The 57184-nt window shown below is 69.5% G+C and carries 53 protein-coding genes (2 of these 53 running past the window's edge); 41 read left to right on the top strand and 12 right to left on the bottom strand.

Going from position 1 to position 57184, the window contains the following annotated elements:
* The 16 genes from glp to xth form a co-directional block, all read left to right on the top strand.
* Nucleotides 1-97 carry the final stretch of a gephyrin-like molybdotransferase Glp gene (glp, locus tag QQA12_RS15870; protein WP_226049832.1) on the top strand. The gene continues 1169 nt to the left of window position 1, outside the view, so 97 of the gene's 1266 nt are visible here — the last part of the coding sequence; the start codon falls outside the window, past its left edge; it ends in the stop codon at nt 95-97.
* A complete protein-coding gene (locus QQA12_RS15865) occupies nt 94-354 on the top strand; it encodes a MoaD/ThiS family protein (RefSeq protein ID WP_226049831.1) in 261 nt (86 codons plus the stop codon). Before glp ends, QQA12_RS15865 begins: the two co-directional genes overlap by 4 nt.
* Nucleotide 355: 1 nt before the next feature.
* The gene (locus QQA12_RS15860; protein WP_054668401.1) at nt 356-847 is read left to right on the top strand and encodes a molybdenum cofactor biosynthesis protein MoaE; all 492 of its coding nucleotides are present in this window, start codon (nt 356-358) and stop codon (nt 845-847) included.
* On the top strand, nt 825-1394 hold the full coding sequence (locus QQA12_RS15855) for a molybdenum cofactor guanylyltransferase (protein ID WP_056932379.1): 570 nt from the start codon (nt 825-827) through the stop codon (nt 1392-1394). Before QQA12_RS15860 ends, QQA12_RS15855 begins: the two co-directional genes overlap by 23 nt.
* Nucleotides 1391-1747, top strand: a complete 357-nt coding sequence (locus QQA12_RS15850) for a hypothetical protein (protein ID WP_226049830.1) — start codon at nt 1391-1393, stop codon at nt 1745-1747. Before QQA12_RS15855 ends, QQA12_RS15850 begins: the two co-directional genes overlap by 4 nt.
* A 147-nt stretch (nt 1748-1894) precedes the next feature.
* Nucleotides 1895-3313, top strand: coding sequence for a NarK family nitrate/nitrite MFS transporter (locus tag QQA12_RS15845; RefSeq protein ID WP_054668396.1), 1419 nt, complete (start codon nt 1895-1897; stop codon nt 3311-3313).
* 70 nt (nt 3314-3383) lie between these two features.
* Complete coding sequence (locus tag QQA12_RS15840; RefSeq protein ID WP_226049829.1) at nt 3384-7127, top strand: nitrate reductase subunit alpha; 3744 nt, start codon at nt 3384-3386, stop codon at nt 7125-7127.
* On the top strand, nt 7127-8671 hold the full coding sequence (gene narH, locus QQA12_RS15835; protein WP_226049828.1) for a nitrate reductase subunit beta: 1545 nt from the start codon (nt 7127-7129) through the stop codon (nt 8669-8671). Before QQA12_RS15840 ends, narH begins: the two co-directional genes overlap by 1 nt.
* Nucleotides 8668-9348, top strand: a complete 681-nt coding sequence (gene narJ / locus QQA12_RS15830) for a nitrate reductase molybdenum cofactor assembly chaperone (RefSeq protein ID WP_226049827.1) — start codon at nt 8668-8670, stop codon at nt 9346-9348. Before narH ends, narJ begins: the two co-directional genes overlap by 4 nt.
* Nucleotides 9345-10052, top strand: a complete 708-nt coding sequence (gene narI, locus QQA12_RS15825) for a respiratory nitrate reductase subunit gamma (protein ID WP_054668390.1) — start codon at nt 9345-9347, stop codon at nt 10050-10052. The genes narJ and narI overlap by 4 nt, the downstream gene beginning before the upstream one ends.
* 3 nt (nt 10053-10055) lie before the next feature.
* Nucleotides 10056-10946, top strand: coding sequence for a peptidylprolyl isomerase (locus QQA12_RS15820; protein ID WP_226049826.1), 891 nt, complete (start codon nt 10056-10058; stop codon nt 10944-10946).
* A 25-nt stretch (nt 10947-10971) separates the two neighbouring features.
* The gene (locus QQA12_RS15815; protein ID WP_226049825.1) at nt 10972-12303 is read left to right on the top strand and encodes a nitrate/nitrite transporter; all 1332 of its coding nucleotides are present in this window, start codon (nt 10972-10974) and stop codon (nt 12301-12303) included.
* A gap of 114 nt (nt 12304-12417) precedes the next feature.
* Nucleotides 12418-13158, top strand: coding sequence for a molybdate ABC transporter substrate-binding protein (gene modA, locus QQA12_RS15810; protein WP_226049824.1), 741 nt, complete (start codon nt 12418-12420; stop codon nt 13156-13158).
* Nucleotides 13158-13844 (top strand): molybdate ABC transporter permease subunit, encoded by a 687-nt coding sequence (gene modB, locus QQA12_RS15805; protein WP_226049823.1) that lies wholly within the window; start codon nt 13158-13160, stop codon nt 13842-13844. The genes modA and modB overlap by 1 nt, the downstream gene beginning before the upstream one ends.
* Entirely contained in the window at nt 13834-14499 is a 666-nt protein-coding gene (locus tag QQA12_RS15800; protein ID WP_056932372.1) for an ATP-binding cassette domain-containing protein, read from the top strand. Before modB ends, QQA12_RS15800 begins: the two co-directional genes overlap by 11 nt.
* Nucleotides 14500-14564: 65 nt before the next feature.
* A complete protein-coding gene (xth, locus tag QQA12_RS15795) occupies nt 14565-15338 on the top strand; it encodes an exodeoxyribonuclease III (RefSeq protein WP_226049822.1) in 774 nt (257 codons plus the stop codon).
* Between the two features lie 54 nt (nt 15339-15392).
* Here the strand turns inward: xth and QQA12_RS15790 are convergent, their stop codons facing one another.
* A complete protein-coding gene (locus QQA12_RS15790; RefSeq protein ID WP_054668379.1) occupies nt 15393-15647 on the bottom strand; it encodes a GlsB/YeaQ/YmgE family stress response membrane protein in 255 nt (84 codons plus the stop codon).
* Between the two features lie 96 nt (nt 15648-15743).
* On the opposite strand from QQA12_RS15790, the gene QQA12_RS15785 reads away from it, so the two are divergent.
* Nucleotides 15744-16331: a 4'-phosphopantetheinyl transferase superfamily protein gene (locus QQA12_RS15785; protein WP_226049821.1), complete on the top strand. Its 588-nt coding sequence runs from the start codon at nt 15744-15746 to the stop codon at nt 16329-16331.
* Between the two features lie 22 nt (nt 16332-16353).
* Complete coding sequence (gene rsmG / locus QQA12_RS15780) at nt 16354-17013, top strand: 16S rRNA (guanine(527)-N(7))-methyltransferase RsmG (protein WP_226049820.1); 660 nt, start codon at nt 16354-16356, stop codon at nt 17011-17013.
* A gap of 210 nt (nt 17014-17223) precedes the next feature.
* Here rsmG and QQA12_RS15775 read toward each other — a convergent pair whose 3' ends face one another.
* Nucleotides 17224-17805, bottom strand: coding sequence for a hypothetical protein (locus tag QQA12_RS15775; protein ID WP_226049819.1), 582 nt, complete (start codon nt 17803-17805; stop codon nt 17224-17226).
* A gap of 626 nt (nt 17806-18431) precedes the next feature.
* Between QQA12_RS15775 and QQA12_RS15770 the strand changes: the two genes are divergently transcribed.
* The 6 genes from QQA12_RS15770 to QQA12_RS15745 all read left to right on the top strand — a co-directional run bounded on the left by QQA12_RS15770 (nt 18432) and on the right by QQA12_RS15745 (nt 22736).
* Nucleotides 18432-19229, top strand: a complete 798-nt coding sequence (locus tag QQA12_RS15770) for a ParA family protein (RefSeq protein WP_054668374.1) — start codon at nt 18432-18434, stop codon at nt 19227-19229.
* A complete protein-coding gene (locus tag QQA12_RS15765; RefSeq protein WP_054668373.1) occupies nt 19229-20143 on the top strand; it encodes a ParB/RepB/Spo0J family partition protein in 915 nt (304 codons plus the stop codon). The genes QQA12_RS15770 and QQA12_RS15765 overlap by 1 nt, the downstream gene beginning before the upstream one ends.
* Before the next feature lie 34 nt (nt 20144-20177).
* Nucleotides 20178-20480 carry a helix-hairpin-helix domain-containing protein gene (locus QQA12_RS15760; protein WP_054668371.1) on the top strand — a complete coding sequence of 101 codons (303 nt, stop codon included), beginning with the start codon at nt 20178-20180 and terminating at the stop codon, nt 20478-20480.
* Between the two features lie 162 nt (nt 20481-20642).
* Entirely contained in the window at nt 20643-21608 is a 966-nt protein-coding gene (locus QQA12_RS15755) for an SDR family NAD(P)-dependent oxidoreductase (protein WP_226049818.1), read from the top strand.
* Between the two features lie 70 nt (nt 21609-21678).
* Nucleotides 21679-22401 (top strand): glycosyltransferase family 2 protein, encoded by a 723-nt coding sequence (locus tag QQA12_RS15750; protein ID WP_056932369.1) that lies wholly within the window; start codon nt 21679-21681, stop codon nt 22399-22401.
* Complete coding sequence (locus QQA12_RS15745) at nt 22398-22736, top strand: lipid-A-disaccharide synthase N-terminal domain-containing protein (protein ID WP_169790239.1); 339 nt, start codon at nt 22398-22400, stop codon at nt 22734-22736. The genes QQA12_RS15750 and QQA12_RS15745 overlap by 4 nt, the downstream gene beginning before the upstream one ends.
* A gap of 68 nt (nt 22737-22804) precedes the next feature.
* On the opposite strand, the gene QQA12_RS15740 is transcribed toward QQA12_RS15745, so the two are convergent.
* The 4 genes from QQA12_RS15740 to QQA12_RS15725 are packed head-to-tail and all read right to left on the bottom strand — an operon-like array spanning nt 22805 to nt 29476.
* Nucleotides 22805-23110, bottom strand: a complete 306-nt coding sequence (locus QQA12_RS15740; RefSeq protein ID WP_054668364.1) for a DUF2149 domain-containing protein — start codon at nt 23108-23110, stop codon at nt 22805-22807.
* Nucleotides 23110-23586 (bottom strand): MotA/TolQ/ExbB proton channel family protein, encoded by a 477-nt coding sequence (locus QQA12_RS15735; RefSeq protein ID WP_056932368.1) that lies wholly within the window; start codon nt 23584-23586, stop codon nt 23110-23112. Before QQA12_RS15735 ends, QQA12_RS15740 begins: the two co-directional genes overlap by 1 nt.
* A gap of 26 nt (nt 23587-23612) precedes the next feature.
* Nucleotides 23613-27494 carry a cobaltochelatase subunit CobN gene (gene cobN / locus QQA12_RS15730; RefSeq protein ID WP_226049817.1) on the bottom strand — a complete coding sequence of 1294 codons (3882 nt, stop codon included), beginning with the start codon at nt 27492-27494 and terminating at the stop codon, nt 23613-23615.
* Between the two features lie 17 nt (nt 27495-27511).
* Complete coding sequence (locus QQA12_RS15725; RefSeq protein ID WP_226049816.1) at nt 27512-29476, bottom strand: TonB-dependent receptor; 1965 nt, start codon at nt 29474-29476, stop codon at nt 27512-27514.
* Nucleotides 29477-29641: 165 nt separating this feature from the next.
* Here QQA12_RS15725 and QQA12_RS15720 point away from each other — a divergent pair, with 165 nt between their 5' ends.
* From QQA12_RS15720 to QQA12_RS15665, 12 genes are all read left to right on the top strand, one after another.
* Entirely contained in the window at nt 29642-31423 is a 1782-nt protein-coding gene (locus QQA12_RS15720) for a DUF885 family protein (protein ID WP_226049815.1), read from the top strand.
* A gap of 73 nt (nt 31424-31496) precedes the next feature.
* Nucleotides 31497-31880: a hypothetical protein gene (locus tag QQA12_RS15715; RefSeq protein WP_054668358.1), complete on the top strand. Its 384-nt coding sequence runs from the start codon at nt 31497-31499 to the stop codon at nt 31878-31880.
* A gap of 56 nt (nt 31881-31936) precedes the next feature.
* Nucleotides 31937-33208 carry a TolC family protein gene (locus tag QQA12_RS15710; RefSeq protein WP_056930984.1) on the top strand — a complete coding sequence of 424 codons (1272 nt, stop codon included), beginning with the start codon at nt 31937-31939 and terminating at the stop codon, nt 33206-33208.
* Entirely contained in the window at nt 33205-34200 is a 996-nt protein-coding gene (locus tag QQA12_RS15705) for an efflux RND transporter periplasmic adaptor subunit (RefSeq protein ID WP_054668354.1), read from the top strand. The genes QQA12_RS15710 and QQA12_RS15705 overlap by 4 nt, the downstream gene beginning before the upstream one ends.
* A gap of 19 nt (nt 34201-34219) precedes the next feature.
* On the top strand, nt 34220-37393 hold the full coding sequence (locus tag QQA12_RS15700; RefSeq protein ID WP_056930996.1) for a CusA/CzcA family heavy metal efflux RND transporter: 3174 nt from the start codon (nt 34220-34222) through the stop codon (nt 37391-37393).
* A gap of 102 nt (nt 37394-37495) precedes the next feature.
* A complete protein-coding gene (locus tag QQA12_RS15695; protein ID WP_226049814.1) occupies nt 37496-38128 on the top strand; it encodes a cation transporter in 633 nt (210 codons plus the stop codon).
* Nucleotides 38129-38186: 58 nt separating this feature from the next.
* Complete coding sequence (locus QQA12_RS15690) at nt 38187-38873, top strand: hypothetical protein (RefSeq protein WP_226049813.1); 687 nt, start codon at nt 38187-38189, stop codon at nt 38871-38873.
* A gap of 215 nt (nt 38874-39088) precedes the next feature.
* The gene (gene rpmB, locus QQA12_RS15685) at nt 39089-39325 is read left to right on the top strand and encodes a 50S ribosomal protein L28 (protein WP_054668347.1); all 237 of its coding nucleotides are present in this window, start codon (nt 39089-39091) and stop codon (nt 39323-39325) included.
* 10 nt (nt 39326-39335) lie between these two features.
* On the top strand, nt 39336-39503 hold the full coding sequence (gene rpmG / locus QQA12_RS15680) for a 50S ribosomal protein L33 (RefSeq protein WP_172675037.1): 168 nt from the start codon (nt 39336-39338) through the stop codon (nt 39501-39503).
* Nucleotides 39504-39664: 161 nt separating this feature from the next.
* A complete protein-coding gene (locus QQA12_RS15675) occupies nt 39665-41053 on the top strand; it encodes an FAD/NAD(P)-binding protein (RefSeq protein WP_226049812.1) in 1389 nt (462 codons plus the stop codon).
* Nucleotides 41054-41093: 40 nt separating this feature from the next.
* Nucleotides 41094-43283 carry a DNA helicase II gene (gene uvrD, locus QQA12_RS15670; RefSeq protein WP_226049811.1) on the top strand — a complete coding sequence of 730 codons (2190 nt, stop codon included), beginning with the start codon at nt 41094-41096 and terminating at the stop codon, nt 43281-43283.
* A 110-nt stretch (nt 43284-43393) separates the two neighbouring features.
* Entirely contained in the window at nt 43394-43843 is a 450-nt protein-coding gene (locus tag QQA12_RS15665; RefSeq protein WP_226049810.1) for a universal stress protein, read from the top strand.
* A 182-nt stretch (nt 43844-44025) separates the two neighbouring features.
* Here the strand turns inward: QQA12_RS15665 and QQA12_RS15660 are convergent, their stop codons facing one another.
* Nucleotides 44026-44313, bottom strand: coding sequence for a DUF2782 domain-containing protein (locus QQA12_RS15660; RefSeq protein ID WP_226049809.1), 288 nt, complete (start codon nt 44311-44313; stop codon nt 44026-44028).
* Between the two features lie 91 nt (nt 44314-44404).
* On the opposite strand from QQA12_RS15660, the gene polA reads away from it, so the two are divergent.
* Both polA and QQA12_RS15650 read left to right on the top strand, forming a co-directional pair.
* On the top strand, nt 44405-47173 hold the full coding sequence (gene polA, locus QQA12_RS15655; protein ID WP_226049808.1) for a DNA polymerase I: 2769 nt from the start codon (nt 44405-44407) through the stop codon (nt 47171-47173).
* Between the two features lie 580 nt (nt 47174-47753).
* Nucleotides 47754-48248, top strand: a complete 495-nt coding sequence (locus tag QQA12_RS15650; protein WP_056930977.1) for a YetF domain-containing protein — start codon at nt 47754-47756, stop codon at nt 48246-48248.
* A 33-nt stretch (nt 48249-48281) separates the two neighbouring features.
* On the opposite strand, the gene hemF is transcribed toward QQA12_RS15650, so the two are convergent.
* From hemF to QQA12_RS15630, 4 genes are all read right to left on the bottom strand, one after another.
* Nucleotides 48282-49226 (bottom strand): oxygen-dependent coproporphyrinogen oxidase, encoded by a 945-nt coding sequence (gene hemF / locus QQA12_RS15645; RefSeq protein WP_056930976.1) that lies wholly within the window; start codon nt 49224-49226, stop codon nt 48282-48284.
* 22 nt (nt 49227-49248) lie between these two features.
* On the bottom strand, nt 49249-49827 hold the full coding sequence (locus QQA12_RS15640; RefSeq protein ID WP_162486493.1) for a hypothetical protein: 579 nt from the start codon (nt 49825-49827) through the stop codon (nt 49249-49251).
* Between the two features lie 41 nt (nt 49828-49868).
* On the bottom strand, nt 49869-50285 hold the full coding sequence (locus tag QQA12_RS15635) for an NUDIX domain-containing protein (RefSeq protein WP_226049807.1): 417 nt from the start codon (nt 50283-50285) through the stop codon (nt 49869-49871).
* Between the two features lie 110 nt (nt 50286-50395).
* On the bottom strand, nt 50396-52759 hold the full coding sequence (locus QQA12_RS15630; RefSeq protein ID WP_226049806.1) for a S9 family peptidase: 2364 nt from the start codon (nt 52757-52759) through the stop codon (nt 50396-50398).
* 204 nt (nt 52760-52963) lie between these two features.
* On the opposite strand from QQA12_RS15630, the gene QQA12_RS15625 reads away from it, so the two are divergent.
* A complete protein-coding gene (locus QQA12_RS15625) occupies nt 52964-54319 on the top strand; it encodes an AMP-binding protein (protein WP_289211192.1) in 1356 nt (451 codons plus the stop codon).
* A gap of 690 nt (nt 54320-55009) precedes the next feature.
* Here the strand turns inward: QQA12_RS15625 and QQA12_RS15620 are convergent.
* On the bottom strand, nt 55010-56020 hold the full coding sequence (locus tag QQA12_RS15620) for a hypothetical protein (protein ID WP_056930973.1): 1011 nt from the start codon (nt 56018-56020) through the stop codon (nt 55010-55012).
* A 200-nt stretch (nt 56021-56220) separates the two neighbouring features.
* On the opposite strand from QQA12_RS15620, the gene QQA12_RS15615 reads away from it, so the two are divergent.
* On the top strand, nt 56221-56490 hold the full coding sequence (locus QQA12_RS15615; RefSeq protein WP_226049805.1) for a phosphopantetheine-binding protein: 270 nt from the start codon (nt 56221-56223) through the stop codon (nt 56488-56490).
* 5 nt (nt 56491-56495) lie between these two features.
* A protein-coding gene (locus QQA12_RS15610) for a ketosynthase (protein WP_226049804.1) crosses the window boundary here: on the top strand, nt 56496-57184 show its 5' portion. 34 nt of this gene lie beyond the right edge of the window; the window shows 689 of its 723 coding nt (coding positions 1-689); its start codon is at nt 56496-56498; the stop codon falls past the right edge of the window.

Here is a 57184-nt window from a genome sequence, read left to right as displayed (position 1 = left end):
AGGCGACGCCGGTCTCGCCGCCGCCGGCACCCACGTACGCGTGCAGGGTCCCGGGCACCACGATCCGGTGCAGTTGATGGGCGGAGTGCCGTCATGAAACAGGTGAACCTGCAGCTGTTCGGCGCCTTCTCCGAGCTGGACGCTTCGCGCGAGATCGTGGTGGACGTGGCCGGCGACCACGTGGCCGACCTGCGCCGGGCGTTGCGCACGCTGCTGCCGCAGCGCTGGCCGCAGTTCCGCGCCGGCCTGCTGGACTACTCGGTGTTCGCCGACCAGCAGAGCGTGCTGCGCGAGCACGAGCGGCTGCCCGAAGATGGCCGCGTGGCGATCCTGCCGCCGGTGAGTGGAGGTTGAGATGGGCAACGACGTGTTCATCGGCAAGGTGCTGGACCGCGCCAGCGCCGCCATCGACCCTGCCGAGGCGATCGCCGCGGTATCCGATCCGGGCTTCGGCGGCATCGACGTGTTCATCGGCAAGGTACGCGACCTCAACCAGGGGCGCGCGGTGCGCGGCATCACCTACGACCTGTTCGAGCCGCTGGTGCTGAACGAGTTCCAGCGCCTGGCCGCGGAGGTGGAGGCCGCCTTCGGCCCGCGCGTGAAGCTGTACGTGGCGCACGCCCGCGGACGGCTGGCGGTGGGCGAGGTGGCGGTGGTGGTTGCCGCCGGCAGCCCGCACCGCGACGAGGCGTTCCGCGCCTGCCGGCAGTTGATCGAGGCGGTGAAGCACCGCTGCCCGATCTGGAAGCAGGAACATTACGAGGACGGCGACAGCCAGTGGAGCGAAGGCTGCGCGTTGTGCCATGGCGAAGGCGACGCGGCGCATGGCCACGATCACGCCGATTAGCCGGCCAGCGCCGGCCGGCATCGTGCTGGCGGGCGGCCGCTCCAGCCGCATGGGCCGTGACAAGGCGCTGCTGCCTTGGCACGGGCGCACCTTGCTGGAACACATGCGCGGACTGCTGCGCCAGGCCGGCGCGCAGCGGGTCTGGGTCAGTGGTGCGTATCCGGCCTTCGCCGGCATTCCCGACCGGATCGCGCATTGCGGCCCGCTGGGCGGGCTGTACAGCGTGGCGATGGCGATGCCCGACGGGCCGGCCTGGGTGGTGGCGGTGGACATGCCGCGGCTGGCCCCTGCGCTGCTGCAGCGGCTGCACGCAGTGCACCGCGGCGGCTGCACGGCGCTGGCCGGGCATCCATTGCCGATGCTGCTGGATATCGATGCGGACTGCCGCGCACTGCTCGCGGCGATGCTCGCCGACCCGCATGGCCCGCGTTCGCTGCATGCCCTGCAGCAGCGCCTGGCCACGCGGCGGTTGCCGTTGGCGCCCGGCGACGAGGCCTGCCTGTTCAACTGCAATACGCCGGTGCAATGGCAGGAGGCCGCATCGTGAAGATCCAGTTCCGGCAGCAGTCGCTGCGTCTGCGCGTGGATGAAGATGAACTGGCGCACCTGCTGGCTGGTGGGACGGTGACCGATACGCTGCGACTCGGCGACGGTGCGGGCTGGTCGTTGGCGTTGCACCTGAATGCGGGCGCTGCCGTCATTTCCGCCACGGGCGGTGATTGCCAGGTGGCGCTGCCGATTGATGCGGTGCGGGAACTGCAGGCCCGTCTGCCCAGCCGTGAAGGGATCTGCTTCGAATCGAGCACCGGCAGCGACAGCGTGCGTCTGCAGCTGGATGTGGACGTGCGCGACAGCATGCGGCGGCGTGATGCAGTACGCGCGGTCAAGCCTTCGGCTTGACATTTGTCATGGAGAGATCGAAAACCGGCGTGGATTGATCGAAATCAAAACCGGCTCGACCCGCCTGCTGGCCTAATCGCGGACCAGACAGGTACTGCCTGAATCTTTGTACCTACACGTCGTCATCCTGCAGCCTTGGAGCCATGCATGACCGCCGGTAGCGAAGTGATACAACGCAGCAACGCAGGTCCCGGCCGGACCATCGGCGACTGGCAGCCGGAGGACGCCGGCTACTGGGAGCGCACGGGCCGGCGGGTTGCCACGCGCAACCTGGTGATCTCGATCCCGGCACTGTTGCTGGCCTTCTCGGTCTGGGTGCTGTTCTCGGCGGTGTCGATCAGCCTGCCGCGCATCGGCTTCGACTTCAGCACCGACCAGCTGTTCTGGCTGGTGGCGCTGCCCAGCCTGTCCGGCGCCACCCTGCGCGTGGCGTATTCGTTCGTGATCCCGATCTTCGGCGGGCGCCGCTGGACCGCGCTGTCCACCGCCTCGCTGCTGCTGCCCACGCTGTGGCTCGGCTTCGCGGTGCAGGACCCGGCCACGCCGTACTGGGTATTCGTGCTGATCGCGATCCTGTGCGGCTTCGGCGGCGCCAACTTTTCCTCGTCGATGTCCAACATCTCCTTCTTCTATCCCAAGCAGAAGCAGGGACTGGCGCTGGGCCTGAACGCCGGGCTCGGCAACGTCGGCGTGTCGGTGGCGCAGGCGGTGGTGCCGCTGGTCATCACCGTAGGCGCATTGGGCACGCTGGCCGGGCCGCCGCAGGCGCTGGTCGACGGCAGTGGCCACCTGTTCCTGCAGAACGCAGGCTTCATCTGGGTGCCGGCCATCGCGCTGGCCGCCTTGGCCGCGTGGTTCGGCATGAACGACCTGACCAGCGTGCGCTCCTCGTTCACCGAGCAGGCGGTGATCTTCCGCCGCAAGCACAACTGGCTGATGTGCTGGCTGTACATCGGCACGTTCGGCTCGTACATCGGCTTCTCCGCCGGTTTCCCGATGCTGGTCAAGAGCCAGTTCCCGGACGTGAACCCGATGACCTACGCCTTCATCGGCCCGCTGCTTGGCGCGCTGATGCGCTCGGTCGGCGGCAGCCTGGCCGACCGCTGGGGCGGGGCGCGGCTGACCTTCTGGGTGTTCGCGCTGATGGTCGCGGCGGTGTTCGGGGTGCTGCACTTCCTGCCCGACAAGGGCCAGGGCGGCAACTTCTTCGGCTTCCTGGCCGCGTTCATGGCGCTGTTCGTGCTCAGCGGCATCGGCAACGGCACCACCTTCCGCATGATCCCGGTGATCTTCCGCACCCTGCACGAACGCCTGTCGGCCGGTGCCGATGCGCAGGGCAAGGCCGACGCCAGCCGCCAGGCCGGGATCGAGTCGGCCGCCGTGGTCGGCTTTTCCGGGGCCATCGGCGCCTATGGCGGCTTCTTCATCCCCAAGAGCTACGGCTCGTCCATCACCTTGACCGGCAGCCCGGACATGGCGCTGTACGGCTTCATCGCCTTTTACATCACCTGCCTGGCCGTGACCTGGTGGTGGTACTACCGGCGCGGCGCGGAGGCGCCCTGCTGACAACCCCGGCACGCACCGCAGCCATGAACGCCACAGCCACGATGCAGATGTCCGCAAAGGGAGATCCACGATGAGTTATTTCCTCGATCGCTTGCAGTTCTTCAAGCGCGACCCGCAACCCTTTGCCGATGGACACGGCTTCAGCAAGAGCGAAGGCCGCGACTGGGAGAACAGCTACCGCGCCCGCTGGCAGTACGACAAGATCGTGCGCTCCACCCATGGCGTGAACTGCACCGGCTCGTGCAGCTGGAAGATCTACGTCAAGAACGGACTGGTGACCTGGGAAACCCAGCAGACTGACTACCCGCGCACGCGCCCGGACCTGCCCAACCACGAGCCGCGCGGCTGCCCGCGCGGGGCCAGCTATTCCTGGTACCTGTACAGCGCCAACCGGCTGAAGTACCCGCTGGTGCGTGGCACGCTGCTGCGCCTGTGGCGGCAGGCGCGCAAGACGCTGCCGCCGGTGGAGGCATGGGCCAGCATCGTCGAGGACAAGGAAAAGGCGCGCGCGTACAAAAGCCGCCGCGGCATGGGCGGCTTCGTGCGCCTGCGCTGGGAGGAGGCCAACGAGATCATCGCCGCCTCCAACCTGTACACGGTCAAGCAGTACGGCCCGGACCGCGTGGTCGGCTTCTCGCCGATTCCGGCGATGTCGATGGTGTCCTACGCCGCCGGCGCGCGCTACCTGTCGCTGCTCGGCGGCGCCTGCCTGTCGTTCTACGACTGGTACTGCGACCTGCCGCCGGCCTCGCCGCAGGTATGGGGCGAGCAGACCGACGTGCCCGAATCGGCCGACTGGTACAACAGCCGCTACATCATCGCCTGGGGCTCGAACGTGCCGCAGACGCGCACCCCTGACGCCCACTTCTTCACCGAGGCGCGCTACAACGGCACCAAGACGGTGGCGATCACCCCGGACTATTCCGAAGTGGCCAAGCTCACCGACCACTGGCTGCATCCCAAGCAGGGCACCGACGCGGCGCTGGCGTTCGCCTTCGGCCACGTGATCCTGCGCGAGTTCCATGTCGATTCGCCGTCGCAGTACTTCCAGGACTACTGCCGCCAGTACTCGGACATGCCGCTGCTGGTGCGGCTGGAACGCCGCGCCGATGGCCGCCTGGTGCCGGGCCACTTCCTGCGCGCCAGCGAACTGGGCGGGCTGGGCGAGGCCAACAACCCGGAATGGAAGACACTGGCGTATGACGAGGCGAGCGGCCAGATCGTCGTGCCCAACGGCTCGATCGGCTTCCGCTGGGGCGAGAAGGGCAAGTGGAACATCGAGGAAAAGGCCAGCAGCGGCGCCGCCACCCGCCTGCGCTTGAGCCTGGCCGATGGCAACGACGGCATCGAGCCGGTCAGCTTCCCCTACTTCGGCGGCATCGAGACCGACGGCTGGACCGCCGCGCCGGCCGAGGAGGTGCTGGAACGCAACATCCCGGTGCGCCGGCTGGCGCTGGCCGATGGCGGCGACGCGCTGGTGGCCACGGTCTACGACCTGCTGCTGGCGCAGTACGGCGTGGACCGCGGTTTCGGTGGCGGCAACGTGGCGGCGAGCTTCGACGACGACGTGCCGGGCACCCCGGCCTGGCAGGAGCGCATCACCGGGGTGCCGCGCGCGGAGGTGGTGGAGATCGCCCGCGAGTTCGCGCGCACCGCCGACAAGACCCGCGGCCGCAGCATGATCATCGTCGGCGCCGGCATGAACCACTGGTTCCACAACGACATGAACTACCGCGGCCTGATCAACATGCTGGTCATGTGCGGCTGCGTGGGCCAGACCGGTGGCGGCTGGGCGCACTACGTGGGCCAGGAGAAGCTGCGCCCGCAGACCGGCTGGCAGCCGCTGGCCTTCGGCCTGGACTGGAGCCGTCCGCCGCGGCAGATGAACGGCACCTCGTTCTTCTACTTCAACACCGGGCAGTGGCGCTACGAGAAGCTGCAGGTGGACGAGCTGCTGTCGCCGCTGGCCGATGCCTCCAAGTACGCCGGCAGCCTGGCTGACCTCAACCTGCGCGCGGTGCGCATGGGCTGGCTGCCGTGCGCGCCGCAGCTGGACCGCAACCCGCTGCAGCTGGTGCGCGAGGCCGAGGCGGCCGGGGTGGCGCCGGCCGACTACGCACTGGGCAAGTTCAAGGACGGCTCGCTGGACTTCGCCTTCGCCGACCCGGACGCCAGCCAGAACCACCCGCGGATGATGTTCATCTGGCGCTCCAACCTGCTGGGCTCCTCCGGCAAGGGCCACGAGTACATGCTGCGGCACCTGCTGGGCACGCGTCACGGCCTGCAGGGCAAGGACCTGGGCGAGATGGGCGCGCTCAAGCCGCAGGAAGTGAAGTGGCGCGACGAAGCGCCCGAGGGCAAGCTCGACCTGCTGGTCACGCTCGACTTCCGCATGTGCACCACGGCGCTGTACAGCGACATCGTGCTGCCCACTGCCACCTGGTACGAGAAGGACGACCTCAACACCTCGGACATGCACCCGTTCATCCACCCGCTCTCCAAGGCGGTGGACCCGGCGTGGGAGTCGCGCAGCGACTGGGAGATCTTCAAGGGCGTGGCGCGCACGGTCAGCGACATGGCGCCGGGCGTGCTTGGCGTGGAGAAGGACCTGGTACTGGTGCCGACCCTGCACGACACCCCGAACGAACTGGGCATGCCGTTCGGCGTGGCCGACTGGAAGAAGGGCCAGTGCGAGGCCATCCCCGGCCAGACCATGCCGGGCATGGCGGTAGTCGAGCGCGACTACCCGAACCTGTACCGCAAGTTCACCTCGCTGGGCCCGCTGCTGGACAAGCTCGGCAACGGCGGCAAGGGCATGAGCTGGGACACCCGGCACGAGGTGGAGTTCCTCGGCCGGCTCAACCACACCGTGCGCGAGGAAGGCGTCAGCCACGGCCGCCCGGCGATCGATTCGGCCATCGACGCGGCCGAGGTGATCCTGCACCTTGCCCCGGAAACCAACGGCCACGTCGCGGTGAAGGCGTGGGAATCGCTGGGCGGCTTCACCGGTCGCGAGCACACCCACCTGGCGGTGGGCAAGGAGCACGAGGCGATCCGCTTCCGCGACATCCAGGCGCAGCCGCGCAAGATCATCTCCTCGCCGATCTGGTCGGGGCTGGAGGATGAGAACGTCAGCTACAACGCCGGCTACACCAACGTGCACGAGCTGATCCCGTGGCGCACCGTCACCGGCCGCCAGCAGTTCTACCAGGACCACGAGTGGATGATCGACTTCGGCGAGGCCTTCATGGGCTACCGGCCGCCGGTCGACACGCGCACGGTGCAGCCGCTGCTCAACCAGCGCCCGAACGGCAACCGCGAGATCGTGCTGAACTGGATCACCCCGCACCAGAAGTGGGGCATCCACAGCACCTACAGCGACAACCTGATCATGCAGACGCTGTCGCGCGGTGGCCCGATCGTGTGGATCAGCGAGGACGACGCGCGCAGCGCCGGCATCGAGGACAACGACTGGATCGAGCTGTTCAACGTCAACGGCGCGATCGCCGCGCGCGCGGTGGTCAGCCAGCGGGTGATGCCGGGCATGGCGATGATGTACCACGCCCAGGAACGCATCATCAACGTGCCGGGTTCGGAGATCTCCGGCACCCGCGGCGGCATCCACAACTCGGTCACCCGCGTGGTGCTCAAGCCCACCCACATGATCGGTGGCTATGCGCAGCTGGCCTACGGCTTCAACTACTACGGCACATGCGGCACCAACCGCGACGAGTTCGTGATCGTGCGCAAGATGGACAAGGTCGATTGGCTGGATGGCGAGACCGCTGCGGTCGCCGCCGGGGAGGTGGTGTGATGAAAGTGCGCGCACAGATCGCGATGGTGCTGAACCTGGACAAGTGCATCGGCTGCCATACCTGCTCGATCACCTGCAAGAACGTGTGGACCTCGCGCGAGGGCGTGGAGTACGCCTGGTTCAACAACGTGGAGACCAAGCCCGGCATCGGCTACCCGAAGGAGTGGGAGAACCAGGACAAGTGGAACGGCGGCTGGGTGCGCACCCGCGCCGGCAAGCTGGTGCCGCGCGCCGGTGGCCGCTGGCGCATGCTCGCCAAGATCTTCGCCAACCCCGACCTGCCGCAGATCGACGACTACTACGAGCCGTTCGACTTCGACTACCAGCACCTGCACGACGCACCGGAGGTCAAGCACCAGCCGACCGCGCGTCCGCGTTCGCTGATCAGCGGCGAGCGCATGCAGAAGATCGAGTGGGGCCCGAACTGGGAGGAGATCCTCGGCACCGAATTCAGCAAGCGTGCCCGCGACTACAACTTCGACCAGGTGCAGAAGGAGATCTACGGCGCCTTCGAGAAGACCTTCATGATGTACCTGCCGCGCCTGTGCGAGCACTGCCTGAACCCGGCCTGCGTGTCCGCCTGCCCGTCGGGCGCGATCTACAAGCGCGAGGAGGACGGCATCGTCCTGATCGACCAGGACAAGTGCCGTGGCTGGCGCATGTGCGTGTCGGCATGCCCCTACAAGAAGATCTACTACAACTGGAAGAGCGGCAAGTCCGAGAAGTGCATCTTCTGCTACCCGCGCATCGAGATGGGCGAGCCGACCATCTGCTCGGAAACCTGCGTCGGCCGCATCCGCTACCTCGGGGTGATGCTGTACGACGCCGACCGCATCGCCGAGGCGGCCGCGGCGCCGGCCGAGAAGGACCTGTACCAGGCGCACCTGGACATCTTCCTCGATCCCACGGACCCGGCGGTGATCGCCGCCGCACGCGCCGAGGGCATTCCGGACAGCTGGCTGGACGCGGCCAGGGCGTCGCCGGTGTACAAGCTGGCGATCGACTGGAAGCTGGCGCTGCCGCTGCACCCGGAGTACCGCACCCTGCCGATGGTCTGGTACGTGCCGCCGCTGTCGCCGATCCAGAACGCGGCCGAACGCGGTCGCATCGGCATGAGCGGCGAGCTGCCGGACGTGGCCTCGCTGCGCATCCCGGTGCGCTACCTGGCCAACCTGCTCTCGGCCGGCGACGAGGCACCGGTGGTGCGCGCGCTGGAACGGCTGATGGCGATGCGCGCCTGGCGCCGGGCCAGGAACGTGGACGGCATCGAGGACACCCGCGTGCTCGAGCAGGCGGGGCTGAGCGTGGCCCAGGCCGAGGACATGTACCGCTACCTGGCCATCGCCAACTACGAGGACCGCTTCGTCATCCCCACCGGCCACCGCGAGTACGCCAACGACGCGTTCGGCGAGCGCGGCGGCTGCGGCTTCACCTTCGGCAACGGCTGCAACGGCGACAGCCCGGCCGACCTGTTCGGGCAGCGCAAGACCACCACCTACGCGGTGCACCCGAACCGGCAGCACCGGCATGAGGTGGTCGAATGAGCCTGCTCAAGCTGATCGGGGTACTGCTGGACTACCCGCGCGACGAACTGTGGGAGCACGGGCCGGAGCTGCTGGCCGCGTGCGACGACCCGGCCCTTGCGCCGGCGCGCCAGCGGCAGCTGCGCGGCTTCGTGCAGGCGCTGCTGGACAACGATCCGCTCGATGCACAGGCGCGCTGGCTGGGCAGTTTCGATCGCGGCCGCTCGATGAGCCTGCTGCTGTTCGAGCATATCCACGGCGAATCGCGTGACCGCGGCCAGGCGATGGTGGACCTGGTGGACACGTACCGCCGCAACGGCTTCGAGCTCGACGCGCGCGAGCTGCCGGACTACCTGCCGCTGCTGCTGGAATTCCTTGCCCACCGCCCGCAGGCCGAGGCCCGCGACTGGCTGCACCACGTCGGCCACATCGCCGGCATGCTCGCCGCGCGCGCGGCCGAGCGCGAGCTGCCGCACGCGGTGCTGCTGGAGATCCTGGTCGAGGCCGGCGACGGCAAGGTCAACCTGGCGCTGCTGCGCCAGCGCGCGAGCGAGGAAGCGCGCGATGACACCCGCGAGGCCATGGACCGGCTGTGGGAAGAGGAAGCGGTCCGCTTCGGCAGCGATGCCCCCGCGCAGGATTGCGCGCCGCCCCGGCGTTCCCCGGCCCGTCCTTCGCATCCAGAGGTGCAGCCATGAACCATTACCTCCACCAGTTCGCCTTCCAGTTCTATCCGTACATCGCCGTGGCGGTGCTGCTGATCGGCAGCTGGGCGCGCTACGACAAGGCCATGTACACCTGGCGCACCGGCTCCAGCCAGCTGCTGTCGGACAAGGGCATGCGGATCGGCAGCAACTGCTTCCACATCGGCGTGCTGGCGATCCTCGGCGGCCACCTGGTCGGCCTGCTCACCCCGCATGCGGTGTACGAGCACTTCATCACCTCCTCGCAGAAGCAGTTGCTGGCGATGGTGGTCGGCGGCCTGTTCGGCGCGCTGTGCTTCGTCGGCATCGTCATCCTGCTGGTGCGCCGGCTGACCAACCCGCGGGTGCGCGCCACCGGCAGCTTCGGCGACACCCTGGTGCTGGTGCTGCTGTTCGCGCAGCTGTGCCTGGGCCTGTACAGCATCCGGATCTCGGCCGGCCACCTGGACGGCGGGGTGATGGTGCTGCTGGCCGAATGGGCGCAGCACATCGTCACCTTCCGTGCCGGCGCGGCCGATTTCATCGAGGGCGTGCACTGGGTCTACAAGCTGCACATCTTCCTCGGCCTGACCCTGTTCCTGATCGCGCCGTTCACCCGCCTGGTGCACGTGTGGAGCATTCCGCTCAGCTACCTGTGGCGGCCCTACCAGGTGGTGCGCCGCCGCCAGGCCGCGCTGCGCTACGGGCCGCGGGAGTAAACGATGAACGTGCAGACGCGGATCCTGCCGATCACCGTGATCGATTCGGCGCAGCCGGTACCGGCCGAGGCCGGCCACCATCATGACGCGGACGCCGAAGGCCCGCGCTCGCTGGGGCAGCCGGCACCGTGCCGCTTGTTCGTGGACGACACCGCGATCAGCGAAGCGGACATCGCCCGCGAGATGCAGCACCACCGCGCGATGCGTCCCGAGCAGTCGCGCGCCGATGCCGCGCGCGCGCTGGTGGTGCGCGAACTGCTGCGCCGCGAAGCACGGCGGCTGGGCCTGCAGGCGCCGGCCGGCGGCACGGTCAGTGACGAGGAGGCGTTGATCCAGCAGCTGCTGGAGCAGGGCGTGGAGGACCGCGTGCCGGACGAGGACGCGTGCCGGCGCTACTTCGAGCAGAACCCCGGACGCTTCCGCGCGCCCGACCGGGTGCACGTGCGCCACATCCTGCTGGCGGCGCCGGCCGACGACGTGGCCGGGCGACTGGCCGCGCGCAGCGAGGCCGAGCGCCTGCTCGCCCAGCTCAAGGACCACCCGCACCTGTTCGCCGATTTCGCCCTGCGCCATTCGCGCTGCCCCTCCGCCAGCGATGGCGGCGACCTGGGCTGGCTGCAGCGCGGCCAGACCACGCCGGAGTTCGACCGCCAGGTGTTCCGCCTGCGCGAGGGCCTGGCCGGCTTCCCGGTGGAGTCGCGCTGGGGCTACCACGTGGTCCGCGTGGAGGCCTGCGCGCCCGGGCAGCCGCAGGCGTTCGAGGTGGTGCACCGGCAGATCCGCGATTACCTGGAGCTGCAGGTACGCCAGCGCGAAATCCAGGCCTACCTGCTGCAGTTGCAGGAACGCTACCCGGTCCGTGGCCTCGAGGAGATAGAAGCCGAGGCCGGCTGATCCCATTTCCCCAAGGAGGACTCCCATGAACCAGGCCCTCGCTCCCGCCAGTGCCGGGCAGCAGCAGCGTGCGCTGTGGCTGAGTACGTTCGCCTTCACCGTGTGCTTCGCGGTGTGGATGATCTTCGCGATCATCGGCATCCAGATAAGCAAGCAGCTGGGCCTGAACGACACCCAGTTCGGCCTGCTGATCGCCACTCCGGTACTGACCGGCTCGGTGATCCGCGTGTTCCTCGGCATCTGGTCCGACCAGTTCGGCGGACGCAAGGTGATGACCCTGGTGATGCTGTGCGGCGCGGTGGCGACATGGCTGCTGACCTATGCGCAGACGTACCCGCAGTTCCTGCTGGCGGCCCTGTTCGTGGGTATCGCCGGCGGCAACTTCTCGGTCGGCGTGACCTACGTGTCCAAGTGGTTCCCGCCGGAGAAGCAGGGTACGGCGCTGGGCATCTTCGGCGCCGGCAACATCGGCTCGGCGGTGACCAAGCTGCTGGCGCCGATGGTGATGGTGGCCGCGGGCTGGATGATGGTGGCCAAGCTGTGGGCGGTGGGGCTGGCGGTCACCGCCATCGTGTTCTACCTGTTCAGCAAGGAAGACCCCTCGCTGGAAGAGCGCCGCCGCAGCGGCGTCAAGCCGATGCCGTTCGCCGAACAGATGGCGCCGCTGAAGAACCTGCAGGTGTGGCGCTTCTCGCTGTACTACTTCTTCGTGTTCGGTGGCTTCGTCGCGCTGGCGCTGTGGCTGCCGCACTACCTGGTCGGCGCCTACGGCATGGACGTGGGCACCGCGGGCATGCTGGCAGCGTGCTATTCGATCCCGGCCAGCCTGTTCCGCGTGGTCGGCGGCTGGCTGTCCGACCGCATCGGCGCGCGCCGGGTGATGTACTGGACGCTGGGCGTGTCGGCCGTGTGCACTTTCATCCTCGCCTATCCGGACACCCGCTACGTGGTGCAGGGCGTGCATGGCGAGATCACCTTCCACATGGCCATCGGCGTGACCCTGTTCACCGTGCTGGTGTTCGTGCTGGGCTTCTTCATGTCGCTCGGCAAGGCGGCGGTGTACAAGCACATCCCCGTCTACTACCCGCAGCATGTGGGTGCGGTGGGCGGCGTGGTCGGCATGATCGGTGGCCTGGGCGGCTTCATCCTGCCGATCGTGTTCGGTGCGCTGAACGACGTGATCGGCATCTGGAGCAGCTGCTTCATGCTGTTGTTCGTGTTGGTGTCCAGCGCGCTGGCATGGATGCACTTCGCGATCCGCCGCATGGAACGCCGCCACTTCCCGCAGATCGACCGCGAAACCGATCTGCCGGAGGCCATCGACGCGGCCGTGGCCGACGGCCGGCGGCACGGCTGAGGCGAGCATCGGCGCAGCGCGTGATGCGGGGGCAGGGCGGACCGGCGTTACCATGACGGTGCGCCGTCCCGCCGCCTTTCCCCGCCACGCGGTCCGTGCGCCCGGAATCCCGCCATGAACAAGTCCTGGATACTGCTGTTGCTGCTGCATGTCCTCCCGGCCACGGCCGCGGAGCTGACGGTGTCGGCGGCGTCCAGCCTGACCGAGGGCTTCCGCGAGATCGCCGGCGCCTACGCCGTGCGCCATCCGGACGCCCGGGTCGATTTGAACTTCGCCGCGTCCGGGGTGCTGCTGCAGCAGGTCGCGCGCGGCGCGCCGGTGGACGTGCTGGCCTTCGCCGACCAGGCGACGATGGACCAGGCCGCCCGCCGCGGGCTGGTGGACCCGTCGACCCGGCAGGTGTTCGCCAGCAACGCGCTGTGGGTGGTGGTGCCGCCGCGCGCTGCCTCCCCGCCGGCTTCGCTGGCGGCGCTGGCCGGGCCGGCGGTCACCCGGGTGACGCTCGGCAACCCCGACAGCGTGCCGGCCGGGCGCTACGCGCGGCAGGCGCTGCAGCAGGCCGGGCTGTGGCCGTCGCTGCGGACCCGGCTGATCCTCGCGCAGAACGTGCGCCAGTCGCTGGACTACGTGGCGCGCGGCGAGGTCGATGCCGGCTTCGTCTATGCCACCGATGCGCTGGCCATGCCCGGCCGCGTGCGGCGCGCGTTCGAGGTGCCGTTGCCCGGCGGCATCCACTACCCGCTGGCGATGGTCAAGGGCAGCCGCAACGCCGACGAAGCGCGGCGCTTCATCGCCTTCGTGCGCTCGCCCGCCGGCCAGGCCATCCTGCGCCGGCATGGTTTCGGAAGCCCTTGATGCTCGACCTGGACTGGAGTGCGCTGTGGCTGTCGCTGAAAGTGGCCGGCTGCGCGACCGCGATCAACCTGGTACTGGGCATCGCGCTGGGCGGGCTGCTGGCGCGGCGCCGCTTTCCCGGCCGCGAACTGCTGGACACGCTGTTGACCCTGCCGATGATCCTGCCGCCGACCGTGCTGGGCTACTACCTGCTGGTGCTGATCGGCAGCAACGGGCCGCTGGGCGCATGGCTGCAGCGCAGCTTCGGCATCAACCTGGTGTTCACCTGGCAGGCGGCGGTGATCGCCGCGGCGGTGGCGTCGCTGCCGCTGGTGTTCAAGCCGGCGCGTGCCGCGTTCGAAGGCGTGGACGGACAACTGGAGCAGGCCGCGCGGACACTGGGCGTATCCGAGCCGGCGTTGTTCTTCCGGGTCACCCTGCCGCTGGCCTGGCGCGGCATCCTCGCCGGGCTGCTGCTGGCGTTCGCGCGCGCGATGGGCGAGTTCGGCGCCACCATCATGGTGGCCGGCAGCATCCCCGGCCGTACCCAGACCCTGTCCATCGCCATCTACGAAGCGGTGCAGGCGGGCAACGACGGCCGCGCCAACCTGCTGGTGCTGGTGTCCTCGGCGGTCTGCATCGGCGTGCTGCTGGTCGCCGCCCGGCTGGTCGGCCGCCCTTCCGGCGATGCGCGCGATGTGGCTTGAACTGGACATCCACTGCCAGCTGCAGGCCGCCGGGCAGCGCTTCCGGCTGCAGGCCGCGCTGCGTTGCCGGCAACCGCGGGTGGTGCTGTTCGGCCCGTCGGGCGCGGGCAAGAGCCTGACCCTGAAGGCCGTGGCCGGCCTGCTGCGGCCGGACGCCGGCAGCATCCGCATGCACGGCCAGCCGCTGTTCGACGCCGCCGCCGGCATCCACCTGTCCCCGCAGCAGCGCCGGATCGGCTACGTGTTCCAGGACTATGCGCTGTTCCCGCATCTGAGCGTGCGCCAGAACGTCGCCTTCGGCCTGCGCCGGGGCTGGCGCAATCCGCCGCGCGGCTGCCGCATCGCCGCGGTGGAGCACTGGCTGCAGGCATTCGGCATCGACACCATCGGCGACCTGCTGCCCGCGCAGATCTCCGGTGGCCAGCGCCAGCGCACCGCGCTGGCCCGCGCGCTGGTCACCCGGCCGCAGGCGCTGCTGCTCGACGAGCCGTTCGCCGCCCTCGACCACGCCCTGCGCGCGCACCTGCGGCGCGAGCTGGAAGGCGTGCTCGAGGAGACCGGCATCCCGCTGCTGCTGATCAGCCATGATCCCGAGGACGTGGCGCTGTTCGGCCAGCAGGTCGTGCACATGGCCGATGGCCGCATGCAGGCGTGAGCCGGCGGCGCACGCTGCTTTCGGCGATGACGGAAGGCAGCGGACCGAGCGGGTAGAATCGCGCCATGAAAATCGCCTCGTGGAACGTCAACTCGCTCAATGTCCGCCTGCCGCACCTGGAACAGTGGCTGGCCGGCTTCGCCCCGGACGTGGTCGGCATCCAGGAAACCAAGCTGGAGGACCACAAGTTCCCGGATACGCGCCTGCTGGAGCTGGGCTACCGCAACGTGTTCGCCGGGCAGAAGACCTACAACGGCGTGGCGCTGCTGGCGCGCGACCCGATCGAGGACGTGCAGATCGGCATCCCCGGTTTCGACGACGAGCAGAAGCGGGCGATCGCCGGCACCATCAATGGCGTGCGCGTGATCAACCTGTACGTGGTCAATGGCCAGGACGTGGGCACCGACAAGTACGCCTACAAGCTGCGCTGGCTGGAGGCGGTGCATGACTGGGTTGCCGCCGAGCTGTCCAGGCACCCGCGGCTGGTGGTGCTGGGCGACTTCAACATCGCCCCGGACGACCGCGACGTGCACGACCCGGCGGTGTGGAACGGCGACCATATCCTCACGTCCACCGCCGAGCGCGGCGCGCTGAACAAGCTGCTGCAGCTGGGCCTGCACGACGGCTTCCGCCTGCACAGCGACGCGGCCGGGGTGTTCAGCTGGTGGGATTACCGTGCCGCCGGGTTCCGCCGCGACCTGGGCCTGCGCATCGACCTGACCCTGGTGTCCGAGGCGCTGCGGCCGACGGCGGTGGCCGCCGGCATCGACCGCGAACCGCGTACCTGGGACCGTCCCAGCGACCATGCCCCGGCATGGGTGCAGCTGGCGAAGGATTGAGACGACGAAGCCCGGCCGTCGCCGGCCGGGCTTCGCCAGGCGCGGCTCCGCCGCTCAGCGGACGCTCTTGCGCGTGAACAGGTTGACGATGGCCAGCAGGATCACTGCGCCGAGCAGCGACAGCAGGAACGAGCGCAGGGTGATGGCGCCGTTGATGCTGCCGCCGCTGAACAGGAAGCCGGCGATCATCGCGCCGATGATGCCCACCACGATGTTCAGGATGATGCCCTGCTGCGCGTCGCGGCGCATGATGAGGCTGGCCAGCCAGCCGACAACGCCGCCCACGATCAACCAGATGATGATGCCCATGCCGATGTCTCCTTTCGTGCGTGCACCCGGAGCGGTGCGACCGGTGCAGTCAAGACGATCGGGCGTGAAGCGCCTGTGGACCGGGGGTGGGCGTTGATGCAGCCGCTGCAGGCGTGGCGGTTCGGGCAGGTGAGGGTGTGGCACCTGCCGCACCAGCCCGGCGCGCGTGGCGAGCCGCAGGCGCGCGAACTGCTGGCGGCAGAGCTCGGCGGCACGCCGCAGTCGCTGCCGCTGACCCGCGACGAGCGCGGGCGGCCCTGGCTGATCGGCGAGCTGGCCCACTACGGCACCGGCTGGAGCCACAGCGGCGGCCACCTGCTGGTGGCGCTGGGCGAACACGCCCGGCTCGGCGTGGACCTGGAACAGCAGCGCCCGCGCCGGCAGATGCGGCAGGTGATCGCGCGCTTCTTCCATCCCGACGAGATCGCCTGGCTGGACAGCCTGGACGATGCCAGCCGCGAGCACTGGTTCTTCCGCGTGTGGTGCGCCAAGGAAGCCCTGCTCAAGGCGCACGGCCATGGCCTGTCCTTCGGCCTGCACCGGTTGTGCTTCGCTCCCGGCGCGGACGATGCCCTGCACCTGGCCTGGTGCGACCCCGGGCTCGGCGAGGCCGCGCGCTGGCACCTGCACGAATGGCAGGCCACGCCGGACTTCCGCGCCGCGCTGGCCTGGTACCCGTTCTGAACCGCTCTGCGATAATCCGCCGATGAACGACACCTCCCTCCCGCCCGGCGTGGCCGACGAACTGCAGGCTGGCCTGCAGGCCATGGGCCTGGACGCCGCGCTGGCGCCGCCGCTGCTGGCCTACCTGGCGCTGCTGGTGCGCTGGAACCGCACCTACAACCTCACCGCCATCCGCGACCCGCACGAGATGGTCACCCGCCACCTGCTCGATTCGCTGGCCATGGTGCCGCACGTCGAATCCGGCACCCTGGCCGACCTCGGCACCGGCCCCGGGCTGCCCGGCATCCCGCTGGCCATCGCCCGCCCGCAACTGCAGGTGACGCTGGTGGAGAGCAACGGCAAGAAGGCGCGTTTCCTGCGCGAGGCGGTGCGCCAGCTCGGTCTGGGCAACGCCCGCGTCGCCGAATCCCGCGCCGAGGCGCTGGACGAGCCGGGCGCCTACGACAACCTGACGGCCCGCGCCATGGACACCCTGGCCGGCATCGTCGCGGTCGGCGGCCACCTGCTGCGCCCCGGCGGCCACCTGCTGGCGATGAAGGGCGTATACCCGCACGAGGAAATCGCCGCGCTGCCGGCCGACTGGCACGTGCTCGACGTGCGCCCGCTGCCGGTGCCGGGGCTGGTCGGCGAGCGCCACCTGGTGGTGTGCAGCCGCGGGAGCACCGGGCAGGAAGGCGTTTAGACCACCCTTGACGCGCTCAGGTATCCGCGCCTCCGTCCGTCTCGAGCCGCGCTGGGGGCGGCGGCTGCTGAATCGGCAGATATCAGTCCCGGTAAGGGCTGGCGCCCGGCCTGCCTGCAGCTCAATGTGGCGGAGAACCCGGTCTCCACGAGCGGATAGTCAGGAACAGGCTCCGTCCGCGCGCCGACAGGTTCCCATGGTGCCGGTCAGCTAAGGGCAGGCCGAGAGCTCCTCATGCAATCCGTTCATGCCCCTGACCCTGGCAAGTTCGGCCGATTTCGAGCGATATGCGATGGCCTGAGTGCAATTGGCATAGCCGTTGGCCAGGAGTACACCTATGACATCAGAGCTGCCTTCAAGAATGGCGGTGGCCATGGCATCCGTATGGCCCGGGGTGTGATAACCAGGGGGTACGCCAAGCTTCAAAATGGCCTTTGCTGACCGTGGGCTGTTGCACAGGGCCGCAGCTGCCAGGACAGCAAATTTCTGCTCTGTGGAAACATCAAACAGAACTCCATCAGAGATACGCTCCACCAGCTCGGCGTCATCGTAAGCGACGGCGATCTTTGAAATGGCCTCGTAATTGTCGCGTACCTGGTCAGCATTGCCTTCCAGGATGGCTGCCCAGGAAGCGCCAGTCGCCCGGGCCCTTTTGCCGACGATCGTCAGGATTGGCGAGGCTTCATAGCTGCCGTCCGTTTCCACGATTTCCCGGCAGGGGTACGCACCGGCCACGATTGGTTGGCCGCAAAGCCAGAAGAACAAAGAGACCGCCACCGCCCGGGGGATCATTCGCCACCTCCATAACCTTAGCCTGGTCGGATTCCCGGACAGGTACTCGTCGCCCGGGGAGGCACATCATTCCCGCATTGGCCCCGGCAGGTTGCCCACGCCGGCCAGGGCTTGTGGCCTGCCGCGGCCGGGTTGGGCATGCCTTGACGCTCAAGGAATTCATTGATTTGGTTTCCCCTGCGCGGCCGCTTCAGGCCGTTGCCCGCGCGGGCTCACCAGATCATACCGTTGAAGCGATGGGGTTCACCTGGATTCCAGCGGGTCGCGGGTGCTGCAGAATCCCCCTGCAAGCCTGGCGGGCAGGACCGATACGTCGGTTGCATCGGGGCGACACCATTCGTCACGGTTCGTGAGCACGGGCAGGCCTTGCCGAGGTGCCGTGGGTGATTTCCCCGGCACCTGCGCCACCCACGAGCTGCCGGACCATGCGGTCTCCGCAAGGACGAAGACGCCGTTGGTCGTCTGGCAATGCTGGAATCTGCCGAGTCCGCCGCCCCCGGCCCACCGTGTCCGGCCGCAGGGTTCCCGGGGCGCAATAGTCTGGTCGCGGGCCCGGATTTCCCCGATCCGGCCCCCAGCCCGCATAATGGCCAGTCCCAACCTTCCAGCCCATGAGGCCCATCCGCATGGCTCGCATCATCGCCATCGCCAACCAGAAAGGCGGCGTCGGCAAGACCACCACCGCCGTGAACCTGGCCGCCGCCCTTGCCGCAGCGCCCCGGCGCGTGCTGCTGGTCGACCTGGATTCGCAGGGCAACGCGACCATGGGCAGCGGCGTGGACAAGCGCGAGGTCGCGGCATCCACCTGCGACCTGCTGCTGGGCGAGAGCGCCGCGGCCGACATCCGGGTGAAGGCGCCGGAGGGCTACGACCTGCTGCCGGGCAACATCGACCTGACCGCGGCCGAGATCCAGCTGATGGAGCAGGAAGGCCGCGAGCAGCGCCTCAAGCGTGCGCTGGCGCCGATCCGCGGCGAGTACGACTTCATCCTGATCGATTGCCCGCCGGCACTGTCGCTGCTGACCCTCAACGCGCTGGCCGCCGCCGACTCGGTGCTGGTGCCGATGCAGTGCGAGTACTACGCGCTGGAAGGCCTGAGCGCGCTGGTGGAGACCATCGAGGCGCTGCGCGCCAACCTCAACCCGGCGCTGGAGATCGAAGGCGTGCTGCGCACCATGTTCGACGTGCGCAACAACCTGGCCAACGCGGTGTCGGCCGAGCTGACCGAGCATTTCGGCGACCGCGTGTTCCGCACCATCGTGCCGCGCAACGTGCGCCTGGCCGAGGCGCCGAGCCATGGCCAGAGCATCGTCGGCTACGACCGCACCTCGCGCGGCGGCGTGGCCTACCTCGGTCTGGCGGGCGAGCTCATCCGCCGCACCGATGAACGCAACAGGGCCGTCAGGGCCATGGAGGCTGTCTGATGAGTGCTGCAAAGAAACGCGGCCTGGGCCGTGGCCTTGACGCGCTGCTGGGCCCCAAGGGCGCGGTGACGCCGGTATCGGTGGCGGCGGTGGCCGAACCGCAGCCGGGCGAGGTGCTGCGCAAGCTGCAGATCGACCTGCTGCAGCCGGGCAAGTACCAGCCGCGCCGCGAAATGGACGAGGCCAAGCTGTCCGAGCTGTCCGAGTCGATCAAGGCCCAGGGCGTGATCCAGCCGATCCTGGTGCGCCAGGTCGAGGGCGGCAGGTACGAGATCGTCGCCGGCGAACGCCGCTGGCGCGCCTCGCGCCTGGCCGGGCTGGACGAAGTGCCGGTGGTGGTGCGCGAGCTGGAAGACCGCACCGTCATCGCCATGGCGCTGATCGAGAACATCCAGCGCGAGGACCTCAACCCGCTGGAAGAGGCCGAGGCGCTGCAGCGGCTGATCTCCGAGTTCTCGCTGACCCACGCCGAAGCCGCGCAGGCGGTGGGCCGCTCGCGCGCCTCGGTATCCAACCTGCTGCGCCTGATCGACCTGCCCGCCGGCGTGCGCGTGCTGCTGGAGAGCCGCCGCCTGGAGATGGGCCATGCCCGCGCGCTGCTGACGCTGGCGCCGGAGCTGGCGACCAAGCTGGCGCAGGACGCCGCCGACGAAGGCTGGTCGGTGCGCGAGGTCGAACACCGCGCCCAGCAGTTCGCCGCCGGCAAGGTGCCGGGCGCGCGCAAGGCCAGGCCGGCGCCGAGCGCGCCGCAGGCCGACATCGCCTCGCTGGAGACCGAGCTGTCCGAATCGCTGGGCACCAAGGTCGCCATCAACCACGGCCGCGGCGGCAAGGGCAAGCTGGTCATCCACTACACCGACCTGGACACGCTCGACGGCGTGCTGGAAAGGCTGCGTACCCGTCAGCACGGCTGACGTCCCGTCCCACCCCCGAGGTGCATGCAAGGCAATGAACCCCACCAAGGTCGACCGCAATCACCTGTTGCGTCTGACCGACCTGCCGAATGTCGGGCCGGCCTGTGAAAAGGATCTCCGTCTGATCGGGATCCGGGTTCCCGCGCACCTGCGCGGGCGTGATCCCTACGACATGTACGCGCAGCTGTGCCTGAAGACCGGCGTGGTGCACGACCCCTGCGTGATCGACGTGTTCCTGTCGGTCGTGCGCTTCATGGAAGGCGGCGATCCGCAGCCCTGGTGGGCCTTCAGCCGGGAGCGCAAGGCCGCCCTGGCGCGGGACCCGTTGACGCTGTGAGCCGGCGTCCCCGCCCACGCCGGCAGGCGCGGCGGCGACAATGGCCGCTGCCGGCAACGCCGCCCATGCCGGGCATGCCGACGCCCGCCCGTCGTGGTGCCGGCCCCGATGCCTCTTCCCCGTGGGGAGGCGCTTGACCCCGTACTTTTCCGGATCCGACAGATGACCGTTCTCGTCACCGGCGCCGCCGGCTTCATCGGCGCCTACACCTGCCAGGCCCTGGCCACGCGCGGCGAGCGTGTGCTCGGGCTGGACAACTACAACGACTACTACGACCCGCAGCTCAAGCGCGACCGCGTCGCCGCGCTGTGCCCGCAGGTCGATATCCGCACGCTGGACCTGACCGACCGCGATGGCCTGGCCGCGCTGTTCGACGAGATCCGCCCGTCACGGGTGGTCCACCTGGCGGCGCAGGCCGGCGTGCGCTACTCGCTGCAGAACCCGCACGCCTACGTCGACAGCAACCTGGTCGGCTTCGTCAACATGCTGGAGCTGTGCCGCCACCGCGGCGTGCAGCACCTGGTCTATGCGTCCAGCAGCTCGGTCTACGGCGATTCGGCCACGCCGCCGTTCTCCGAGGACCAGCGCGTGGACCAGCCGCGCTCGCTGTACGCGGCGACCAAGGCGGCCAACGAGCTGATGGCGCATACCTATGCGCAGTTGTACGGCCTGCGCGCAACCGGCCTGCGCTTCTTCACCGTGTACGGCCCGTGGGGCCGGCCGGACATGGCGCCGCTGCTGTTCTCGCGCGCGGTGCTGGCCGGGCGGCCGATCGAGGTGTTCAACGAAGGCCGCATGCGCCGCGACTTCACGCATGTTTCCGACATCGTCGCCGGTATCCTCGGCGCACTCGACCACCCTTCGGAGGCGCCCGTGCCGCATCGGGTGTTCAACCTCGGCAACCACACCCCGGTGGAGCTGGAGCGCTTCATCGAGGTGATCGCCACGGCCGCCGGCCGCCCCGCGCAGAAGGTCTACAGGCCGATGCAGCCGGGCGACATGGTGGAGACCATGGCCGACACCGCGCGCGCGCGCGCGGCCTTCGGCTTCGAGCCGGTCACGCCGATCGAGGCCGGGCTGCCGCCGGTGGTGGCCTGGTGCCGCGATTATTTCGGCGCCGCCGCCTGACCGATCTTCCATCCAGCCGCGTACCGGAAAATGCGCGGTCTTTTTTCCTACTGCACGAACGGATCCCGCGATGAGCCAACCCGCACTTTCGGTGGTCGTCCCCGTCTTCAACGAACGCGACAACGTCGCGCCCCTGGTCGGCGAGATCACCGCCGCGCTGCGCGGCCGGGTGGATTTCGAGATCGTCTATGTCGATGACGACTCCAGGGACGACACCCTGCAGGTACTGCGCTCGCTCAAGGCCGCCAACCCCGAGCTGCGCGTGCTGCACCATGTCAGCCAGAGCGGGCAGAGCACCGCCGTGCGCACCGGGGTCAAGGCCGCGCGCGGGCCGTGGATCGCGACCCTCGACGGCGACGGCCAGAACGACCCGGCCGACATCCCGAAACTGCTGGCCGCACGCGACGCCGCCGCGCCCGGGGTGAAGCTGTTCGCCGGCTGGCGGGTCAACCGCCAGGATTCCGGGTCCAAGCGCTGGGCCAGCCGCTGGGCCAACCGCATCCGCGCGCGCATGCTGCGCGACGACACGCCCGACACCGGCTGCGGGATCAAGCTGTTCGAGCGCGCGGCGTTCCTGGACCTGCCGTATTTCGACCACATGCACCGCTACCTGCCGGCGCTGATGCAGCGCGCCGGCTGGCAGACGGTGAGCGTGCCGGTCAACCACCGCCACCGCACCGCCGGGGTGTCCAAGTACAACAACCTCGGCCGTGCCCTGGTCGGCATCCGCGACCTGCGCGGCGTGGCCTGGCTGATCGTGCGCAGCAGGCGCACCGCGGTCGAGGAGGTCTGAACATGGATTTCATGAGCCAGCCGCTGCCGTGGCTGGAGTGGACCGGCGTGCACATGTCGCCGTGGAAGCTGATCGGCCTGACCGGCACCTTGATGTTCGGCGGCCGCTGGCTGGTGCAGTTCATCGCCAGCAAGCGCCAGGGCAAGCCGGTGATCCCGCGCCTGTTCTGGTACATGAGCATCCTCGGCAGCCTGATGACGCTGAGCTACTTCGTGTTCGGCAAGAACGACGCGGTGGGCATCCTCGGCAACCTGTTCCCCACCTTCACCGCGCTCTACAGCCTGTACCTGGACATCCGCCACCGCGGCTGGAAGCGGGACAAGGCGACCCACTGATGTTCTGGCGTATCGGCTGATCCCCGGCGCCGGTGGAACGCGCAGCGGGCCGAACGGCGCGGGTGCCGTTATTCAGGCACGTACACCATGCGCCCGTCCGGCAGCCTGTAGGTGATGCCGGCCTTGACGCCCTGGCCTTCACCGATCTGGCCGCTGGATTCGTAGCGGGTCAGTTCCTCGCCATCCTTGATGGTGATGCGCATGTCGGCCTTGCCGGGGTTCTCCACCAGCACCACGCTGTCACTGGAGAACGGGTTCAGCGGATTGCGCACGATCACGATCATCAGCACGCCGATCACCACCAGGAACACGTCGATCAGGTTGACCACCGACAGGATCGGATCGTCGGCTTCGTCATGGTCGAGGAAGCGCATCAGCCGTTCCCCCGTGCGCGTTCGATCGCGCGCAGCTCGTCCAGCAGCCAGCGGCGCCGTACGGTGAGGACCAGGAAGGTAATGCTGGCCGAGACCAGTGCCAGGATCACCGAGGAGAACGCCACCACCATGTTCTCGCCCACGCCCTGCGCGTCGCCACGGGTCAGCGCCAGCAACGCCGGGCCCATCGGGATCATGGTCGCCACCAGGCCCAGCATCGGTGCGGTGCGGGCAACGATGCGCAGCCATTCCAGCCGGCGCATGATCCACAGTTCCAGGTCATCGCTGCCGCCGCCGTGGCGTGCCTGCCATGCGGCCAGCACCGAACGGTAGCGTCCACGGCGACGTTGCAGGCCTTCGAGCAGGAACCCGCCCAGGGCGAGGAAGGCATAGGCCAGCGCCAGCAGGATCAGTACCAGCACCGGTGCCAGGAACAGGTGCGAGAGATCGTAGAGGGTGGCTTCGAGGCTTTTCATCGAGGTTGTCCGTATCGTCGGGTCGGTCAGGAAAATGCGGCAGTGCGCAGGTTGTCGCGTCGTTGTCGCCAGGCACCGGCGGCCAGGCACAGCAGCAGCAACAGCGGGCCGGGCCACACCGGCCAGGAGCGCGAGGCCGGGGGTGGTTCGATCCGCTGCATCACGTGCCCGCGCACCGTCGGCATCACCGCATCGGCGGCTCGGGACCGGGCCGTCGGCCCGGCAGTGGCCGGAACGGTTGTCGCAGAGGTCGACGGGATCGCGCGGCCACGGCCGAAACCGGGGGCGGGCGTTGTTGCCGTCTCCGCATTGCCATGGGCCGCGGGGTGCAGCTGTTGCAGGCGTTGCTGCAGTTCGGTACGGGTACGCGCATCGGCCTGCCAGTAGCCGCGCTCCACCGCCTCGAGCATGCGCATGATCAGTTGCGCCTGTGCATCGGGATTGCCACGCTCGAACCATTCGTTCACGCCGAGCCTGCGCACGTCGCGCACGTAGGTATCGTGCAGCGCCTGCCATTGGTCGGCGCGCACACTGGATGGGTCGGTGACCTGCCAGCCGAACAGGTTGTCCACGTTCTTCAGCACCTCCAGCGTGCCGGCATAGCCTTCCTGCTGCATCGCGCCTATCCATTGCGGGTTGAGCGCGTTGCTGCGCAGCTCGTCGGCGATGAAGCGCGCCGTGGTGGTGGTGCGCGGCTGCGGCTGGCGCAGGTCGGCGACGTACAGCGCCGGACTGCTGCCGTCGAGCCGGCGTACGGCCAATGACAACCCACCCAGGTACTCGAACGGGTGGTCGGTGGACAGCAGGCCGTGGACGTTGGATGAGCGTGCCAGTACCGCGGCCTGCACGCCGCGCAGCTGCTCGGCCAGCAGGTTGCCACCCTCCAGGCGCACGCCGCCTTCACGCGCGCCGTAGGCGTACTGCATGCGCGACAGGAAGCCATCGGCCAGCGATGACTCGTGCTTGTCGGCGTCGGGGCCCGCCAGCACCGCGCGGTTCAGGCCACTGCCGTACTCGCCGGGCGCGTTGCTGAAGATGCGCAGCGCCGCCAGTTCGCGTGCGCGTTGCGGTGGTTGCCCGCGCTCGATCAGGCTGGCTTCCAGCGCGCGTGCATGGGCCGCGACCGGGTTGCGCGGTGACGGCTGCATCGCCGCCAGGCGTTCGATCGCATCGGCCAGCAGGCGCATGAAGCCATCGAACTGGTCCCGGTAGACGCTGGTGACCTGCACCACGACGTCGATGCGCGGGTGCGGCAGTTCGTCGTCGGGCACGATCTCCAGCGCACTGACCTTGCCGCCGGCATCCCACACCGGGCGCAGGCCCAGTGCATGCAGTACTTCGCTTTCCAGCACGCCGAGATGGCGGATGGCATCGCTTGACCACAGGCTGAAGGCGAGCTTTTCCGGGAACCGGCCGTCATGCCCGGCACGGTAGGCGTCGAGCAGCTGGTCCAGGGCCAGGCGGCCACTGGCGAACGCGGTGCGGGTGGGCAGCTTGTCGGGCTCGAACGGGTAGAGATTGCGCCCGCTGCGCACGTCCGGGTTGCGCACCGGGTCGCCACCGGCTCCAGGCGTGATGAAGCCACCCTCCAGCCCATGCAGCAGCGCTTCGATTTCCTGCGTGTCGCCCAGTGCGGCATCCAGTTGCCGTGCGCGCTGCAGGTGTGCGCGCAACACCGGGTCGCCGATTTCCTCCAGTGGCGCGCCATGGCGCAGGTGCCTGGCCAGCAGGCGGTAGGGCTCACTCTGCTGCAGCTGCGCCCAGTCGCCGGCGAATACTTCCTGCGGATCCAGGCCAAGCGCGCGGTAGTAGGGTTCGCCGAGCTGTTGCATCACCGTGGAAAGCTGGTGTTCCGGCGCCGCTGACTGGCCGAACGTATGCAGTCCCAGCGGTACTGCGGTACGTGCCAGTTCGTGCAGGTGGTCATGCAGCTGGGTGAAGAACGCGGGGAATTCGACCTGCATGCGCATGGCGTCCCAGCCCATGTCGGCGGCGATGCCGGCGTCAAGCGCCATCTGCCGGATGTGCGCGGCAGCCTGCTCGTGCACCTGGCCGGCGTCCAGCTGCTGGTACTCGTGGATCGCCGCGTGCAGATCGCGCAGTTCGTCGTACAGTCCGGCCGGGGCGAAGGCAGGCGTCTGGTGGCTGATGATGATGGCGCGACCGCGGCGCCTGGCCTGCACCGCTTCGCCGATGTTGTCCTGGATGTAGGGGTAGAACACCGGCAGGTCGCCCAGCACCAGCAGCGGGTAGTCGTTGGTCCACAGGCCGCGATCCTTGCCCGGCAGCCATTCCTGGGTGCCGTGGGTACCGAAGTGGACCAGTGCGTCGGCGGCGAATCCTTCGCGCACGAATTGGTAGGCGGCCAGGTAGTAGTGGTTGGGCAATGCAGTGCCGTCATGGGTGGACTGCCCGAGCCGGTCGGCGCGTGGCGGCTGTGGCATCAGCAGCAGGTTGCCCAGCAGCAGGCGCGGGATCACGAACACCGGCTGGCCATCGCGCAGGCGCACCGCCGGGTGTTTTTCCGGATCGCCCCAGCGTTGCATCAGGGCCTGTTTCCGCGCGGCGGGCAAGGTATCCAGCCATTGCCGGTAGCGGGCGATCGGAAAGGTGGCGGCAAGGTCGCGTTGCAGCAGCGCGTCCAGTGATTCGGGATGGTAGTAGCCGCCGAGCATCGCCTGCGCATCGCTGATAAGGCGCTGCTCGTCGGCTGGCGTGACGCTGTAGCCGGCATCGGCCAGGCGCCGGCTCAGCAGTGCCAGGCTGCGCGGCACGTTCAGGTGCGAAGCCGACAGGTTCTTCTCGCCATCGGGTGCGTTCCAGAACATCAGTGCGATCCGCTTGGCGTCGGCGGGCGTGCGCCGCAGTGCGCCGAGGCGCGCCAGCTTGGCGGCCAGCGCCTCGACCTGTTCTGGAATGGGTTGTTGTGTGCCCTGCTGGCTGGCCGAAACCACCAGCGGATCGCCGATGCCCCAGCCTTCGGGGACGGTAACGAAGGTTGCCAGCAGCGCGGCCGGTACGCCGCTGTCGGCCGTACGCCATGCAGCGGCATCGCCCTGGCGGTAGTTCAGGGCCTGCAGCACCGGGACGTCGAGTTCCAGGAACTCGGCGGCACGTGCCTTGCCATTCTGCAGGTGGGTCAGGTTGACCATGCTGTCCACGTCCAGCCCGGCCAGTGCCTGCTGCAGGCCATCCTCGGCGTCGCCGTCGAACCAGACGCCGAAGGCGGCCACGCGATGGCGACGCGCGGCGGCGATCACCGCATCCAGGACCTCGGTCTGCAGCGAGCCGACGCTGTTGCCGGCGACGATCACCGCCGCCTTCGGCCAATCCGACTGGCCCTGCCGATGCCACCACTGCCGCAGCGCGGTGGCATCGGTGAACCATTGGGGTGCCTGCGGGTCGTGGTAGCCGGTGACGGGCAATGGCTGCGGCGGTGGCACCGCGGCCGTATCGCGACCATCGTGCAGGCGTGCCACATAGCGGGCCAGGTGGCGGAAGTTGGCTTCACCGCCCCCGGCGTAGTAGCCGGCCAGCTGCTGCGCCTGTTCCGGCGGCAGGTTGCCGAAGGCCAGAGCACCGCCGCCGACACGCAGCCACGGTACCTTGCCGGCGTGCAGGCGTTCCCCGACCGCTGCCACCACCGCCCCGGCGTCCGGCCGGCGCGGGGTATCCAGGATCACCAGCGTGGCATCGCCCGGCCAGCCTTCGGCCGCCGTGGCGTCGGCGCCGATGGCAAGGTGCCGGAAGCGCACGCCTTCATCGCGGCCGATCGCATCCAGCCGCGCGGTCTTGGATGGCGGCACGAAGTCGCTGGCGACCACGTCCACCCGCAGCGTGGCGTCCCGCGCCATCGCCGGGCCGGCCAGCAGCAATGCCCCCAGCCAGCCCCAGTGCCATCGCGCCATGCTCAGACGCGCCATGCTCAGAACGCCAGGTTGAAGCCGGCATGCCAGTAGCGGCCGGTTTCGGCGTAGGGGTACAGCGCGGAGGTTTCGTCCAGGCGCCTGTCGGCGAGGTTGTCCACGCCGGCCACCAGCGACACCCGGGGCGTGAGCCGGTAGCGCGCGTCCAGCGACCAGCGCCAATAGCCGGGCAGCTGCACCCGCGCCATGCCCGTGCCCTGGTATTGGCTCCCGACGTATTCGCCGCGCAGGGCGGCGGTCAATGCGGTGTTTTCCCAGCGCAGCGTGGCCGTGCCGCTCTGACGTGGGCGCTCGTTCAGCGCCAGTCCGGTCTGGCGGTCGAGGGTATTGAGCCAACTGTGGTTGGCGTCGAAGGAGAAGCCGGCCGCAAGCGGCAGGCTGGCCTCCAGCTCCACGCCGCGGATGCGCGCCCTGGCGACGTTGGCGTAGTTGCGCACTTCGCGCCCGCGCACCCCGCAGGCGGCAACGCACTCGGTCTGGATCAGGTCTTCCAGGTCGTTGTGGAAGGCCGTGGCATGCAGCGATGCGCCACTGCGGCCTCTCCATGCCGCGCTCAGTTCATGGCTGGTATTGGTTTCCGGCTTCAATGCCGGGTTGCCGTGGATGGTGAAGCGGCCGCCGCCGCCGACGGCCAGGTACTCCGGTGACAACTGCTTCAGGCTCGGTGCCTTGAAACCGCTGCCGGTACCGCCCTTGAGCGTGAACGTGTCGGTGAGGTGCCACACCGCATAGACGCGCGGACTGTGGTGCCAGCCGAACTCGGGGTGGTGGTCGCCGCGGTCGCCCAGTACCAGCGAGGCCTTTTCACCCAACTGGATCTCGTCCTGCAAGAACACCGCGGTCTGGATCGCCTGGACGTGGCCGCTGCGTGCGGCCGAGGTGTCATCCAGTTGCTCCTTGCGCCATTCGCTGCCGATGCTGAGCCGGTGGTGCGACCCCAGTTCGACGGTGGCCATGCCATCGATGATGTCGTCGGTGAGTTTCTGCGGGCGGCTCGCCGCGCCGCGCGAACGGCGGTTGTCGCGGTCGAGGGTGGAACGATAGGCATTGAACCGGGTCTGGCCCCACGCCCACTGGCCCTGGTGCGACAGGGTGCTCTGCGCGCGGTCGATGTCGTCGATGGTCTCGTAGACATAGCTGGGCGTGCCGCCCTGCAGCGCGTTGCGCCAGCGCTTCTCGTGGCCTTGCAGATGGCTCAGATCGATGCGCTGGGTTTGGCTTGGCGTCCAGCTCAGGGCCAGGCGGCCGGTGTCGGCGTCACGGCCTTCCTGTTCGGACAGGCGCGGGTCGAGCGGATCCTGCGTCGCCTCCCTGCGCCGGTGTTCGCCGAAGAAGCTCAATCCCAGTGTGCCGGGCAGCAGTGCGCCGCCTGCGTAGATGCCGGCCTGGGTGGTGCCGCCACCGCGTCCGCCCGAGGCCACGCCGCCGTTGTAGCTCAGCTCGCCACGCCAGTCGTCGGTGGCGGCGCGGCTGATGACGTTGACCACGCCACCCAGTGCCTCCGAGCCGTACAGCGAGGACATCGGTCCGCGTACCACCTCGATGCGCTCGATCGCGCTGGCCGGCAGCCAGCCCAGGTCGAAGTCGGCATGGGCGATGGCGTCGCTGGCGGCGTTGATCCGGCGGCCGTCGAGCAGCACCAGCGTGTATTCGGCGTCCATTCCGCGGATGCGGACGCCGCGGCGGGTCATGCCGACGCCGCTGATGGTGATGCCTGGCGTGCCGCGCAGGGCGTCGGACAGGTCGAGCACCGGGCGCATCCGCAGTTGTTCGCGGTCGATCACGGAGATCGAGGCCGGTGCATCGCTGGCATCGCGGTGGGTGGCGGTGGCCGTGACCACCACCGGCCCGAGATCAACTGCGTCGGCAGCCCCGGCCGCGGGGGCTGCCAGCGCCACCAGCAGCGCCAATGACGACTGGCGGCCGGGGGATGGCATCGGGGGCAGGGGCGCGGGGAAGGTCATGCAGGGAGTCCGTGAATGAATGGCCAATTAAGTAATGTTATAACATTTTAAATAAATGGGGAGTCCGGTCCCGTGGGCAGGGCAATGACTGGGACTTCTGGCCGATACCCGCAGCGTGGCCGGATGCGAACATCACCCTCTACCGCCACCTGCAGAGCATCCGACGTGAAATCGCCGCTGACCGCCGCCCTCCTGATCGTGCTTGGCCTGAGTGCCGCTCCCGCCCTTGCCGCCAGGACCTCCGCCCCCGCGGCGCTGGCCGTGCAGGATGCCGATGCGCAGTTCAAGGCGATCTACGCGAAGGAATGGGCCTGGCGCCAGGCCGGTGGCGGCGAGGCCAGCGAGGACGAGGACGCCCCGGCCAACGCCACCCGCCTGCCGGACGTCGGCCCGGAGGCGCAGGCCGCGCGCCTGGAGGTATGGGACGAGGTGCTGCAACAGCTCAAGACGATCGACCCGGCCACGCTCTCGGCCGAGAACCAGGTCAACTACGCCATCTACAAGTACCAGGTGGAGAGCCTGGCCGACGCGGTGCGCCTGCGCGCCTACGAGATGCCGTTCAATTCGGATTCCTCGTTCTGGTCGAACCTGGGCTTCATGGCCCGGCGCGAGATGAAGACCGCGCAGGACTATCGCAACTACATCGCGCGGCTGAACGACGTGCCGCGCTACTTCGACCAGCAGACCGCCAACATGCGCGCCGGGCTGGAGCGTGGCTTCAGCGTGCCGCGCGCGGTGCTCGACGGCCGCGATGTCTCGATCTCGACCGTGGCCGGGCTGAAGGACCCCAGCGAATCGCCGCTGTATGCGCCGTTCCGGAAGCTGCCGGCCAGCATCCCGGCCGATGAGCAGCAGAAGCTGCGCGAGGAGGCGCAGCAGGCGATCGGCGGCAGCGTGATCCCGGCGTTCGGCAAGCTGCTGGCGTTCTTCCGCGATGAATACGTGCCGCAGGCGCGCACCACCCTGGCCGCGGAAAAGATGCCCGGCGGCAAGGCGTTCTACCGCCAGCAGATCCGCGAGTACACCACCCTGGACATGAGCCCGCAGCAGATCCACGCGCTGGGCCTGAGCGAGGTCAACCGCATCCAGCAGGAGATGAACGCGATCATCGACAAGGTGGGGTTCAAGGGCAGCAGCGAGCAGACCCGCTTCGCCGACTTCCTCGAATTCCTGCGCACCGACCCGCAGTTCTACGCGAAGACCCCGGAAGAACTGCTGTGGCGCGCGGCCTGGATCTCCAAGCGCGTGGATGGCGTGATCGGCAAGTTCATGACCCTGCCGCGTGCGCGCTTCACCATCGTGCCGGTGCCGCCGGACATCGCCCCTTTCTGGACCGCCGGCCGCGGCGGCATGGGCACCTACTGGGTCAACACCTACAACCTGCCGGCGCGCCCGCTGTACAACCTGCCGGCGCTGACCCTGCATGAATCCGACCCGGGCCATGCGCTGCAGGGCGCGCTGGCGGCCGAGCAGGGCGAGCAGCCGGACTTCCGCCGCGGCGCCTACATCTCCGCCTACGGCGAGGGCTGGGGCCTGTACAGCGAGAAGCTCGGCATCGAGATGGGCATCTACGAAACCCCGTACGAGGATTTCGGGCGGCTGACCTACGAGATGTGGCGCGCCTGCCGGCTGGTCATCGACACCGGCGTGCACCACTACGGCTGGAGCCGCGAACGCGCCATCGCCTACCTGCGTGACCACACCGCGCTGAGCGAGCACGAGGTGACCACCGAAGTCGACCGCTACATCTCCTGGCCGGCGCAGGCGCTGAGCTACAAGCTGGGCGAGATCACCATCGTCAAGCTGCGCGCGCAGGCCGAGAAGGAGCTGGGCGACAAGTTCGACGTCAAGTCCTTCCACGATGCCATCCTCAGGCAGGGATCGGTGCCGCTGCCGGTGCTGGAGCGGCAGATCAAGGCCTATATCGAGGAGCGCAAGAAGGCCTGAGCCGGCCAGCCGGGCGGACGCACCGGCGCGACGAGATTGTGTAACGCGGCATGTCGCGGCTACCCTGCCGCGCATGATCGCGTTCCTGCGCCGCCGTCCGCCGTCGCTGCTGCTCCGCCTGCTGGTGCTGGCGGTGATCGCGTTTGGCACCGCCGGCGGCGCACTGGCGTCGGCGCTGGGCGAGCTGCATGCGATGACCCATGCCGATCACCCGGCCGCCGCGCACGACCCGGTACTGGAAGCGGACACCGGGCATGACGAATCCGATGGCGGCGCCCGCCTGCTGCACGCGCTGGTGCATTGCGGCCACTGCCACGGCCACGGCGGCGTGCTGCCGTTCGCTGCCGTGACCTGGGACGTGGCGATGCCGCCGGCCGCCACCGCCGCCACCCCGCACGACACCCGCTGGCGCCCGGCGCCACTGGAAAGCCTGCTGCGTCCTCCGATTACGGCCTGATCCCGCGTCCGCCGCGCGGACGTCCCGATCCTTTGCCGAAATCCGGAGATTCCCCCATGTGGAAACGCCTGGCCGCGCTTGCGGCCCTGGCGATCGCACCGTGCGCCTTCGCGCAGGTGTCGTCGCCGCCTGCACCCTTGACCCTGGACGAGGCGGTCAGCCGCGTCGCCCGTACCCATCCCGACCTGCGCCTGCCCGTCCTGCAGCGTGCCGCCGCCGAGGCCCGTTACGAGGGCGCCGGCTTCAAGCCACCGCTGGTGTTCGGCGTCGATGTCGAAAACGCCCTCGGCACCGGCGTCAACCGCGGCTTTGATGCCAGCGAAGTCACCGTTTCGCTGGCCGGCGTGCTCGAGCGCGGCGGCAAGCTCGATGCCCGCCGCGCGCTGGCCCAGGCCAACATCGACGCGATCGCCCCGCAGCGCGAGGTCACCCGCCTGGACCTGATGGCCGAGGTGGCGCGCCGCTACCTGGCCGTCACCGCTGCGCGCGGCCAGCGCCGGATCGCGATGGACGACATCGAGCAGCGTCGTCGTGCGGTCGCCGCCGCGCGGGTGCGCATGCTGGCCGGTGCGTCGCCCGCATCGACGCTGATGACCGCGCAGGCCGCATTGGCCCAGGCCGAACTCGACCGCGACCGCGCCGAGCAGGCCGAGCGCGCCGCGCGCATGGCCCTGGCGGCGTTGTGGAACGCGCGCGAAGCCGACTTCACCGAAGTCAGCGGCGAGCCGCTGCAACTGCCGGCGCTGGAGGATTTCCAGCAACTGGCGACGCTGCTGTCCGATACGCCGGAACTGGCGGTCATCGCCGGTGAGGCGCGCGTGCGCGAGGCACAGCTGCAACTGGCGCGCAGCGAACTGCGCGGAAACCTGTCCTGGCAAATGGGCGTGCGCAACAGCCGCGCCAGCGGCGACAACGGACTGGTCGGTGGCTTCAGCATGCCGCTGGGCACCGCCCGTCGCGCCGGGCCGGAGATCCGCGCCGCCGAGACCGAGCTGGCGATGAGCGCGGTGCAGCGCGAATCACGCGCGCTGCAGCTGTACTCGACGCTGGCCGAGGCCCACGGCCGTTACGGCACCGCGCGACTGGAAGTGGCGCGCATGGGCAGCGACGTGCTGCCGCAGCTGCAACGCGCCGAGAAGGCCGCCGAGACCGCCTGGCGCGCCGGTGCCATCAGCTACATGGAGTGGGGCCAGCTGCAGGCCATGCGCATCGAGGCGCGCCAGCGCCAGCTCGATGCCGCGCTCGCCGCGCAGACCGCCCTGATCGAAATCCAGCGCCTGACCGGGCAGCCCCTGGTCGCAACCGCTTCCGAAGGAAACACGCCATGAAGGCTTCCCCGCATCTCTCCCCCCTGTTCCGCCTGGCCGCGCTGGCCGTACTGGCTGCCGCGCTTGCCGGCTGCGGCGACAAACCCGCCGCTCCCGCCGAGGCAGCGGACGCTGCCGCGCAGGAAGAACCCGGGCATGCCGATGACGACGGCCACGCCGACGCGGACGGCGGCCCCGAGCAGACCACCATTCCCGCCGAGCGCGCCAAGGCGGCAGGCATCGTCAGTGCCGTCGCCGGCGCGGGCACCATCGTCGACGAGCACGAGGTACAGGGCCTGCTGACGCCGATCGACGGCCGTACCGCGCAGGTCACCGCGCGCTTCCCCGGCCCGATCCGCGCGCTGCTGGCCAACGTCGGCGACCGCGTGCGTGCCGGCCAGCCGCTGGCCAGCATCGACAGCAACCTGAGCCTGACCACCTACGGCGTCAGCGCACCGATCTCCGGCGTGGTGCTGTCGCGCCAGGCCCGGGTGGGCGGCATCGCCGCCGAAGGCCAGCCGCTGTTCGAGATCGGCGACCTGTCACAGCTGTGGGTGGACCTGCATATCTTCGGTGCCGATACCCAGCACATCACCGCCGGCGTGCCGGTGACCGTCACCCGCATGGCCGATGGCGCCAGCCAGACCACCCGTCTCGAGCGGGTGCTGCCGGGCACCGCCACCGCCAGCCAGAGCACGGTGGCGCGCGCCACCGTGGACAACAGCGACGGCCTGTGGCGGCCGGGCGCGGCGGTGCGTGCGCGCATCGTGGTGGCGAGTGCGCCGGCGGCCATCGTGGTGCCGTTGACCGCGCTGCAGACCATGGACGGACGCGACGTGGTGTTCGTGCGCAAGGGCGATACCTACCAGGCGCGGCCGGTCACGCTCGGCGCGCGCGACGCCCGCCAGGTGGCGGTCAGCGCCGGCCTGCAAGCCGGTGAGGAAGTGGTCGTGGAGCAGAGCTACACGGTGAAGGCCGACATCGGCAAGGCGGGGGCAGGCCATGAACACTGATGCCACGCCGCGCGCAGGCCTGCTCGAACGCATCGTCGCCACGGCCATCGCCCATCGCTGGCTGATGTTGCTGCTGACCGGTGCGCTGGTGCTGATTGGCGTCTGGAGCTTCACCCGCCTGCCGATCGACGCCACCCCCGACATCACCAACGTGCAGGTGCAGGTCAATACCGCCGCGCCTGGGTACTCGCCGCTGGAGACCGAACAGCGCATCACCTTCCCGGTGGAGATGGTGCTGGCCGGGCTGCCGAAGATGGATTACATGCGCTCGCTGTCGCGCTACGGGCTGTCGCAGGTGACGGTGGTGTTCGAGGACGGCACCGACATCTACTTCGCCCGCCAGCAGGTGGCCGAACGCCTGCAGCAGGCGCGCTCGCAGATACCGGACGGCCTCGACCCGCAACTCGGGCCGATCGCCACCGGGCTGGGCGAGATCTTCATGTACACCATCGACGCCGACCCCGAGGCGCGCAAGCCCGATGGCACCCCCTACACCGCCACCGATCTGCGCACCCTGCAGGACTGGGTGATCCGGCCGCAGCTGCGCAACGTCCCCGGCGTTACCGAGGTCAACACCATCGGTGGGTTCCAGCGCCAGGTGCACATCACCCCGGACCCGGCAAAGCTGCGTGCGCTGGGCTTCACCCTGGAGGACGTCGCCGCCGCGGTCGAGGCCAACAACCAGAACGTGGGCGCCGGCTACATCGAGCGCAACGGCCAGCAGTTCCTGGTGCGCATCCCCGGCCAGGTCGCCGACCTGGAGCAGATCGGCAACATCGTGCTGGACCGCCGCGAGGGCGTGCCGATCCACGTGCACGACGTGGCCAACGTCGCCGAAGGCCCGGAGCTGCGCAGCGGCGCGGCCACCCAGAACGGCCACGAAGTGGTGATGGGCACGGTGGTGATGCTGATCGGCGCCAACAGCCGCGACGTGGCCCAGGCCGCGGCGGAACGGCTGGAACAGGCGCAGCGCAGCCTGCCCGAAGGCGTGACCGTCACCGCCAGCTATGACCGTACCGCGCTGGTGGAGCGCACCGTCGAGACCGTGGCCCGCAATCTGCTGGAAGGCGCGCTGCTGGTGATCGTGGTGCTGTTCCTGCTGCTGGGCAACTTCCGCGCGGCGCTGATCACCGCCGCGGTGATCCCGCTGGCGATGCTGTTCACCCTCACCGGCATGGCGCGCGGCGGCGTGTCGGCCAACCTGATGAGCCTGGGCGCGCTGGACTTCGGCCTGATCGTGGACGGCGCGGTGATCATCATCGAGAACTGCCTGCGCCGCTTCGGCGAGCGCACGCATGCGCTGGGCCGGGCGATGACGCACGCCGAGCGCTTCGCCGAGACCGCCGCCGCCACCGCCGAGGTGATCCGTCCCAGCCTGTTCGGCCTGGGCATCATCACCGCCGTGTACCTGCCGATCTTCGCCCTCACCGGGGTGGAAGGAAAAATGTTCCACCCGATGGCGATCACCGTGGTGCTGGCGCTGAGCGGGGCGATGCTGTTGTGCCTGACCTTCGTGCCGGCGGCAATCGCGCTGTTCCTGGGCGGCCGCGTGCAGGAGAAGGAGAACCGGCTGATGGCGTGGCTGCGCCGGCGCTACCAGCCGCTGCTCGACCTGGCCATGCGCCGCGGCAGCTGGATGGTGGCCGGCGCGCTGGCGCTGGTGATCGGTTGCGGCCTGCTGGCAACCAGGCTGGGCAGCGAGTTCGTGCCCAACCTGGACGAGGGCGACGTGGCGATGCAGGCCATGCGCATCCCCGGCACCAGCCTGACCCAGTCGCTGCAGATGCAGCGGCAGATCGAGCTGCGCCTGCTGCAGTTCCCGGAGGTGACCAAGGTGTTCTCCCGGGTCGGCACGGCGGAAGTCGCGTCGGACCCGATGCCGCCGTCGGTGGCCGACACCTTCATCATGATGAAGCCGCGCAGCCAGTGGCCTGACCCACGCAAGCCGCGTGCCGAGCTGGTGGCCGAGCTGGAGCGGGCGGTGGAGGAAATGCCGGGCAACAACTACGAGTTCACCCAGCCCATCCAGATGCGCATGAACGAGCTGATCTCCGGCGTGCGCGCCGACGTGGCGGTGATGCTCTACGGCGACGACCTGGACACGCTGACGGAAGTCGGGCGCCGCATCGAGAAGGTGGCCGCGGGCGTGCCCGGTGCCGCCGACGTGCGGCTGGAGCAGACCAGCGGCCTGCCGCTGCTCACCGTTACCCCGGACCGGCAGAAACTCGCCGGTTATGGCCTGAACCCGGGCCAGGTGCAGTCCACGGTGGCCACCGCGGTGGGTGGGCAGGTGGCCGGGCAGTTGTTCGAGGGGGACCGCCGCTTCAATATCGTGGTGCGCCTGCCGGAGGAACTGCGGCAGGATCCAGCGGCCCTGGCGGACCTGCCGGTGTCGCTGGAAACCGCGCTGGCCAGCGGCAATGCCGATGAACTGAGCCGTGGCGTCGCCGCCGGCGTGTTCACCGGCAACCCGCGCACGGTGCCGCTGCGCGAACTGGCGAGCATCGAAGCCAGCGAAGGCCCCAACCAGATCAACCGCTACAACGGCAAGCGTCGCATCGTGGTCACCGCCAACGTGCGCGACCGCGACCTGGGCAGCTTCGTCAGCGAACTGCAGCAGGCCATCAACAGCCGCGTGCAGCTGCCGGCCGGCTACTGGATCGACTACGGCGGCAGCTTCGAGCAGATGATCTCGGCCAGCCAGCGGCTGGCGGTGGTGGTGCCGGTGACGCTGACCCTGATCTTCGCGATGCTGTTCTGGGCGTTCGGCTCGGGCAAGGATGCGGCGATCGTGTTCAGCGGGGTGCCGCTGGCGCTGACCGGCGGCGTGCTGGCGCTGGCCCTGCGCGGCATTCCGTTGTCGATCTCGGCCGGCGTGGGCTTCATCGCGTTGTCCGGCGTGGCGGTGCTCAACGGGCTGGTGATGATCAGCTTCGTGCGCAGCCTGCGCGAGCAGGGGCGGCCGCTGCTGGAGGCGGTGCGCGAAGGCGCGCTGGGCCGCCTGCGGCCGGTGCTGATGACCGCTCTTGTGGCGTCGCTGGGCTTCGTGCCGATGGCCTTCAACGTCGGCGCCGGTTCGGAAGTGCAGCGGCCGCTGGCCACGGTGGTGATCGGCGGCATCGTGTCCTCGACCCTGTTGACGCTGCTGGTGTTGCCGGTGCTGTACCGCTGGCTGCATCGCCGCGAGTCGTGAATCCGTCCCCGGTCCACGCCTTCGGCGTGGGCCGGGGACGCGGCGCTGCAATCCGTGCCCGCCGGTGGGAAAATTGGCCCGGACATCGGGTCTGGAACCGGAATGAGCGACTGTTGCGGCTGTGGCCGAACCCTGGAGGTCGGGCGCATGCAGGCCCGCCAGCGGCGGGTGCTGGTGTGGGTGCTGGCGATCAACCTGCTGACCTTCGTGATGATGATGGCCGCGGCCTGGCACAGCGGTTCGGCTTCGCTGCTGTCCGGCAGCCTGGACAACCTCGGCGACGCGCTGACCTACGCGCTGAGCCTGGCGGTGGTCGGTGCCGGCCTTGCCGCCAAGGCGAGGGTTGCGCTGCTCAAGGCGGCCTTCATCCTGTGCGCGGCCATCGCGGTGGCCGTGGGCATCGGCTGGAAGCTGGCCCATCCGCAGCTGCCGTTGTTCGAGAGCATGGGCATCGCCGCGCTGCTGAACCTTGCCGCCAACCTGCTGTGCCTGCGCCTGTTGTGGCCCTATCGCCAGGGCGACATCAACCTGGCATCGGCCTGGGCGTGTTCGTTGAACGATGTCTACGAAGGCGGCGCGGTGATCCTGGCCGCGCTGGCGGTGTGGGCGTTCGGTGCCGGCTGGCCGGACCTGCTGATCGCGGTGGCCTTGCTGCTGCTGTTCCTGCGCTCGGCCTGGAAGGTGGCGCGCACGGCCTGGCGTGAACTGCGTGGCGCGCAGGCGCGCGCGTACTGATTTGATCTGCACCTGCCGGGCTGGCTAGAGTCCTGCGGTACCTCCAGGGAGCGGACCCATGCGAGCGCGCCGTCTTGTCGTGCCCTTCCTGTTGTCGCTGTGCGGCCCGGCCGCCGCGCAGGACAACAGCATCTACATCGAGTTCCTGTGGTCCAGGACCCCGGCTGACGCGCTTGCCCGCCAGCAGACCCGGCAGTTCGTCATGACCGGCGATCACGAGCACCAGATCTGTGTGGCCGCCACTGCCGCGACCGGCGATGTCGGCGGCCTGCAACTGGAGCTGCGCGATGCCGACGGCAAGCGGGTGTCCCTGCAGCATCATGACGACTACCGTGGCGCCAAGCGGTGCTACCGGGCCGACCTGGGCAGCGGCGGCCGGCCGGGAGACTGGACCGCGCATGTGGTTCTCGGCGACGGTGGCAGCAACACGGCGACGATCCGCGTCGATCCACGGTTGGAGGACTCGCCATTGTTCCAGCAGCGCGACGTTCCCTATGTCGCCGGGCGCCCGAACTACGATGCCTCGATCGCCCCGGAACAATGGGCGGGCCGGCTGGTCTGGGCGATGGACGTCGATCCGCAGGGCAAGGTCACCCATGTGGAGGTCGAAGTGGCCGAAGGCGTGGGTGAACGCCTGCGCGACCGCGCCATCGCCGCCGGCTACCTGAGCCTGTTTCCGCCGGACCCGGATCGGGCCGGCACGCCGCTGCGCTGGCGCCGGAGCCTGGATTTCGCGCCCCGCTAGGGCCGGCCACGGCCGGTGGTTTGCACTCGGGGCCCTGGCCCGGCATAATTACCGGCTCGCTGTGTCCGGAAACCTCCGGATCGGTGGCCGGGAACGTGTCATCCGCCCACCCTCGTCAGCGTAACCCCTTGATTCCCATGACACGTGGCGGGCAACCGCCGGGGCCGCCCTCTTCCTGGCCAAGGAAGAGACAACCGACATTACCGAGGTGCGCAATGTCCCGAGTTTGCCAAGTTTCCGGCAAGAAGGTGCAGACGGGTAACAACGTCTCGCATGCCAACAACAAGACCCGTCGTCGTTTCCAGCCGAACCTGCACGAGCGTCGTTTCTGGGTCGCCAGCGAGAACCGCTGGGTCAAGCTTCGTGTTTCCGCGCATGCACTGCGCACCATCGACAAGAACGGCATCGATTCCGTTCTGGCTGAGCTGCGTGCGCGCGGCGAAAAGGTCTGAGGAGTAAACCATCATGGCAGGTAAGCGCGATAAGGTCCGTATGATTTCCTCGGCCGGCACTGGCCACTTCTACACGACCGACAAGAACAAGAAGAACACCCCGGGGAAGATGGAATTCCTGAAGTACGACCCGGTGGTCCGCAAGCACGTGATGTACAAGGAAGGCAAGATCAAGTAATCCGCAAGGATTGCCTGGATCGCCGTTCCACACCGGACCCGCCGCAAGGCGGGTTCCGTGTTTCAGGGCCATGGGCAGGCTGTCGGCAGGCCATCGGGCCACCATCAGCACATGCGCCGGCGGCATCAGGCGGTGGTGGCGGCATCGCCTACAATCGGCGCATGACAGTTTCCGACCAGACGCAGGCCTGCGACATCGCGGTCATCGGCGGCGGCGCCGCCGGCGTGCTCGTGGCGATCGGCGTGCTGCGCGGCGCCACCCGCGCGCTGCGCGTGGTGATCGTCGAGCCGCAGCTGCCGCTCGGCCGCGGCGTGGCCTACGCCACGCGCCACCCCGCGCACCTGCTCAACGTACCCGCCGGCCGGATGAGCGGTTTCCCCGACCGTCCCGACGACTTCCTCGATTACCTGCTCGCGCAGGACGCATTCCCCGGTGTCGAGCGCGAGGTGCTGGCGCGTGCCTTCGTCGCCCGCCACCACTACGCGGCGTACCTGCGGCAGCGCCTGCAGCAGGCGGTGGACGCCAGCCCGGCGTTGCTGGACGTGCGCGCGGCGCGGGTCCAGGCGCTGGAACGCCACGCCGCCGGCATCGTGCTGCAGCTGGATGCGGGCCCGGCGCTGCTGGCCGGATCGGTGGCGCTGTGTACCGGCAACGCGCTGCGCCCGCTGCCGGCCCGCGGCGCCAGCGCGGTGCCGCCCGGCAAACGCATCGAGGCCTGGGATTACGACGCGGTGCAGGACGTCGCCGCCAGCGCCGACGTGGCCATCGTCGGCTCCGGGCTGAGCATGGCCGACAGCGTGGCGTCGCTTGCCGCCTGCGGGCATCGCGGGCAGGTGCACGTGCTTTCGCGCCACGCGCTGCTGCCGCTGCCGCATGCGCAGGGCCCGGCCGCCGACTACGATCCCGAGCCGTTGCTGGCCATGGGCCTGCGCCAGCGCGTGCGCGCGCTGCGCCTGCATGCGGCCGAGGCCGCGCAGCGCGGCATCCCGTGGCAGAACGTGATGGAGCGCATCCGGCCGCTGGGCCAGGCGTTGTGGCAATCGCTGTCGCTGGACGACCAGCGCCGCTTCCTGCGCCACGTGGTGCGCTACTGGGACGTGCACCGGCACCGCATCGCCGTGCCGGTGCATGCGCAGTTGCTGGAGCTGCAGCGGCAGGGCCGCCTGCACCTGCACCGCGGCCGCCTGGAAACCGCCATCGCCGAAGGCGCCTGCGTGCGCCTGGGCGCGCTCGACCGGCGACGGCAGCCGTTCGAGATCGATGCGCACTGCGTGATCAACGCCACCGGCGTGGAGATGCGCGCGCAGGCCATGCGCAATCCGCTGCTGCAGCAGATGCTGGGCAGTGGCACCGCCCGCCCGGGCCCGCACGGCATCGGCATCGACAGCGCGCCGGACGGCAGCCTGCTCGATGCGGACGGCGTGGCCGAGCCGCGCGTACAGGTGCTCGGCAGCCTGCGCATCGGTCGCCTGTGGGAGAGCCTGGCGATACCCGAGCTGCGCGTGCAGGCGGCGCAGGCGGCCGCCCGGCTGCTGCCGCCACGGGGCTGAACGCACGGTGCCGCCGGGGCCTTTCCCGTAGAATGCGCCGATGGATGTTTCCCACCTGCTCGATGGGCTGAACCCGGCCCAGCGCGAGGCCGTTTCCGCTGCCCCCGGCCATTACCTGATCCTTGCCGGCGCCGGTTCCGGCAAGACCCGCGTGCTCACCCACCGCATCGCCTGGCTCAACGAAGTGCACGGCGTGCCGACCCACGGCATCTTCGCGGTGACCTTCACCAACAAGGCCGCCGGCGAGATGCGCCAGCGCATCGACCTGCAGCTGCGCAACGGTGCGCGCGGCATGTGGATCGGCACGTTCCACGGCCTGGCCCATCGTCTGCTGCGCCTGCACTGGGCCGATGCCCGGCTGCCCGAAGCGTTCCAGGTGATGGACTCGGACGACCAGCTGCGGCTGGTCAAGCGCGTGGTGCAGGCGCTGGAACTGGACGACGGCAAGTACCCGGCCAAGCAGATCGCGTGGTGGATCAACGCGCAGAAGGACGAAGGCCGGCGCCCGCAGCACATCCAGCCCGAGCCGCACGATGCCTGGCTGGAAACCATGCGCCAGGCCTACATCGAGTACCAGGCGCGCTGCGATCGCGCCGGGCTGGTGGATTTCGCCGAACTGCTGCTGCGCGCGCACGAACTGCTGCGCGACAACTCGGCCCTGCTGGCCCACTACCGCGCCCGCTTCGGCGAGATCCTGGTCGATGAGTTCCAGGACACCAATGCCATCCAGTACGCCTTCGTGCGCGTGCTGGCCGGCGACTCGGGCCACGTGTTCGTGGTCGGCGACGACGACCAGGCCATCTACGGCTGGCGCGGCGCCAAGGTCGAGAACGTGCAGCGCTTCCTGAAGGATTTCCCGGGCGCGCAGACCATCCGCCTGGAGCAGAACTACCGCTCCAGCGCCAACATCCTCAACGCCGCCAACGCGGTCATCGCGCACAACCCGGACCGCATCGGCAAGCAGCTGTGGACCGACAGCGGCGATGGCGAGCCGATCGACCTGTATGCCGCCTACAACGAGATGGACGAGGCGCGCTACCTGGTCGAGCGTGCGCGGCAGTGGGTGCGCGACGGCGGCAGCTACGGCGACATCGCCGTGCTTTACCGCAGCAACGCGCAGTCGCGGGCCTTCGAAGAGGCGCTGCTGTCCGAGCAGGTGCCGTACCGCGTGTACGGCGGCATGCGCTTCTTCGAGCGCGCCGAGATCAAGGACGCGCTGGCCTACCTGCGGCTGCTGACCAACCGCAACGACGACGCGGCGTTCGAGCGCGCGGTGAATACGCCGGCGCGCGGCATCGGCGAGCGCACCCTGGACGAAGTGCGGCGCGTCGCGCGCGCGCAGTCGCTGTCGTTGTGGGAGGCGGCGATGCTCGCCACCCAGGGCGGCGACCTCGCCGCACGTGCCAGGAACGCGCTGGCCGGTTTCCTCAACCTGGTCCAGCAGATCGGCGGCGAAACCACGCAGATGACCCTGGCCGAGCGCATCGACCACGTGCTGGTGCGCTCGGCGCTGCGTGAACACTGGAGCAAGGAGAGCCGCAACACGCTCGACTCCGAATCGCGCAGCGACAACCTCGACGAACTGGTCTCGGTGGCCTCGCGCTTCGTCCAGCGCGACCAGGACGAGGAGGGCGCCGCCGACATGAGCGAGCTGGTGGCCTTCCTGTCCTACGCCTCGCTGGAGGCCGGCGAAGGCCAGGCTCAGGCCGGTGAGGACGGCGTGCAGCTGATGACGCTGCATTCGGCCAAGGGCCTGGAGTTCCCGCTGGTGTTCCTGGCCGGGCTGGAGGAAGGGCTGTTCCCGGGCGCGCGCTCGCTGGAGGAAAGCGGCCGGCTGGAAGAAGAGCGCCGGCTGGCCTACGTCGGCATCACCCGCGCCCGGCAGAAGCTGGTGCTGGGCTACGCCGAGTCGCGCCGCATCCACGGCCAGGACAACTACAGCCTGCCGTCGCGCTTCCTGCGCGAGATCCCGCGCGAACTGCTGCACGAAGTGCGGCCCAAGGTGCAGGTTTCGCGCCCGGCCTCGCTGGGCAGCAGCCGGGTGAGCGGCCATGCCGCGCTGGAGGCGCCGGCGATCCGCCTGGGTGCCAGCGTCAGCCACCCCAAGTTCGGCGAGGGCGTGGTCACCGACTACGAAGGCAGCGGCGCGCATGCACGGGTGCAGGTCGAGTTCGCCGAGGCCGGCAGCAAGTGGCTGGTGATGGCCTACGCCAACCTGAACGTGCTCTAGGCGCCGCAGCGCGCCGGTCGCCCGCGCCCGGCCGTTTGATCAGGCTCAATGCGCCGGGGCGGGCGCGGGTGTGTAATGCTCTCCTGCCACCCTTGCCAAGGAACACCGCCATGTACAAGCGCATCCTGATCGCGATCGATGGTTCCGAACTGGCCATGAAGGGCCTGCAGAAGGGCCTGGAACTGGCGGCGCAGCTCGGCGCCAAGGTCGACATCGTCACCGTCTCCGAGCCGTGGGCGGTGGGCATGTACGACGCCATGGGCTGGAGCGCCGGCTACGAAGCCAGCCCCGAATACAAGCAGGACCGCGAGGCCGCGGCGCAGAAGATCCTGCAGCCGTCGCTGGACGCCGCGCGTGCGGCCGGCGTGGCCGAGGTGATCGGCCACCACGTGCTCGACCGCTATGCGGCCGACGGCATCATCGAGACCGCCGATGCCTGCGGCAGCGACCTGCTGGTGATGACCTCGCACGGCCGCCGCGGCATGACCCGGGTTCTGCTCGGCAGCCAGACCGCCGAAGTGCTGGCGCGCAGCAAGGTGCCGGTGCTGGTGATCCGCTGAGGTCGCCGTACCGGCGCTGATCGATCCGGCGGGAGGGCGACTGCGCCCTCCTGCGGACAAGGCTGCCGCCCTTTCCCCGTTTTCAGCGTACCCCCTTCAATGCCATTGTTGCCGAAGGGGGCTTTTCCGTGTCCGCCGGTGCCGGTCGCGGCAGGCCATGCCCGCCGCGGCGGCGGAGGCGATCACCAGCTGTACAGCTTCCAGTAGACCGGCGACACGCCGTCCTTGTCGTTGTCCAGGCGGCCGTCGCCATTGCGGTCGTAAAGGTAGAACGGCGCTCCGCGCGCGGGGGTGACCTTGACCATGCGCAGCTGGCTGCCGACGCGGTATTCCTCGATGGTGTCGCCGTTGTCGAGGCTGCGGCGGGTGACGTCGGCGCCGGTCACGTCGACCGGCGGCACATCGGCGTCCCGGCCCATGCTGGCGCAACCGGCCAGGGCGAGCAGGGGGATCAGCAGCAGGTGTTTCATGACGGCGGCTCCTCGCATCGGTGTCTCCTGATTATGCCTGCCTGCGGCCAGTGCGCGCGTCGTGCGCAGGCCGGCCGCGTAGAATCGTCGCATGAGCAGATTAGTCCTGATCGACGGGTCCAGTTACCTGTACCGCGCGTTCCACGCGCTGCCGCCGCTGTCCAATGCCGCCGGCGAGCCCACCGGCGCGCTGTTCGGCGTGGTCAACATGCTGCGCGCCACGCTGAAGGAAAAGCCCGACTACGTGGCCTTCGTGGTCGATGCCCCGGGCAAGACCTTCCGCGACGACCTGTACGCCGAGTACAAGTCCAACCGCCCGCCGATGCCCGATGAACTGCGTGCCCAGGTGCAGCCGATGTGCGACATCGTGCACGCGCTGGGCATCGACATCCTGCGCGTGCCCGGCGTGGAGGCCGACGACGTGATCGGCACCCTGGCCCTGGCCGGTGCCGCCGACGGGCTGGAGGTGACCATCTCCACCGGCGACAAGGACTTCGCCCAGCTGGTGCGCCCGGGCGTGATCCTGGTCAACACCATGACCGGCAGCCGGACCGATTCCGATGCCGCGGTGATGGACAAGTTCGGCGTGCGCGCCGACCAGATCGTGGATTACCTGGCGTTGATGGGCGACGCCGTGGACAACGTGCCCGGCGTGGACAAATGCGGCCCCAAGACCGCGGCCAAGTGGCTGGCCGAGTACAACGACCTGGACGGCGTGATGGCCGCCGCGGCCGCCATGAAGGGCAAGATCGGCGAGAACCTGCGCGCGGCGCTGCCGCGGCTGCCGCTCAACCGCGAGCTGGTCACCATCCGCACCGACGTGGCGCTGGAGCAGGGGCCGCGCGACCTGCGCCTGCGCGAGCAGCACGTGGACAGCCTGCGCGAACTGTACGGCCGCTACGGCTTCACCCAGGCGCTGCGTGAACTGGGTGGCATCGCGGCGCCGGCCGCGGCCGACGAGGCCAAGGTCAGCCTGCGCGGCACCGCCGCCGGCTTCGCGCGTGGCGGGGACGGCCCGGCGCCGCCCGTGACCGACCCGGCGATGGCGGGCAAGGGCGAGTACGAGACCGTGCTCAGCGATGAACGGCTGCGTGCCTGGGTCGAGCGCCTGCAGGCGGCGCCCGAATTCGCCTTCGACACCGAGACCGATGCGCTGGACGCGATGCGCGCGCGGCTGGTCGGCGTGAGCCTGGCGGTCGAGCCGGGTACCGGTGCCTATATCCCGGTCGGCCACGACTACCCGGGCGCGCCCGCGCAGTTGCCGTCGGCGCAGGTGCTGGACGCATTGCGGCCGCTGCTCGAGGACGCCGGCTGGCGCAAGCTCGGCCAGCACGGCAAGTACGACATCCACGTGTTGCGGCGCCACGGCGTGGAGGTGCGCGGCTACGCCGACGACACCATGCTGGAGAGCTTCGTGCTCAATTCCACCGCCACCCGCCACGACATGGATTCGCTGGCGCAGCGCTACCTGGGCTACACCACGACCAAGTTCGAGGACGTCGCCGGCAAGGGCGCCAAGCAGATCTCGTTCTCGCAGGTCGGCATCGACGAGGCCGGCCACTATGCCGCCGAGGACGCCGACATCACCCTGCGCCTGCATCGCGCGCTGGCGCCGCAGCTGGCCGCCGAACCGGCGCTGGAAAAGGTGTACCGCGAGATCGAGATGCCGCTGGTGCCGGTACTGGCGCGCATCGAGGCCAACGGCGTGTGCATCGACAGCGCCGAGCTGCGGCGGCAGAGCGCCGACCTGTCCGCGCGCATGCTCGCCGCGCAGCAGAAGGCCACCGCACTGGCCGGGCGCAGCTTCAACCTGGATTCGCCCAAGCAGCTGCAGGCGGTGCTGTTCGACGAGCTGGGCCTGCCGGCGCTGGTGAAGACGCCCAAGGGCCAGCCGAGCACCAACGAGGAGGCGCTGGAAGCCATCGCCGAGCAGCACGAGCTGCCGCGCGTGATCCTGGAATACCGCGGCCTGGCCAAGCTGCGCAGCACCTATACCGACAAGCTGCCGGAGATGGTCAATCCCGACACCGGCCGCGTGCATACCAGCTACCACCAGGCGGGCGCCGCCACCGGGCGGCTGTCCTCGTCCGATCCCAACCTGCAGAACATCCCGATCCGCACCGACGATGGCCGCCGCATCCGCAAGGCCTTCGTCGCGCCGCCGGGACGCAGGCTGATGGCCTGCGACTATTCGCAGATCGAACTGCGCATCATGGCGCACCTGTCCGAGGACCCCGGCCTGATCCGTGCCTTCGAGCAGGGCGTGGACGTGCACCGTGCCACTGCCGCCGAGGTGTTCGGCCGCAAGCTGGAGGACGTCAGCGCGAACGAGCGCCGCGCCGCCAAGGCCATCAACTTCGGCCTGATGTACGGCATGAGCGCGTTCGGCCTGGCCAAGAACCTGGGCATCGACCGCGGCCAGGCGCAGGACTACGTGGCGCTGTATTTCAGCCGCTACCCGGCGGTGCGCGACTTCATGGAGCGCATGCGCGTGCAGGCGCGCGAGCAGGGCTACGTGGAAACCCTGTTCGGCCGCCGCCTGTACCTGAACGACATCCATGCGCGCAACCAGGGCCTGCGCGCCGGGGCCGAGCGCGCCGCGATCAACGCGCCGATGCAGGGCACCGCCGCGGACATCATCAAGCGCGCGATGGTCAGCGTGGATGACTGGCTGGCCGGCCACCGCGCGCGTGCGCAGATGATCCTGCAGGTGCACGACGAACTGGTGTTCGAGGCCGACGTGGATTTCATCGACACGCTGCGCGCGGAAGTTGAATCGCGCATGGCCGGCGCGGCCCGGTTGCGGGTGCCGCTGGTGGTCGATACCGGCGTCGGCGACAATTGGGACGAAGCGCACTAGGCATCGCTTGCCTTGCTCCACCGGCGCCGCGTGGCGGCGCGGTGGAGGCCCTGCCTGCGCTGGCGTGCCCGGAATGCAGGCGCGCAGGGCGCAACGGATGCGGAGCTGCCGATGCCGGGCCCCGGATTTCACGATATCGAAACTATTTACGCGTCGAATGGCATCCAGTGCGTTTCGTGATGCATGCCATCCGGTTTGCGATCGGCAGCACGGATTTCAGGTGAATCCACCCATTGCTGGAACGTTGCATCGTGCATGCAATATGCAATGGCGGCGCACCGCGTTTTGCGGATGAATCACTCCTTAATCATCCGGAGATAAATAGCCATTCTTCACGAACCATCAATGTACGCGGTGGTCATATAGACCGTGACAGGTGCAACGCCTGTCGCGGATCTCTCCCATCCCCTGGAGCAGATCTCGGAGCGGGGATTCCTCCCCAAATCGCCGCTCCTCCCGCCCCGTCGACCCCCCCCTGGTCGGCGGGGCTTTTTTTTTGTGCTCGCCCCGGCGCATCCATCGTGCGCGGGCGTGGCGGGCTGTGCATCATGGGGAACGTACAGGAAGGGGGTGCAGACCGATGTCGGACATGTTCGCACTGGCGATGCCGTGGTGGGAATTCATCCTGCGCGCGGTCGTGGTCTATGCCGTGGTGCTGGGAATGGTGCGGCTGAGCGGCAAGCGCGCGCTGGGGCAGATCACGCCGTTCGACGTGCTGCTGATCGTGCTGCTGGGCAATGCGGTACAGAACGCGCTGCTCGGGCAGGACACCTCGCTGGCCGGTGGCCTGCTGCTGGCCGCGACGCTGATCACGATCAACTATGCGGTGGGCTGGCTCGCCACCCGCAGCCGGCGCGTGGAGCGCCTGGTCGAGGGCGAGCCGGTACTGATCGCGCGCGACGGCCGCCTGCTGGACTCGGTACTGCGGCGCGAACTGATCACGTCTTCCGATTTCGACGCGGCCATGCGCCAGCAGGGATGCCGTGGCATCGAGGACGTCGAACTGGCGCTGCTGGAAACCAACGGCCACATCACCATCGTGCCGCGCCGCCAGGACGGGCAGGGGCCCGGCTGACGGCCGCCGGCTACGCGGCCGGCCGTGCCGCGGTCACAGCCACTCGCGTGGAACCAGGTACGCGGCCAGCCGCGCCTCGTCGCTGCCGGCCTCGGGCTGGTAGCCATACTCCCAGCGCACGCGCGGGGGCAGGCTCATCAGGATGCTCTCGCTGCGCCCGCCGCTCTGCAGGCCGAACAGCGTGCCGCGGTCGTAGACCAGGTTGAACTCGACGTAGCGGCCGCGCCGGTACAGCTGGAACTCGCGCTCGCGCTCGCCGTACGGGATGTCCCTGCGGCGCGCGACGATCGGCAGGTAGGCGTCGAGGAAGCCGTCGCCCACGGCGCGCATGTAGGCGAAATCAGCTTCGAAATCACCCTGCAGGTCGTCGAAGAACAGGCCGCCGACACCGCGGGTCTCGTTGCGGTGCTTGAGGAAGAAGTACTCGTCGCACCAGCGCTTGTGCGCGTCGTAGCGCCCGGCGCCGAACGGCGCGCACACGTCGTGCGCGACCTGGTGCCAGTGGCGCACGTCCTCGTCGAACGGATAGAACGGGGTCAGGTCGAAGCCGCCGCCGAACCAGGCCGCGACCGCCTTGCCGTCGCGTTCGGCCTGGAAGTAGCGCACGTTGGCGTGGGTGGTGGGCAGGTAGGGATTGAGCGGATGGAACACCAGCGATACGCCGCAGGCGCGCCACGAGGCGCCAGCCAGTTCCGGGCGATGCGCCGAGGCCGACGGCGGCAGGCGGGTGCCGGAAACGTCGGAGAAGCCGATGCCGGCCTGTTCGAACACCGCGCCGTCGCGCAGCACGCGGGTGCGGCCGCCGCCGCCAAGCAAGGGGCTGGCAACGGAGCCGGGTGCGCCGGGATGCGTGCCGGGATCGGCGCGCTGCCAGCGGTCCTCGACGAAGCGGGCGCGGCCATCGGCGGATTCGATGGCCTGGCAGATACGGTCCTGCAGACCGGTGAGGTAGTCGCGTACGCGTTCGAAATCGTCCATGCGCGTACTGTAGCGCAGGCGCTCAGCGGAACAGTGCGCGGACCTCGTCGCGGCACAGCTTGACCACCAGCCAGGCGTGCAGGCCGGCGAACGCCAGCGCGGTGACGCCGGCACTGATCAGGGCGGTCCAGCGGCTGGCCTGCATCTGGGCCATCGCGTGGCGACCATCGGGCGAGTCATGGAAGCCGGGCGGCATGATCGCCTGCATCGCGGTGAACATGCCGTCCACCAGCGGCAGCATGGCGAAGTTGGCCAGGGCCACCCCGACCAGGAACACGATGAAGCCGATCCGCCCCCACTCGTAGCGTCGCAACATCGCCCACGACACCGCGAGCAGAGCCACGCACAGCAGCAGCATCAGCACGGTCAGCGACAGCGCATGCTGCGCGGCCCACTGCAGTGCCGCCGGCACCGGCAGCCCCTGCCGCTGCAGCCAGTCCAGCGGGTCGAGCCGGTCCAGGAGGACGACCAGCAGCAGCTGGAACAGGCTCCAGGCGATGGACAGCACGGCCATCGCCAGCGACAGGCGGGCGGTGACATCGATGAAGCCGGCGGCCGATGCGGACGCGGGACGGAGAGGCGGCGGGACGGGCTGGATCACGCGATGCGCTGGTGGTGGCGGTGGGCGCACTATCGCCGGCTTCAGCCCGGTTGCCCAGCCCCCGCCAGCCGCCATGCCGCCGGCAGTACGTGGCGTTCGCTCAGCGGCGCCAGCTTCACTTCATGGGGTGGACGCAGGGGGATCCAGGCCAGTTCGGCGATCTCCGCCTGCGCATGCGGCGTGCCGTCCACCTGCACCAGGAACGATTCGCCCTGCACGCGCCGCCCTGGTTCGTTGACCGCATCGTCCTCGAAGCGGCCCAGCGCCCGTACCGGGGCCTGGCGCAGCGTCACGCCCAGCTCTTCGTGCAGTTCGCGCGCCAGCGTGTGCAGCGCATCCTCGCCGGGTTCGCGCTTGCCACCAGGCTGGATGAAGGTGTCCGAGCCGTGCTTGCGGACCACCAGCACGCGGCCGGCGTCGTCGAGGATCACCGCGGTGACGATGCGGATGGGAGGCACGGCCGGTTCCTGTCGCGGGAGATGCCCGGGGAGCGATGCCGGCGGCAGGCCGCCGGCACTGCCGCTCCCGCGGGGCTGGAGCCAGGGCGGCCGAGGGCCGCCGCGGCCGCTTACTTCAGCGTTTCCTCGAACAGCTTGAGGATGCGCTTGTACTGGTCCAGCCAGGAATCGGCGCGGGTGTAACCGTGGCGTTCCAGCGGGTACGGCGCGATCGACCAGTTGTCCTTGTGCAGCTCGATCAGGCGCTGGGTCATGTTGACCGAATCCTGGAAGAACACGTTGTCATCCATCATGCCGTGGGCGATCAGCAGGTGGTCCTGCAGGCCTTCGGCATACTCGATCGGCGAGGACACGCGGTAGGCCTCCGGATCGATGTCCGGCGTGTTGAGGATGTTGCTGGTGTAGCCGTGGTTGTACTGGTGCCAGTCGCCGACCGGGCGCAGCGCGGCGCCGGCCTTGAACGTGCCCGGTGCCCGGTACAGCGCCATGAAGGTCATGAAGCCGCCGTAGGAGCCGCCGTAGATGCCGGCGCGGTCGCGGTCGCCCTGCTGGGTGTCCACCAGCCACTCCAGCCCATCCAGGTAGTCCTCGAGTTCCGGGTGGCCCATGTTGCGGTAGATGGCGGTGCGCCAGTCGCGGCCGTAGCCCTCGCTGCCGCGGTAGTCCATGTCCAGCACGATGTAGCCCTTCTGCACCAGCAGGTTGTGGAACATCTGCTCGCGGAAGTAGGTGGGATAGCGCTGGTGCACGTTCTGCAGGTAACCGGCGCCGTGCACGAACATCACGATCGGGTACTTCCTGCCCGGCTCCTTCTGCGCCGGGCCGTAGTACTTGGCCCAGACCACGCCGGCGCCATGCCGCGACGGCACCGCCACCAGCTGCGGCTGGATCCACTGCCGCGCCTTGAACTCGGCGCTGCGGGTGTCGGTGAGCACGCGCGCGCTGCCGCCCGTGGCCGGCACCACCGCCAGCTGTGCCGGCAGGTAGGCGCCGGAGTAGCGCACCAGCAGCTGCTGGCCGTCGGGCGAGAGCGAGAAATCCTCCACGCCGTCGAGGTTGGTCAGCTCGCGCACCTGGCCGCTGGCGGCATCGACGCCGCAGACCTCGTAGTCGTGCGGCGCCTGCCGGTTGCACAGCACGTAGAAGCCCTTGCCATCGGCCGACGGCACCGGCGCGGAGGCCTCCCACTTGCCGCTGGTCAGCGCGCGCGGCCGCGCGGTCCCCGCCTGGGTGTACAGGTGCGAGAAGCCGGATTCTTCGGACAGCAGCCACAGCGTGCGGCCGTCGGCCATCCAGCCGAAGTCGTTGAAGCCCCAGTTGATCCAGCCCGGATCGGTGAGGCGGTGGCGGTTGTGCAGGCCGCCGTCATTGCCGACGCTGACGATCCAGCGGTCCTTGTTGTCGTTGGCGCGCAGCATCACGGCCGCCTGTGTGCCGTCGGCGCTCCAGCGGATGCCGCCGCCCATGAAGTCGCCCATCACCTGCACGCTGCGGTTGCCCTTGAGCGGTTCCTTGCCGGCGGCCTTGCGCAGCGCGGCCAGCGGATCGGTGCCGATGCCGGGCAGCGCGTCCAGCGGCAGCGGCCGGACCTGGCCGGTGCGGGTGTCGGCCAGCCACAGCGCATGCGGCGCGAAACCATTGCGGCCGACGCGGGTCCGGGTGTCCTCGGTTTCCTCGTAGCCGGATTCGGTGACGTACAGCGGCATCTTGCCGCCGCGGCCGTCCTCGAAGTTCTTCGGCTTGGTCACCACCACCAGGTGGGTGGCATCGGGCGACAGCGCGCTGTCCACGATCTCCACGTCCGCGCCCAGATAAAGCGGGCCCGGCGCGCGGGTCGGATCGGCCTGGCGCCAACGCTCGCCCTGTTCGCGCAGCGCGTCGCGCTGCGCGCGGTCGCGGCGCAGGGTCTCCAGCGTGCGCATCTGCTGGTCGCGCAGCACGTCGGCCTTGGGTGCGTCGGCCGGGTTCTTCTCGGCCTTGAGCTGGGCGACCAGGGCGATGCCGCCGGTGCCGGGTGTCCAGTGGTACCAGCTGTTGCCGACGTTCCAGATCACCCCGCCATCGGTGGCGAAGTCCACGCCCGAGGCGCGCTCGTTGCCGCGCGTGAGCTGGGTTAGCGCACCGCTGCGCAGGTCACGCACGAACACGTCACCGTTGCGCACGAAGGCCATGCGCTGGCGCTGGCGGTCGTAGACCCGGCCGGCCGCGTCCAGGGTGCCGCGCTGGTCGTCGGCGACCTGCTGCGCCGCGCCGCCGGCCACCGGCTGGCGGAAGGTGTCGCGCACCGGGCTGCCCTTGCGCTTGAGCGCGTACTCGACCTGGGTGCCGTTCCACGACCACCAGGCCGACTCCACCGGCGGTCCGATCCAGTCCGGGTCGGCCATCGCCTGTTCGATGGTGATCGGCGTGGGTGCGGCATGGGCACCGCCGGCGGCGGCCAACAACAGCAGGGACAGGGGCAGGAATCTGGACATCGCGGGCACCGGTGAAGAAAACCGGCAAAGCCTATCAGCCCGGTCAGCCGCGGGGCTGGGCCACAGGTCATGGACGGGCCGGCAAGCCGCGGCTGCGGCGGGTGCGGTGGCCGCCCGGTGCCGCCGTCGCGCTTGTCCGGCTTCCGCCAGCGGCTATGCTGGGCGCCGGCCGCATCCTTGTTCCGCGGCGGTTTTCCCCCAAGGTTGTCCCGCGTGCCCGCCGCCCATCCGATGTCCTCCTGCCTGCACCCCCTCGCCATTGGCGCCCCCGCACGACCGCTGGCGGCGGGGGCCGGCGCGCGGATCGACCTGGCCACGTTCCTGGAGCATGTACGCGGGGTGGCGGCGCTGCTGCCGCCCGGGCGCCATGCGGTCAACCTGTGCGAGGACCGGTATCGCTTCCTGGTCGGTTTCTGCGCGATCGCCCTGCGCGGACAGGTGAACCTGCTGCCGCCCTCGCGCGCGCCGGCGGTGGTGGCCGACGTGCAGCGGCGCCATGACCAGGCCTGGTGCCTGGGCGACAGCGCGCCCGATCCCCTGCCGGACGGCTGGTTCGCGTTGCCCGAGGTACTGCCGCGGCTGCCGGGCGAAGCCCCGCTGCTGGATGCGGCGCAGCGGGTCGCCATCGGCTTCACCTCGGGCAGTACCGGCGCGCCTGCCGCCAACCCCAAGACCTGGGGCGCGTTCGTGACCAGCACCGCACAGAACCTGCAGGCGCTGGGCGACCTGTGGGGCGAATGCACCCCGGCGGTGGTCGCCACGGTGCCGCCGCAGCACATGTACGGCATGGAGATGTCGGTGCTGCTGCCGCTGCTGGCGCCGGCGGTACTGCATGCCGGCCGCCCGTTCTTCCCGCAGGACGTGGCGCAGGCGCTGGCCGAAGTACCGGCGCCGCGGCTGCTGGTCACCACCCCGGTGCACCTCAAGGCGCTGGTCGAATCGGGCGTGGCGCTGCCGCCGCTGGCCGGCATCGTCACCGCCACCGCGCCGCTGCCGCAGGTGCTGGCCGCGGCGGCCGAAGCCTGCTTCGCCACGGAAGTGCGCGAAGTGTTCGGTTCCACCGAGACCTGCATCTTCGCCCGCCGCCGCACCGCCAGTGAACAGGCGTGGACGCTGCTGCCGGGCGTGCGCCTGGTGGCGGAGGAGGACGGCACCCAGGTCCATGCCCCGCATCTGCCCGGCCCGGTAGTGCTGGCCGATCTGGTCGAGCTGCTGCCGGAAGGGCGCTTCCTGCTGCGCGGCCGGCGTGCGGACCTGCTGGAGATCGCCGGCAAGCGCGCCTCGCTGGGTGACCTGACCCGCCGCCTGCAGGCGGTGTCCGGGGTGCGCGACGCGGTGGTGGTGCAGCTGGATCCGGAGCCGGGCCAGCCGGTCGGCCGCATCGCGGCGCTGGTGGTGGCACCGGAGCGTGAGGAGGCGGACATCCTGCGCGAACTGCGCGCGGGTATGGACCCGGTGTTCCTGCCGCGGCCGTTGCGCCGGGTGGCGTGCCTGCCGCGCAACGAGACGGGGAAATTGCCGAGGGATGCGGTGCTGGCGTTGCTGCGGGGCGGGGAATAGTTCTGCGGTTGCCGTTGCCGTTGCAGTTGCAGTTGCAGTTGCAGTTGCCGTGATTTTGTTTTTGCCCTGGCTTTTGACTCCCGGGTCCCCTTCCGCAGCGACGGAGCCGGCGGGAATAACCCGAAGGGCGACGCGCATGGATGCGCGTCGTTTTTCGACGAGACAGGGATGTCTCGTCGAAAAATCCCACCGGCGGAGTGGACCCGCGGCACGCAGTGCCGTGGGCGCGTAGGCAGGGCGTGCTTTCTCTTGGTTACTTCTCTTTGCACGAGCAAAGAGAAGTAACTCGCTCCTGCGAAGCAGAGGCGAACGCTCTGCTTTCAAGCTTCCGCTTAATGGTTGGCTCCGGCTCTGCCTATCGCTTTGGCACAGACCTCCAAGGGATGCACAGCAAGGGCAGGAGCAGGATCAAAGGCTTTCGCTCCCCTTCGGGGCGCGAGCTACTTTTCTTTGCTCGTGCAAAGAAAAGGTAGCCAAAAGAAACACGCCCCTGCCTACGCGCCCGCCGCGCTACGTGCGCCGGGTCCACTCCGCCGGCGGGATTTTTCTACGCGACATCCCTGTCGCGTAGAAAAACGACGCACATCCATGTGCGTCGCCCTTCGGGTTATTCCCGCCGGCTCCGTCGCTTCGGAAGGGGACCCGGCAGTCAAAAGCGGGGAGCAACGGCAACGGCTACCGCAACCGCGGTCAGGCGCCGTGGACCCCGTCGATCTCCACCCGCAGGTCGCGCCGGCACACTTCGGCGTGCAGCACGATGTACGCAACCTCCGGCGGCAGATGCCGCGCCAGCGCCTGCCGTATCGCCGGGATCTCGGCCGCATCGCGCACGTACACCTTCAGCCGGCTGCCCGCGCCGAAATGCGCCGGCAGAGACGGCAGGCGCGCGCGCGCGGTGCCGACCAGCGCATCGAGGTTGGCGAAAGTCTCCTCCAGCTGCCGCAGCGTGTCCTCGCCGTGCAGGGTGGCGTGGCCGACCACGCTGGCAGTGCCCGACAGCAGCAGCGGCAAGCTGCTGCCCGGTGCGGCCAGCATGCCGCGGGCGAAGCTGGGCGACTGCGGGCCGTACTGGCGCGGATAGCGCCAGGCGCTGACCTGGCGCGGGTTTTCCAGCGGCGTGCCCGGCACGCGTGCGGCCAGCCAGTAGACCTGCAGTACGCGCACGCCGTCGAGCCGGCCGATGGCGGTCGCCGCCGGCAGGGTGCCGGGATCGATGGTGCCGATGCCGCGCGCGCGGCCCACGCAGAACTGGCGGTAACGCTCGTCGTCGCCATCGCCGTCGGTGATCGCGTCCAGGTAGTTCCAGATCCGCAGCAGGTGCGGATAGCCCTGCCCGGGCAGGGCCGACAGCAGCCGCGCATAGGCGTGCTCGCCGGCCTCGAGGATGCCGCCGTGGCGCGATTCGTCGATCTGCAGCGCGCCGAACATCAGTGCGCCGTCGCTGGCCCAGGCCAGGCCGTCGGCCTCGCGGCCGCTGTGTACCGTACCGGTGCTGCGCCAGACCTCCAGCCGCGGCGCGCCGTCCGGCTGCAGGCCGACCTGCAGGTAGCGCGGGTCGTCGCTGGCGGGCGCGCCGTCGCCGGCCTGGAAGCCGAACACCGCCAGCACCCGCGGATCGGCCAGCAGCACCGGCAGCTGCGCCGGGTCCGCGTAGTCCACCTCCAGCCCGGCGGCGGGCACGAAGCCGGAAACCGCGTTCATCGCGCGCTCCGGCGGCCAGGGCGACCGGCGGCGGGGGCGAACGTGGGAGCGGGAGCGGTGCAGGGGAGCAGGGACGTCATCGTGCGCGCGGATCGGTGCTGCAGAAACCGCCATGATACCGCGCGCGCCGTCGTGGCCATGGTTGCGCCGCGGGCGGCGATACCGGATCGTTGCGCATCAATCTCTTCATGGAAGTGGCAATGTCGCAACAAACCGAGGCCGAGCGCGAGCTGGCCGAACTGCTGGTCGAGAGCCTGAACCTGGAAGACGTGGATCCCGCGGCGATCGCCCCGGAGGCGGCGCTGTTCAACGACGGGCTGGGGCTGGACTCGATCGATGCGCTGGAACTGGCCCTGGCCATCGGCAAGCGCTACGGCTTCCAGTTGCGTTCGGACAACGACGACAACCGCCGCATCTTCGCCTCGCTGCGCGCGCTGTCGGCGCACGTGCAGGCCCACCGCACCACCTGAACGCCATGAACGGTGCCGGCCACGCGCCCGGCCACGGGGCGGCCGCCCAGCTGCTGCGGCTCCTGCTGCTGCTTGCCTATCCGGTCCTGTCGCACGTGGCCAGCCTGCGCAGCGAGGGCAGCTGGGCCGCGCTGGCGCTGTTCGGACTGGTGCTGCTGTGCCTGCTCGATGCGCTCGCGCGCCGCCGGCCGCTGGCCTGGGCCGCGCTGCTGGCGTCGGCACTGCTGCTGGCCTGGCTGGGGCGTTCGCCGTGGGCCTGGATGCTGCTGCTGGCGCCGCCGGTGGTGTTCCCGCTGCTGGTGGCCTGGGGGTTCGCGCGCTCGCTGCGGTCCGGCCGGGTACCGCTGATCACCCGCATCGTGCAGGCGCTGCATGCACGCGCCGGGGTGCCGGTCGAGCCGCCGCTGGAACGCTATGCGCGGCGCCTGACCGCGGCCTGGGCGCTGCTGCTGGCGCTGCTGGCGGCGATCAACCTGGCGCTGGCGATGAGCGCCGTGCCCGATGGCCTGCTGGCCGCGTTCGGCCACCAGCCGCGCTGGCCGCTGAGCCACGCGCAATGGTCGTGGTGGGCGAACGTCGCCGATTGGGGCCTGATCGGCGGCTTCTTCGTCGCCGAATACGCGCTGCGCTGCCGCTTGTTCCCGCACCGGCCCTACCGCAGCGCCGGCCAGTTCGTGCGCCAGATGGGGCAGCT

Origin of the sequence: Stenotrophomonas sp. 17(2023) (genome assembly GCF_030345315.1) — a bacterium.
Classification (GTDB): domain Bacteria; phylum Pseudomonadota; class Gammaproteobacteria; order Xanthomonadales; family Xanthomonadaceae; genus Stenotrophomonas; species Stenotrophomonas acidaminiphila.
The sequence above is the reverse complement of the archived record's forward strand: the minus strand, read 5'-3'. Positions and strand labels throughout refer to the sequence as shown.

Coding starts and splice junctions, on each gene's coding strand:
- polA (WP_226049808.1), top strand. CDS start 44,405: ATGAGCAGATTAGTCCTGATCGACGGGTCCAGTTACCTGTACCGCGCG.
- QQA12_RS15755 (WP_226049818.1), top strand. CDS start 20,643: ATGACCGTTCTCGTCACCGGCGCCGCCGGCTTCATCGGCGCCTACACC.
- QQA12_RS15705 (WP_054668354.1), top strand. CDS start 33,205: ATGAAGGCTTCCCCGCATCTCTCCCCCCTGTTCCGCCTGGCCGCGCTG.
- QQA12_RS15775 (WP_226049819.1), bottom strand. CDS start 17,805: ATGATCCCCCGGGCGGTGGCGGTCTCTTTGTTCTTCTGGCTTTGCGGC.
- QQA12_RS15740 (WP_054668364.1), bottom strand. CDS start 23,110: ATGCGCTTCCTCGACCATGACGAAGCCGACGATCCGATCCTGTCGGTG.
- narI (WP_054668390.1), top strand. CDS start 9,345: ATGAACCATTACCTCCACCAGTTCGCCTTCCAGTTCTATCCGTACATC.
- QQA12_RS15690 (WP_226049813.1), top strand. CDS start 38,187: ATGCGAGCGCGCCGTCTTGTCGTGCCCTTCCTGTTGTCGCTGTGCGGC.
- QQA12_RS15855 (WP_056932379.1), top strand. CDS start 825: ATGGCCACGATCACGCCGATTAGCCGGCCAGCGCCGGCCGGCATCGTG.
- QQA12_RS15615 (WP_226049805.1), top strand. CDS start 56,221: ATGTCGCAACAAACCGAGGCCGAGCGCGAGCTGGCCGAACTGCTGGTC.
- QQA12_RS15630 (WP_226049806.1), bottom strand. CDS start 52,759: ATGTCCAGATTCCTGCCCCTGTCCCTGCTGTTGTTGGCCGCCGCCGGC.
- QQA12_RS15860 (WP_054668401.1), top strand. CDS start 356: ATGGGCAACGACGTGTTCATCGGCAAGGTGCTGGACCGCGCCAGCGCC.
- QQA12_RS15815 (WP_226049825.1), top strand. CDS start 10,972: ATGAACCAGGCCCTCGCTCCCGCCAGTGCCGGGCAGCAGCAGCGTGCG.
- QQA12_RS15760 (WP_054668371.1), top strand. CDS start 20,178: ATGAACCCCACCAAGGTCGACCGCAATCACCTGTTGCGTCTGACCGAC.
- rpmB (WP_054668347.1), top strand. CDS start 39,089: ATGTCCCGAGTTTGCCAAGTTTCCGGCAAGAAGGTGCAGACGGGTAAC.
- modA (WP_226049824.1), top strand. CDS start 12,418: ATGAACAAGTCCTGGATACTGCTGTTGCTGCTGCATGTCCTCCCGGCC.
- QQA12_RS15770 (WP_054668374.1), top strand. CDS start 18,432: ATGGCTCGCATCATCGCCATCGCCAACCAGAAAGGCGGCGTCGGCAAG.
- QQA12_RS15725 (WP_226049816.1), bottom strand. CDS start 29,476: ATGACCTTCCCCGCGCCCCTGCCCCCGATGCCATCCCCCGGCCGCCAG.
- QQA12_RS15660 (WP_226049809.1), bottom strand. CDS start 44,313: ATGAAACACCTGCTGCTGATCCCCCTGCTCGCCCTGGCCGGTTGCGCC.
- QQA12_RS15620 (WP_056930973.1), bottom strand. CDS start 56,020: ATGAACGCGGTTTCCGGCTTCGTGCCCGCCGCCGGGCTGGAGGTGGAC.
- narH (WP_226049828.1), top strand. CDS start 7,127: ATGAAAGTGCGCGCACAGATCGCGATGGTGCTGAACCTGGACAAGTGC.
- QQA12_RS15710 (WP_056930984.1), top strand. CDS start 31,937: ATGTGGAAACGCCTGGCCGCGCTTGCGGCCCTGGCGATCGCACCGTGC.
- QQA12_RS15715 (WP_054668358.1), top strand. CDS start 31,497: ATGATCGCGTTCCTGCGCCGCCGTCCGCCGTCGCTGCTGCTCCGCCTG.
- QQA12_RS15695 (WP_226049814.1), top strand. CDS start 37,496: ATGAGCGACTGTTGCGGCTGTGGCCGAACCCTGGAGGTCGGGCGCATG.
- QQA12_RS15765 (WP_054668373.1), top strand. CDS start 19,229: ATGAGTGCTGCAAAGAAACGCGGCCTGGGCCGTGGCCTTGACGCGCTG.
- QQA12_RS15735 (WP_056932368.1), bottom strand. CDS start 23,586: ATGAAAAGCCTCGAAGCCACCCTCTACGATCTCTCGCACCTGTTCCTG.
- uvrD (WP_226049811.1), top strand. CDS start 41,094: ATGGATGTTTCCCACCTGCTCGATGGGCTGAACCCGGCCCAGCGCGAG.
- modB (WP_226049823.1), top strand. CDS start 13,158: ATGCTCGACCTGGACTGGAGTGCGCTGTGGCTGTCGCTGAAAGTGGCC.
- QQA12_RS15750 (WP_056932369.1), top strand. CDS start 21,679: ATGAGCCAACCCGCACTTTCGGTGGTCGTCCCCGTCTTCAACGAACGC.
- narJ (WP_226049827.1), top strand. CDS start 8,668: ATGAGCCTGCTCAAGCTGATCGGGGTACTGCTGGACTACCCGCGCGAC.
- rsmG (WP_226049820.1), top strand. CDS start 16,354: ATGAACGACACCTCCCTCCCGCCCGGCGTGGCCGACGAACTGCAGGCT.
- QQA12_RS15675 (WP_226049812.1), top strand. CDS start 39,665: ATGACAGTTTCCGACCAGACGCAGGCCTGCGACATCGCGGTCATCGGC.
- QQA12_RS15800 (WP_056932372.1), top strand. CDS start 13,834: ATGTGGCTTGAACTGGACATCCACTGCCAGCTGCAGGCCGCCGGGCAG.
- QQA12_RS15845 (WP_054668396.1), top strand. CDS start 1,895: ATGACCGCCGGTAGCGAAGTGATACAACGCAGCAACGCAGGTCCCGGC.
- QQA12_RS15785 (WP_226049821.1), top strand. CDS start 15,744: ATGCAGCCGCTGCAGGCGTGGCGGTTCGGGCAGGTGAGGGTGTGGCAC.
- xth (WP_226049822.1), top strand. CDS start 14,565: ATGAAAATCGCCTCGTGGAACGTCAACTCGCTCAATGTCCGCCTGCCG.
- QQA12_RS15840 (WP_226049829.1), top strand. CDS start 3,384: ATGAGTTATTTCCTCGATCGCTTGCAGTTCTTCAAGCGCGACCCGCAA.
- QQA12_RS15665 (WP_226049810.1), top strand. CDS start 43,394: ATGTACAAGCGCATCCTGATCGCGATCGATGGTTCCGAACTGGCCATG.
- QQA12_RS15820 (WP_226049826.1), top strand. CDS start 10,056: ATGAACGTGCAGACGCGGATCCTGCCGATCACCGTGATCGATTCGGCG.
- QQA12_RS15650 (WP_056930977.1), top strand. CDS start 47,754: ATGTCGGACATGTTCGCACTGGCGATGCCGTGGTGGGAATTCATCCTG.
- QQA12_RS15865 (WP_226049831.1), top strand. CDS start 94: ATGAAACAGGTGAACCTGCAGCTGTTCGGCGCCTTCTCCGAGCTGGAC.
- cobN (WP_226049817.1), bottom strand. CDS start 27,494: ATGGCGCGATGGCACTGGGGCTGGCTGGGGGCATTGCTGCTGGCCGGC.
- QQA12_RS15790 (WP_054668379.1), bottom strand. CDS start 15,647: ATGGGCATCATCATCTGGTTGATCGTGGGCGGCGTTGTCGGCTGGCTG.
- hemF (WP_056930976.1), bottom strand. CDS start 49,226: ATGGACGATTTCGAACGCGTACGCGACTACCTCACCGGTCTGCAGGAC.